This is a genomic window from Streptomyces sp. NPDC047072 (assembly GCF_040643855.1).
GTDB lineage: Bacteria > Actinomycetota > Actinomycetes > Streptomycetales > Streptomycetaceae > Streptomyces.
Genome location: NZ_JBEYVC010000038.1, coordinates 1 through 56,134, shown reverse-complemented (window position 1 = coordinate 56,134; position 56,134 = coordinate 1). Strand labels below are relative to the sequence as shown.

Genomic DNA, 56,134 nt, shown 5'->3' with positions numbered 1-56,134 from the left:
TGCCCGAGCTTATAGAGGATCCGACCAGAACCGCCGGGAAGGCCGCGGCGAAGGTGCCCGGCCGCTGGCGGCAGCTGGGCCTGCTGGGCGGCACCATGATGGTCGACAACACCGAGTCCGGGGTCGTTTCGGGCCTGTTCCCGGTGATCCGGCAGGCGCTCGGGCTCTCCCTCGGCGCCCTGGGCGTCCTCACCGCGGCGGGCAAGCTGGTCGGCGTGTTCAGCGCCCCGCTGTGGGTGTGGGCCGCACAGCGCTGGTCCCGCAAGGGTGTCCTGGTGGTCTGCACCGGCCTGTGGGGCGTGTGGGGCATCGCCGCGGGCTTCGCCCAGAACTTCACCCAGTTCCTGGTCTGCGCGACGATCCTCGCCGCCGGGTACGCCGGCGCCCCGCCCCTGGTCAACGCCCTCGTCGGCGACCTGTTCGACGGCCCGTCCCGGGGCCGCGCGGTCGGCATGCTCTACGGGGTCATCGCCCTGTCGACCTCCCTGCTGGGCCCGCTGATCGGCCAGCTCGCGGGCGTACGGGACGGCTGGCGCTTGGGCCTGTGGGACATCGGCGTCTTCAACGTCCTGTTCGGCCTGGTGCTGTGGCGCACCCTGCGCGACCCCGGCCGCGGGGCGTCCGAACCGCAGCTGGCCGACCTCGGCGCGGTGGCCCGCGCCGGCCTGTCCCGGGTCACCTGTGCGCAGCTGACGGCCCTGCTGCGAATCCGCAGCCTTGTGGTCCTGCTGGTCTCGCGGCTGCTGTCGGGGCATCTGCTGGTGGCGTCGTTCGCCGTCGTCTTCCTCGTCGACGTGTACGGCTTCAGCACCCAGAAGGCGACCGTCGTCCTCATGCCGTACGGCATCGGCTACTTCGCCGGCACCCTGCTGGGCGGTCTGGTCGCCGACTGGGCGGCCCGGCGCAGCCCCCGCCACGGCCTGCCCGCGGTCCTCCAGGCGGCCCAACTGGCCTTCGCCGCCGTGGCGTTCCTCGGCACCCAGTTCTCGTACGGTGTGATCGGCGCGTACGCGCTCTTCTTCGGGCTCATGGGCCTGGCCCAGGGCGTGAACCCCGGTGTCAACCGGCCGATGCTGATGGCGGTGGTCCCGCCGGAGCTGCGCGCCCCCGCCTTCACCCTCTACGTCTCGGTCTTCGAGGCGATCGCCTGGGCGATCTTCGGACTGGGCGCCGGTTACCTTGGGGAGGCCGTCGGGCTGCGGACGACCTTCCTGTGGGTGCTGGTCGTCCTGATGGTGGTCAACGCGCTGTTCCTGACGCTGATGTACCGCACCTACGGTCCGGACGTCGAGCGCGCCCAGCGCGAACTGGACCACCGACGGGCCCAGGCCCTGTCCTGACCGCGAAGAGCCCACGAAGGAGCCCACCGGACATGTCCGACGAGCCTGTCCCGCCGTCCGCCTGCTGCATGCCGTCCACCGGCGGGACGGCCGGTCCGCCTCCGCGGAGGGTGCCGACCGGTTCCGCCCCGCGAACCGGGTCCGGGCGCGGGAGCGACGGATCGGTGCTCCTGGCCGGCGGTGAGTTCCTGATGGGCGCCGAGGACAGTGAGGGCTTCGCCGCGGACGGCGAGGGCCCGGTGCGCCGGGTGCGGCTCGACCCGTTCCGGATCGACGTCTGCGCCGTGAGCAACGACCAGTACGGCGCGTTCGTCGAGGACACCGGGTACGTCACGGACGCCGAGCGCCTGGGATGGTCGTACGTCTTCGCCGCCTTCCTGCCCGGCGCGCTGCGGCGCGGTGCCCCGCGCCCCGAGCGCACGCCCTGGTGGTGCGGGATGGCGGGGGCCGCCTGGAACAGCCCGGAGGGACCCGGGAGTTCGGTGGCGGAGCGGGGGGACCATCCGGTGGTCCATGTCTCCTGGCACGACGCGGCCGCGTACGCCCGCTGGGCGGGCAAGCGGCTACAGACCGAGGCGGAGTGGGAGTACGCGGCCCGCGGCGGGCTGGAGCAGCGGCGCTATCCGTGGGGCGACGACCTCGACCCCGGCGGCACGTTCCGCTGCAACATCTTCCGTGGCACGTTCCCGACGAAGAACACCGCCGCCGACGGCCACCGCGGCACCGCCCCCGTGGACGCCTTCGAGCCCAACGGGTACGGCCTCTACAACATGTCGGGCAACGTGTGGGAGTGGTGCGCCGACTGGTGGTCCACGGACCACGGGCGCCGTACGACGACCAACCCGGCCGGTCCCCCGACCGGCACCGACCGGGTCATCCGGGGCGGCTCCCACATGTGCCACGCCTCCTACTGCAACCGCTACCGGGTGGCTGCCCGCAGCGCCAACACCCCGGACAGCTCCAGCGGGCACGCGGGCTTCCGGTGCGCCCAGGACGCGACGGGCTGACGACGGCGGATCACCGCTCCCCGGGGGCCAGTTGGAGGACGAACGGCTCGTCCCGGTCGCAGTGCAGCCGTCCGTCGACGACCCGGGCGGCCGCGACCTGGAGGGAGGAGCGGCGGGTGGCGTGGGTGCCGTCGTCCTCGGTGTCGGTGCGGCCGGGGTGGGTGAAGTAGAAGACGTACGCCGTGTCGCCCTGCACCACCACGTCGGCGTGCTGCCCGATCACCCCGTCGTCGGGGCGGCTGCCGGGCTTGTCGAGGATGAGCCCCTGGTGCTCCCAGGTGGTCAGGTCGTCGGAGCGCAGGACTCCCTGACCGCGCCACTCGTCGACGAGCATCCAGTAGTGGCCGCCGAGGGCGAAGACATTGGGGCCCTCGTGCGGGCGGTGGCCGACCGCCCGTCCAATGGTCCGCCATGCGTACAGGTCGGGGCTGTCGGCCGCATAGGTGAGGGAGCCGCGCTGCTCGTCCTTGAACCACATACGCCAGCCCCCGCCAGGTAGCGGGAACACACATGCGTCGATGACCCGCTCCGAATCGAGGTCCAGGGTGCCGTGGTGGGTCCAGGAGAGCAGGTCCGGGCTGGTGTAGTGGCGGATGCGGGCGGGGCCGCTCCAGGAGTCCGGTACGCCGGGGATGTGGCTGACGTACATGTGGTGCAGCCCCTCATGCGTGATGATCTCCGGCGCCCAGAATGTGTTCCGGCCCCACTCGGTCTCCAGTCCGGTGAGGGTGCCCCGGTAGGTCCAGCTCCGGCCGCCGTCCCCGGACAAGGCCACGCCCAGGTCGGTGCCGTGCACCCAGGCGACACCGGGGCCGGGGGCCGTCGTACGCCGGTTGGTGTAGACGAGCCACCACTCGCCGGCCTGGTGGTTCCAGACGGCGACGGGGTCGGCGGCCCCGTCGTACACGGGGTCGCGGAAGAGGGGCGCGTTCACGCGGCAGGCTCCAAACGATGTCTTACGGCGGTCAGCCGGTCCCTTACGGCGGTCAGCCGGTCCCTTACGGCGGTCAGCCGGTCCCTTACGGCGGTCAGCCGGTCCCTTACGGCGGTCAACTGGTCCTTTACGGCGGTCAGCCGCCCGTCGACTCCCGGATCACCAGCGAGAAGTCGCCGACGACGTCCTGGTGCCGGGACGGCGGCTCGGTCTGTTCGATGCGCCGGATCAGGAGGTCGACGGCGCGTTCGGCCATGCCGTCGTGGTCCGGGTCGACGGTGGACAGGGAGGGGATGAGGTAGGCGCTCTCGGTGACGTTGTCGAAGCCGATCACCTTCACCTGCTCGGGCACGCGGGTGCCGACGTCGGCCAGCCCCCGCAGTACGCCCATGGCCAGGGCGTCGGTCACGCAGAACACCCCGTCGAAGTCGAGCCCGGCGCGCACCATCTCCCGGGCGCGTCCGGCGCCCTCGGGCATGCCGAGCCCCTCCACCAGCTGGACCAGCGCGGGGTCCGCGGGCAGGCCGGCCTCCTCCAGCGCCCGCCGGTAACCGGCGATGCGGAGACTGGAGGTGTCCACCTCCTCGACGGCCCCGCAGAGGATGGCGACGCGCCGGCACCCGCGCTCGATCAGATGGCCGGTCGCCGCCCGCGCGGCCTCGAAGTTGGGCATCGCCACGTGGTCCACGGGCCCGCCGAAGATGCGGTCGCCGAGGATGACCACCGGGTGGTCGACCCGGAGCCGTTCCGCGTCGGCCTGGCCCATGCCCGCGGCGCTGAGGATGAGCCCGTCGTAGAGCCGGTTGCGGGAGAGGGAGAGCGCGTCCAGCTCGTTCTCCCGGGAGGCGGTCTGCTCGATGCTCACCCGCAGGTCCCGCCGCTCGGCCGCGGCGATGATGGTGGCGGCGAGCCGTCCGTAGTAGGCGCTGTCCACGTCGGGGACGGCGAGCCCGATGGTCCCGGTGCGGCCCTTGCGCAGGTTGCGGGCGGCCACGTTGACCCGGTAGTCGAGCCGGTCCATCGCCTTGAGGACCTTCTCGCGCGTCGACCCGCGCACGTTCGGATGGCCGTTGATGACGTTGGAGACGGTCATCGGTGAGACGCCGGCCGCCTTCGCCACGTCCTGGATCGTTGCCACTCTCACCCCTGGTCTGCGGTCCTTGACCCCACCGGCATGCTATTCCCCGCCCCGGGTGCGCAGGACGGTGAAGGAGTGCGCCGGGATCTCGCACTCCGTCCCCGTCAGCAGGTCCCGGACGGGTGCGGCGGGCGCGGGCTCGAAGCGGCTGGTGGCCTCCGGGGCGACGGTGAGGGTCGTACGGTCGAGGTCACCCCGTACGCCCGCGAGGCGCGCCCGGACCGGTTCGGCCGTGGCGTTGGCGATCTTGACGATCACGTCCCCGGCGGCGCTGTCCCGGACGGCCGAGACGGCGAAGACCTCGGGCTCGGGCCGGACGTCCTCGACGTCGTGGACCAGCTCGCCGTCCCGGAAGCAGCGCACCCGCTCCCCGTCTACCTCGACCCGCAGCTCGTACCGGCGGCCGGTCTCCACTCCCCCGGTCAGCCGGTCGGTGAGGTCGTCCGGCACCTCGTCGTCCACGCGCTGGAGCCAGGTCTGCCGGTTCTCCCAACCGCCGAGCAGCCACCGGTAGTTCCGGTCGGTCGCCCCGCCGGTGAAGTCGAGGACGAACCCCTCGACGCCGTCCGTCTTCCGGGCGCGCACGGAGAAGGTGTACGACGCTCCGCCGGGCCCCTCCCACCGCTCGCCGTCGGGCACGGGCTCGCCGTCGACGCACAGGTCGGTGAAGTCGGCGCGGGTCTCGTGGCCGGTGCCGAGGCGGATCTCGTGGTGCTCGCGCCGCGGGGCTTCGGACAACCGGGGCGCCGAGGTGACCGTGACCGGCAGGGCGGCGTCCCCGGCGTTGACCGAATGCATCTGCTGGACGTGGTAGTTGAGCGTGGTCCACAGGTGGGTGTTGTCGAAGTAGATCAGGTCGGGCAGCCACTGGGTGTGGTCGCGCTTCGCGAGGAGGGGCGCGTAGGAGGCGAGCCGGACGACGTCGCCGTTGCGCTCCATGGCGTTCATGTAGGCCGCCTCGGCGATCGCGCTGCGGCCGTTGTTGCGCCAGCTGCCGTACTCACCGATGTAGAGGTGCGGGCCGCCGCGGTCCATGGCGTCGAAGCGGCGGGTGTTCTCCAGCAGCCAGCGCGGCGACTTGTAGGCGTGCTCGTCCACGACCGGCACGTCCCGTTCGCGGGCGAACGCCCAGCCCTTCTCCCAGTCCTCGCCGAAGGTGGCCGGGCCGAGGGTGCCGACGACGGTGATCTCGGGGTGCCGCCCGCGCAGAGCGTCGTGGATACGGGCGAACCGGTCGCGGAAGGTGTCGGTGATGGTGTCCTCGTTGCCGACGCCGAGGTACTCCAGGCCGAAGGGCTCGGGGTGTCCGGCGGCCGCGCGGACGGCGCCCCAGCGGGAGTCGGCGGGCCCGTTGGCCCACTCGACGAGAGCCAGGACCTCGGCGATGTAGGCGGGCATCTCCTCGTCGGGCAGGCCGACTTGACCGGTTCCCGCGCTGTTCTGGCAGCAGACGCCGGCCGGGACGACCGGCAGCGGCTTGGCGCCGATGTCCTCGCAGAACTGGAAGTACTCGTAGTAGCCGAGCCCCATCGACTGGTGATAGCCCCAGATGTTGGGCTGCTGACGCCGTCCGGGCAGCGGTCCGACGGTCTCGGACCAGCGGTACATGTTGCCGAGCCCCTGTCCGTGGGCGAGGCAACCGCCGGGAAAGCGGACGAACTTGGGCTTCAGGTCGGCGATGGCCTGGGCGAGGTCGGCGCGCAGTCCGCCGGGGCGGCCGCGGAAGGTGTCCTGGGGGAAGAGGGAGACCAGGTCGAGGTGGACGGTGCCGGAGGTGGTGAGGATGAGGCGGGCGTCGGGGTCGGTGGCGGCGCTGGTGAGCAGGGCTGCGTGCCGCTGCCAGGAGGAGGTGAGGGGACCCAACTCGGCCTCGCCGTAGGTGCGTCGGCCGTCCGCGCTCTCGATGCGGACGGTCAGGCGGTCGCTCGGACCGGCGGCCAGCCGGGCGTACAGGCTCAGGTCGTACGAGGCCCCGGCCCGGACGGGGATGCCGTCGAAGCCCTCGTTGCGCAGACTGGCGTGGTGCAGGACCGCGTACGCCGGGTTGGCCGGGTGCAGCGGGTCGTCGGTGGAGACCGTGAGGGATCCGGCCGCGCCCGCCGGGGACAGCAGCTCCCACGCCGTGAGGGCGTGCCACTCGGGCCGGTCGGCGACGGTGTACTCGAAGGACCTGTTCTGCACGAGTTCGGCGTAGAGGCCGCCGTCCGCCGCGTAGTTGAGGTCCTCGAAGAACACACCGAACAGGTCGGGCGAGATGGGGGTGCCGGGGGCACTCGTGTCCACCTCGATGACCGTCTCGGCCTCGGTGACCGTCTCGGCCGTGCGGCCGGATCCGCTCATGGTCGTCAACTCTCCTTGTGCTACTTGGTGTACATCAGGGTGCCGAAGCCGAGCTGGTCGTAGCCGCCGGAGTTGGCGCCGTAGTCGCCGCCGCCTCCCTCGACACCGACGAGATCGCACATGGCGGCGATGTACTTGTCGTCCAGGCGCTTGATGCGGTTGTAGTGGGCGTGGATCATCGCCCAGATCGGGCGGATGGTGCCGCGACCGTAGTCGTTGATCACGGTCTGCTCGTTGTAGGCGCAGTTGTGGCCGCTGCCCCAGCTGTAGGTGGTGAAGGGCACGTCCAGGCCGATGTTGTACTTGGCGACGTACTGGGCGCCCTTGAAGAAGCGGTTGTCGTCGTAGCCGTACAGGTCGACGCCCTGGTTCCAGGCCATCTCGCAGACGGCGGCCATCTGGCCGATGCCCATGACGCTGTGGGACTGGTCGCGGCCGGCCTCCTGCCACTGGCCCAGCGCGTAGCCGTCGTCGTCGGTGTGCAGGAAGGGGACGGCGTTCTTGACGGCGCCGTTTCCGGCACCGCTCCGGTAGTACGTGATGGCTTCGTCGAACTTGTCGGCGTCCTCGCAGAGGATGGAGATCGCCAGGACGGAGGCCAGGTTGCACAGGTCCCAGTTGGCCCAGTAATGCGTGATGCAGGTGTTGTTGTGGTACGTCAGGAACCCGTGGTTCCAGGGGTAGAAGACGTTCACCATCATCTGCTGGAAGGCGGCCAGGTCGAAGTCCGGGTGGTCACGCAGGAGTTCGCCGACGTTGGCGAACTGCCAGCCCTGGAGCCCGGCGAGCAGACAGGCGTCGGTGGGGCCGTCGATCGCGGTCAGGGTGCTCGACCATGCGTTGCAGATGGCCACCGCACAGTCGGCGTGGGCGGTGTCGCCGCTGATCAGCCAGCGCAGGGTGTTCTGGTACGCGGCGGCGATGTCGTTGAACAGGTAGACGTAGTTGTTGTTGGTCCCCGCGCCCCGGTAGGCGGTGGCCTGAGGCGTGGCCGTCCAGGTGGACGCGGAGTGGGCGTTGGCGGTGAGGCGGTTCCACCCGGCCAGCCACGGGTCGACGCCCGCGGCCACTCTCACCCGGGCGCGGTTGATGTCACCGGGGTGATGGAGGGCGCCGGGGTGGTTCCAGACGGTGGGCGCGGCACCGGCGAGGCGGGCGGTGCCGGTGCCGAGCGCGCCTGCTACGGCGAGCCCGCCGACGCCACGCAGTACGTTGCGCCGGCTGGGCATCGCGGCCAGGAACTTCCCTGACGCGTGGGGGGAGTTGGGGTTGCGGCTCATGGGAGTTCTGTCTCCGATCAAGTGGCCCCGGGCGGCTCCGTCCGGGGGCGGCTCTTACTTGATGTGTGGGGGGAGTCAGAGACCGCGCCGGGGTCAGGACGCGGCGGCCGCCTCGGCCTGGGCGGTGGTCAGGAACCTCATGTTGATCACGTGCTCGTTGGCGTACCACTGCACGGTGTCGGTGGTGTAGTACCAGGTCGGCTTGCGCATGGTGTCCGCGATGACCACGCCGTTGACCACGAGGTTCTCGAAGGTGACGTTCTTGATGGCGTGGTCGGCGTCGTAGCCGAGGAAGAGCGACGGGTTGGCGTGGGTGCCCGTGTAGGTGAGGTTCTTGATGTACACGTCCTCGATGCCGCGGCCGGCCGAGGTGTTGTACTTCGCGTTGAACATGACCCGGAAGTTGAGGAGTTGGCCCCAGCGGAAGTCCTCGACGCGCACGTCCTCCACCCGCACGTTCTTGATCAGGTTGGAGTCGCCGGCGTTGAGCGAGATGCAGCCCTGGTAGTTCATCTGGGGCTCGCGGTGGTCGAGGATGTCGACGTTCTGGATGAGCAGGTTCTCGATCGCCTCGGGGGTGTCGCTGTTGCCGTGCGTGCCGACGTTGATGGGGTGGGCCACGTCCGCCCACAGCGTGCTGTTCCTGATGGTGAGGTTGCGGGTGTCGCCGTAGAAGTCGCCGCGGTGGGCGTAGATGGAGAAGCAGTCGTCGGAGGTGCGGGCGAAGACGCCGTCGAAGCTGATGTTCTTCGAGCAGTAGATGGGGTAGCCGTCGCCCCACTGGCCCCAGGTGAAGACGCGGGTCTTCTTCACGCGGACGTTCTCGGCCTGGCCGAAGCCGATGCCGCTGGCGAGGAAGATGACGTCCTGGACCCGGCAGTTCTTGCTGTTCTCGATGTGCAGACCGCCGACGGTGGAGGTCGGGGCGAGGAGCACGCCGTGGCCCTTGACGGTCACGTTCTCGACGCCGATCGCGTCGACCCGGGCCTTGAGGACCGCGCCGCCCGCGAGGTAGAGGGTCTTGCCGCTGGGGACGGCGAGGATGTTGCCGGGGACGGAGTGCAGGCCGGGGCCGTAGTAGAGGACGTCCGGGTCGTCGGCCGAAGGGGCGTGCTTCTCCACGCGGTTGGTGATGACGTGCAGACAGTCGAAGATCTCGTCGTTGATCTGGACGACGACGTCCTTCGGCTCGTCGAGCGTGAACACCACGGTGTCGCCGCCGACTTCGGGCGTGATGCCGTACGAGTCCGGGCGCACCCGGGCCTTGGTGGTGCCGCCCTTGAGGTAGGTGACCTCGATCTCGACCGTCCCGCAGAAGTCGAAGTACACCATCGAGGAGCCCCAGACCTTGCCCGAGCCGGTGGTGGGGTTGATCTCCTTCACACCGGGGGCGTAGCAGGTGAGGGTCTGCCACTCGCCGTCGGGCGCGGTGCGGACCCGGACCTTGAAGCTGGCCTGGGTGCCGACGCCGGCCGGTATCGGGTAGGTGACGAGCTGCGGCGCGGGGGCATCGGCCGTGTCGTCGGCGTGGGCCGCCGTGGTGGTCAGGGAGGTCAGGCCGGCGGCGAGGGCGGCGGCTCCGGCGGCCTGCAGGGTTCTGCGGCGGGTGAGTTCGGTGGTCATGTGCGGCTCCTTGTCGGGCGGGCGGATCAGGTCAGCGGGGCGCTGATGGTGACGAACGAGTGCGGCGGCAGCGTCAGTCGGAGTCCCTGGTCGGTCCTCTTGACGTCGTCGAAGGCGCGCGGGGCGACCGCTTCCGGGGTGCCGGGGGTGTTGTGGTCCTGGATCCGGTCGGCCGTGAGGATGCGGGCGACCGGCTCACCGACAGCGCGGCCGCGCAGGTCGAGGGTCAGCTCGGCCGGCTCCTCGGCGTGCAGGTTGGACAGGGAGATCAGCACCGCCCCGTCCTTGACGCTCGCGGACGCGGACAGCAGTTCCTGCTCCGCGTCCCCGCCGCGCAGGTGGAAGGCGAGCGAAGTGGCGTCCTGGTGGCCCTTGTTCATCTCGAAGACGTGGTAGGTCGGGGTGAGGACCAGCGCGTCGCCGTCGGTGAGGATCATGGCCTGGAGGACGTTGACGGTCTGGGCGATGTTGGCCATGTGCAGCCGCGCCGCGTGCTTGTGGAAGATGTCGAAGTGGGTGGAGGCGACCAGGGCGTCGCGCAGGGTGTTCTGCTGGAACAGGAACCCGGGGTTGGTCCCGGGCTCGACGTCCCACCAGGTGCCCCACTCGTCCAGGACCAGGCCGACCGTGCGGCCGGGGTCGTAGACGTCCATGACGGTGGAGTGGCCGGTCAGGATGCGGTCGATGCGGCGGGCCTGGAGCATCGTCCGGTAGTAGTCGTCGGTGTCGAACTCGGTCGAGCTGCCCTTCGCCTCCCAGGGGCCGGCGATCGTGTAGTAGTGCACGGACAGGCCCTGGAAGAAGTTCTTCGGGGTGGCCTCGCAGCCGAAGCAGCTGATCTGCTGCATCAGCGTCTCGGTCCACTTGTAGTCGGCGTCCGAGGCGCCGGAGGCGATGCGGTAGAGCTTGTTGTCGCCGTGGTCGCGGCAGTAGGTGGCGTACTGGCGGGCGAGGTCGGCGGAGTACTCGGCGCGCATGTTGCCGCCGCAGCCCCAGGTCTCGTTGCCGATGCCCCAGTACTTCACCTTCCACGGCTCGTCGCGCCCGTTGGCCTTGCGCAGACGGACCATGGGGCTGTCGCCGTCACGGGTGAGGTACTCGACCCACTCGCTCATCTCCTGGACGGTGCCGGAGCCGACGTTGCCGCTGATGTACGGCTCGGCGCCCAGCAGTTCGCACAGGGCCATGAACTCGTGGGTGCCGAAGTGGTTGTTCTCCTCGACGTTGCCCCAGTGGGTGTTGACCATCCGGGGGCGCTGCTCGCGCGGGCCGATGCCGTCCTTCCAGTGGTACTCGTCGGCGAAACAGCCGCCCGGCCAGCGCAGGTTGGGGATGTCCAGGGCGCGCAGGGCCTCGACGACGTCGAGCCGGATGCCGCCCTCGTTGGGGATCGGCGAGTCCTCCCCGACCCAGAAGCCGCCGTACACACAGCGGCCCAGATGCTCGGCGAAGTGGCCGTAGAGATGCCGGCTGATCGTCGGGCCCTCTAGGTCGAGGTTGATCACCGCGGTGGTGTCGGTCACGGGTGTACTCCTGTGGGCAACCGGTTTCTTGTAGCGATACAAATGTAGCGTTACAACGAAGTTGCCATCGTGATGCGGAAGCCGTCAAGAGGTCTGCGCCAGAGGAGTTTCCGTCGACTTTCGACATGGTTCCCGCCCCTTGACACCATCGGTCCCCCAGCCCTACGTTCGCCGAAGTTTTCTGCAACCGGTTCCTCGTCGTGGGTGTCTCGGGGCGTGACGCCGCACGGCCGCAGACCCGGTCCATCACCGCTCGGCACCCCTCGGTGCCCCTGAGCGCTTCCTCCTCGTGCCTTCCTCGCGGGCCATCCCCGCACCTCGGCACGCTCTGTACCCACACCGCACGAAAGGCCTCTCCGCCATGCCTGTTTCCCCCAGAGGTGCCCTGGACCGGCGCCGTTTCCTCGTCGCCACCGGTGGCGCGCTCTCCGCCGCCGCGCTGTCCGGCTGCGCCGCCTCCGTCGACTCCGGCGGCGGATCGAGCAGCGGGAAGACGCTCACCGTCATGGGGCAGGTGGACGAGTGGGACGCGAAGACCCGGAAGGGCATCGAGAAGTCGCTGAACGTGACCCTGCGGGTCATGACGTATGACGTCACCAAGCTCAACGCGATGCTGGCGAGCAAGACCCCGCCGGACGTGGTCCGCGGCATCGGCGCGACCGACGCCCCCTACTTCGCGGCGCGCGGCCTGATGACCGACCTGGACCCGTACTTCGCCAAGAGCGACGTGCTCAAGTCCTCCGACCTCGCCCCCGCCAACGACGTATGGCGCTACGACGGCAAGAAGCAGGGCGCGGGCCCCCGCTACGGCATCGCCAAGGACTACTCCCAGGACTCCATGTTCTGGTACCGCAAGGACATGTTCGAGGAGGCCGGCCTCGAACTCCCCAGCGAGACCGAGCCGTTGTCCTGCGACGAGTGGCTGGACCTCGGTGAGCGGCTGACGAAACGCCGGCTCGGCAAGGTGAAGGTGTACGGCCTGAACGCCACCGGCATGGGCGTGTTCTCCCAGCTGATGTGGATGACCGCGTCGGCCGGCGGCAGTGTCTTCGCCGACGACCTCGCCAGTGTCGACTTCTCCTCGCCGGAGGCGCTCAGGGCGCTCCAGTGGTACCTCGACTACACGAAGGCCGACATCGGCCCGAACCTGGTCAACCCCAATCCGGACGGCTGGGACGGTCCGACCTACCAGGCGAACCGGATGGCGATGAGCTGCAACGGCCACTGGTTCGGCGGGATCATCGCCGGTGACGCGAAGCTCTCCGCGGCCTCCCGGTTCGCACCCGCCCCGCAGCTGGGCAGCCACCGCGTCAGCCCCTGTTTCGGCGGCACCGGGTTCTGGATGCCGAAGGACGCCAAGAACAAGGAGGCGGCCTGGAAGCTCTTCGAGTGGTACTTCGCCGGCGCGCCCGCCAAGGCACGGGTGGACTACGGCTGGGGCATGCCGTCGCTGACCTCGCTGCGCGCGAAGCTGCCGGTGAAGACCGCGCTCCAGAAGCAGGCCTACGCGGTCCAGGAGAAGGAGCTGCCGTACTTCTCGGTGCTGCCGGTGAGCCCGTACGCGCAGACGGACGCGCTGAACGCGGTGCTCAGCAAGGTGGTGCCGGACGCCGTCAAGTCCGGCACCAAGGCGGGGAAGCTCGCCGACACCCTCAACTCCCGGATGAACGAACAGCTGGCCCGGGGCAAGGAGTTGCTGGGGTGAGCACCGAGCAGCTCACCGGTACCGAGGACCGTGCGCCGACAGTGGCGGCGCGCCGGGACCAGGGCGCGCGTCCGCCAGCGGCCCGGCGCGCCCGTCGGGCCGGGACCTTCTACCTGTTCGCCGGCCCCTGGCTGTTGGGCTTCCTGGGACTGACCGTCTTCCCGCTCGGCTACGCGCTGTGGCTGAGCTTCACCAACTCCGACGGGCTCTCGCCGAACGCCCGCTTCGTGGGGCTGGCCAACTACCGGGAGGTCTTCAGCGATCCGGACACCCTCGACTCCCTTGCCCGGACCGGGCTGTTCGCCGCGATCACGGTGCCGCTCACGATCATCGCGGGACTGCTCCTCGCGGTGCTGCTCAACCAGCCGATCCGCGGCCGCGGGGTGTTCCGCACCCTGATCTATCTGCCCGCGGTGGTCCCGCCGGTCGGTGCCGCCCTCACCTTCAAGCTGATCTTCGACCGTGACTCCGGCTCCGCCAACGGCATCCTGGACCTGCTCGGCATCAACGGCATCGCGTGGCTCGCGGATCCGTACGCCCGCTACGTGCTGATCATGCTGACGGTGTGGGGCTGCGGCAACGTCATGATCATCTCGCTGGCGGGGCTCCAGGACATCCCCCGGGAACTGCTCGACGCGGCGCGGGTGGACGGGGCGAGCCAGTGGCAGTCCTTCACCCGGATCATCCTGCCGCTGCTCTCCCCTGTGCTGTTCTTCCAGGTGGTCACCCAGCTGATCGCCACGCTCCAGACCTTCGTGCCGCTCCTCATCTCGCTCGACCCCACCCCGAAGGGCGTCGGGGCCGTACCCGAGAGCAACTACCTGATCATGATCGACGTCTTCTCGCAGTACTTCGCCAACGGCCGCTACGGCTACGCCTCCGCGCTGCTGTGGGTGCTGTTCGTCTTCATCATGCTGGTCACCTTCGTGGTCTTCCGGCTCAGCAGGGGCGTCGTCTTCTACTCGGTGGATCCCGAGCAGGGGCAGCCCAAGTCCCGCACGATCGGGGGCAAGTGATGGTTCTGGCCCGGCGCAAGGTCGTCTACATGCTGCTGATCGCGGCGGTCGTGCTGTTCCTGAGCCCCTTCGGCTGGCTGCTGATCACCGCGTTCAAGGCGCAGTCCGAACTGCGCGCGGTCCCCATCCACTGGTGGCCGCACCACCCGTCCGCCGACAACTTCCGGCAGGCCCTGACCCTCTTCGACTACCTCGGCTACGCCCGCAACTCCCTGGTGATCGCGGGTATTTACTCCAGCCTGATCACTCTGGCCTCAGCCTGGGCCGGCTACGGCTTCGCACGCCTCCAGGCACCCGGAAAGAAGATCGTCTTCGGACTGGTGCTGTCGACGATGATGACACCGCAGATCATCACCCTGATCCCGACCTACCTGCTGTTCGCGAGGGCGGACCTGGTCAACACCTACATCCCGTGGGTGCTGTGGGGTCTGTGCGGCGCCCCCTATCTGATCTTCCTGTTCCGGCAGTTCTTCACGAACATGCCCAAGGAACTGGAGGAGGCCGCGATCATCGACGGCTGCGGCCAGATCCGCATCTTCTGGCGGATCTTCCTGCCGCAGTCCTGGCCGGTGATCGCCACCAGCCTGATCCTGTCGTTCAGTTGGAGCTGGGGCGACTACATCGCACCGGCCCTGCTCCTGGACGACGACCGGACCACGCTCGCCGTGAAGATCGCCACAGGGTACGTCAACGAGCACGGCACCGGGCTCTACCACCTGGTCGCGGCGGGCTCGGTGATGTACATCGTGCCGGTCCTCGCGCTCTTCCTGGTCCTTCAGCGGGGGTTCGTCACGGGTGCGGCCACCTCCGGGCTCAAGTGAGGTGCTCCCCGAACCTCACTGACGTCGGCGGGAGTTGAGCCGAGCGGCCTGCCGGGTGAGGTGGTCGCGCTCACCGAGGTCCGTGGCCTGGTGGGCCGCCTCCGCGTACAGCCGGGCCGCCCGGTCCAGGTCGCCGTCGCGCTCGTGGAGGTAGGCCGCGACCGCGGTGAACCGGGGCAGTGCCGGGTCCAGTTCGGCGAGCGCCGCTAGGCCCGCGCGCGGTCCGTCCGCCTCGCCCACCGCGACCGCGCGGTTGAGCCGGACGACCGGGCTGTCGGTCAGGCGCGCGAGCTCGTCGTACCACTCGACGATCTGCACCCAGTCGGTCTCCTCTGCGGTGGGCGCGTCCGCGTGCAGCGCGGCGATGGCGGCCTGCGCCTGGAACTCCCCCAACCGGTCGCGGGACAGGGCCTGTTGGAGGATCGCGACGCCCTCGGCGATCGCCGTGGTGTCCCAGCGACTCCGGTCCTGCTCGGCGAGCGGCACCAGGGAGCCGTCGGGTGCGGTCCGGGCGGCGCGCCGGGCGTGGTGGAGCAGCATGAGCGCGAGGAGTCCGGCCACTTCGGGGTGGTCGATCACGGCGGAGAGCTGCCGGGTGAGCCGGATCGCCTCCGCGGCGAGGTCGACGTCACCGGAGTACCCCTCGTTGAAGACGAGGTAAAGCACGCGCAGCACGGTGGCGACGTCGCCGGGTCGGTCGAACCGCACGTCGGAGACGGTCCGTTTGGCCCGGCTGATCCGCTGCGCCATCGTCGCCTCGGGGACGAGGTAGGCCCGGGCGATCTGTCGGGTCGTCAGCCCGCCGACGGCGCGCAGGGTGAGCGCGACCGCCGACGAGGGCGTCAACGAGGGGTGGGCGCACAGGAAGTAGAGCTGGAGCGTGTCGTCCACGGCGGGCGTGGGGCCGGGTGCCGGTTCCTCGTCGACCCGGTCCTCCCGGCGGCGGCGTGCGGTGTCCGCGCGGGTCTGGTCGAGGAACTTGCGCCAGGCCACGGTGACCAGCCAGCCCTTGGCGTCCCTCGGCGGGTCGGCGGGCCAGACCCGGACCGCCTCGACCAGTGCGTCCTGGACGGCGTCCTCGGCCGCCGCGAAGTCTGCTCCGCGGCGGACGAGGACGGTCAGCACACTCGGCGTGAGGCTTCTGAGCAGCGCCTCATCCACCGGCGTGGCAGTCCGCGACGGTGGGGGCCGCGTGGAGGAACGGGCGCAGCTCCAGCCACTCGTGGATCGGCTTCCCGCCGGCGCCCGGAGCGGCCGACAGCTCGCCGGCCAGTTCGACGGCCCGCTCGTAGCTGTCGACGTCGATCACCATCCACCCGGCGATGAGGTCCTTGGTCTCGGCGAACGGCCCGTCGGTGACGGGCGGGCGCCCCTCCCCGTCGTAGCGCACCCACGTCCCCTCGGGGGCGAGCGCCTGGCCGTCGACGTACTCCCCGGACTTCTCCAGTCGTTCCGCGAAGTCGCGCATGTACTGCACGTGCGCGGAGATCTCCTCGGGGGTCCACTGGTCCATCGGCACGTCGTTGTTGGCTGCCGGGGCGCCGCGGTAGTGCTTGAGCAGCAGGTACTTCGCCATGGTGGATCTCTCCTCGATGCTGATGCGACCCATTGTGGTCGCGTTCACTACGGGGACGGAGCGGGTCACGGGTTCTCGACATCGGTGCCGGAAGTTTTTTCCGGCGACCGCTTATGGACCCGGCTTGACCGTCTTCATCGTGAAATGGGAGGTCACGTTCTTGATCCGGGGAATGGTCATGACCCGCCGGCTGAGGAAGCTCTCGTAGGCGGGCAGTTCGGCGACGGCCACCCGCACGAAGTAGTCGGGGCTGCCGAAGAGCCGGCGCAGCTCCCGCACCTCCTCGGCCGCCGCGAGGGCCGACTCGAAGCGCTCGACCGTCTCCGCGTCCTGCGCCTCCAGGCTGAGGTCGAGCAGCACCTCGAAGGAGCGGCCGACGGAGGCGGGGTCGATCACGGCCCGGCAGCCCCGGATGACCCCGTCGGCCTCCAGCCGCTGCACCCGCCGCAGACACGGCCCGGTGGTCAGCCCGACCCGCTGGGCCAGCTCCACGTTGGTGAGCCGCCCGTCCAGCTCCAGCTCCAGCTCCAGCTCCAGCTCCAGCTCCAGCTCGGCGATGATCCCGTGCCACACGACGTACTCACTCCCCCGGTCACCCGCCGCGACTGCTTCTCCGCGGGCCTCGGCATCGCGCTGGCCGCGTTCGCCGGCTCCCTGGAACTGCTGCTGGTCGGCATGATGGCCACGGTCACACCGCTCGCCGCCGTCGCGCTGACCGTGTTCGTGGTCAACTTCCGGCACGTGTTCTACGCCTTCTCGTCCCGCTCCACCTGGTCAGGCACCCCGGTGGCCAAGGCGTACGCCGTCTACGCCATGACCGACGAGGCGTACGCCGTGAACGCCTCGCTGCCTGAGCACGAGCGGTCGGCGGCGGACTCGTCGGCGTGGTCCTCGGCGCGGCCCTGCCCGCCCCCGTCGAGGGTCTGGAGTTCGCCCTGTGCGCCCTGTTCACGGTGCTCACCCTGGACTCGTTCCGCTCCCGCGAGGATCTGCCGTCCCTGCTGCTCGCGGGCGCGAGCGTGACCGTCGCCCTCGTCCTCACCCCGGGTACGGCGATGTTCACGGTGCTGGTGCTCTTCGTCGGACTGCTCCTCGTACTTGATGGCCGCGAGGCGCCCCTGGTCGGCGGCTGGCCGCACGCGCCACTCGCCGTCGCCGTCACGGTCGCCGTGCACCTGGCCTTCTGCCGCCGCACGATCCTGAGCGTCGGCGCCGGGACGGCCGTCTACGTGGTCCTGCTGAACGCCTTCTGAGCCGGGTGGGTCACCGAGCCGGTCGCCACATCGTCGTGACGACCTGGCCACTCGCGGTGGTGATCCGGCCGTGCGGGGTGAAGCCGACGCTCGCGTACCGTTCCAGGTTCGCCGGGTTGGTCGACTCCAGGTACACGGGCGCACCGAGGGCGTCGACCCGTTCGAGTCCGGCGGCGAGCAGGCGCATCCCGAGGCCCTTGCCGCGGTGGCGGTCGTGGGTGCCCAGGATCGTCAGGTAGAAGTGCGGCTCGGTGGGGCGGGCCGCCTCGAACTGCTTGCCGATCGCATGGATCTCGTGGGCCACCGCAGGGCCCGCGGCCCGCTCCAGCAGACCGTCCAGCTCCGCCGCCTCCCGCGCGGTCAGCTCCTCCTCGCCGGCCGGGATCCACACGGCCGCGGCCTCCACGTCCGGTGTCACCAGCAGCCAGCGGTGACGCAGCGCGGCGGTCGTGTAGACGCGCCACATGGGGGCCGCCTGCTCGGCCCGCCGTTCGGCGTCGGGGAAGACGGGCCCCCACACCGGGTCGTGGAAGAACGCGGTGGTGAAGGTGTCCACGACGGCGTCGACGTCCGCGGCCGTCGCTTCTCGTACGGGGAAGGCCTCCTCGGCCGCGTTCATCGGGGCAGCACCTCCAGCCGTCCTTCGCCGACGAAGGCGACCTCGCCACCGACCCGTACCGAGTCGATGTCCGTGCCGTGCCCGCACGCGCTGATGGTCATCTCACCGACCCGTCCGGTGAATCGTCCCTGTCTGAGGGTCACGGCTTCGCCGTCGTCGATACGGCCGTGCCGGCGCAGGTAGGCGGCAGCGCAGCCGGCTCCGCTGCCGGTGGCCACGTCCTCGGTCGTCCCGTCGTTGTCCCAGTGCCGTGCCTCCAGGGCACCGGCGTCGAGGAGGTAGGCGAACTGGGCGTCGAACCGGTCCAGTTGGTGTGTGATGTCGGAGCGGATGTCCGCGCGGGCCAGGGCGCCTCCGCGGACCGGGAGCACCAGGTAGCGCAGTCCCGTCGAGACGACCTCCGGGGGCAGGTCCGGGTCCAGGTCGTCCGCGTCGAGGCCGAACCACGCGGCCAGGCCCTTGGCGTCCGCGGGGTCCAGTCGGCCGAGGAAGGCGGCCGGCCCCTGGTCGAGGACGCTCGCGTACCGTCCGGGCGCACGCCGTTCCGTGCTCACCCGCACCGTGCGGGCCTTCAGCCGCAGCGTCCAGGTCTCGGGTGTGTCGCCGCCGTGCAGGGCGTGCAGGACGCAGGCGGCGCCGACGACGGGGTGGCCCGCGAAGTCCAGTTCCTGGGTGAGGTCGTAGACCCGCGCCCGCCGGGAGCGTGCCTCGGGAGTGCCGTCCGGGAGGAGGAAGATCGACTCGAAGTGGCGCATCTCCTGGGTGATCCGCTGCATCTGGTCACCGCTGAGCCCTTCGGCCTCCGGGAACACGGCGAGGCTGTTGCCGCTGAACGGGAGGCCGGTCAAGACGTCGACGTGGAGGTAGCGCATGCGGCCGACGCTACGGGCCCGCCCTGCCGAAGGGAACTTTCGAAGGGCAATGAGGTGGCACAGCCCGGGTCACGGACGGCTCTGGTGCGTCTGCCGGAAGGCGCCCGGCGTCACACCGGTGTGGCGGGTGAAGAACTTCCCGAAGTTGGTGGGCTCGGGGAAGCCGAGGCGGCGGGCGACGGTCGCCACCGGTTCGTCGGTGTGGGCGAGCAGCCGTCGGGCCTCCAGGGCCACCCGCGCGTCGATGACGTGTTTCACTGGCTGCCCGGTGGCGCCCAGGCACGCGCGCGTGAGGGTCTTCACGGTGTATCCGAGGCGGTTCGCGTAGTCGGTGGCACGACGGGTGGTGGCGTAGGAGCGCTCCAACTCGGCGCGGAACAGGGCGTACACCTCCCCGCCGGCGTGCGGGTCGGCGCCGCCGTCCGGGTGGGGCAGCCGGTCGATGTGCAACAGGACGGTGGCCAGCAGGAGTTGGAGGATCTCCGCGGAGACGGCGCCCTCGGGGCGTTCGTACTCGGCCCGCATCTGGCCCAGCAGGGTGGAGAGCACGGCGTACTCGGGACGCGTGCCCAACTGCCAACACACGGGCCCGTACCACTCGTTGACGAGTCGGTGGGCGCTGCTGAAGCGGGGCGGGAAGGACGGGGTGAACAGGAGGTGGGTGCCGTCGGTGGTGCCGGGGTCGGTGAACCGCTGGACCTGCCCCGGCCTGTTCCACAGCAGGGTTCCGGGGCGGCAGGGATAGGTCACGAAGTCGATGGCGTGCTCCCCGGTGCCCGCCGTGACCAGGGTCAGGGTGTGGAAGTCCACCCGGTGCACCGCGTCGGGCCGACTGCCCCGCCGCCGCTCCCGCAGCGTCGCCAGGTCGAGGATCTCGAATCCGGGCACCAGCTCCGCGGGCGGATTGAAGTCGAACCGGGGGATCGTTCCGTCCCCGGAGGGATCGCCGACGTCGAGGCCCACGGGAACCATCGGACTCTCCAGATGTCCTCGATCTACTATGCCGCGTCGTCAGCGTATCCCCCCGGCCGTTCGACCGGCGGAACCGTGGGCCGCTACCCGCGGGACCTGGTGTCCCGGACCAGCTGCCAGTCCTGTGAGCCGTCCGTGGCGGTGTTCTGGAGGGTCAGCGGGGCTCCCGCGGACGCGCCTGTCAGGTAGAGGCTCGTGTTCTTGGCGGCCTGGAGCCGGTAGTGGCCGTCAGCGGTCTTGATCAGGTTCCAGGTGCCCGACGTGCTGTTGTCGACCCACTGCCCGATCCGCTGGCCGGCCGTCGCGTTGCCCGTCCAGATCGCCGCCGCGCGGCCGCCCGACTTGTTCAGCAGGGTCGTACCGCCGTTCGGCTCGGTCACCACGTGCCAGTACTGGGTGTCGGGATCCGCCGCGGCCCCGGCGTCCTCCAGGACGACGTCCGGCACGTCGCCGTTGCCGAGGTTCGCGTCGTTGGTCCTGTTGCCGGTGCCGATCACCTGGCCCGTCTTCCGGTTGACGAGCCGGTAGTACGTGCCGTCCGAGTCGCCGAGGTCGACCTCGGCGTAGGCGATCGTGGACGTGCCCTGGTTGTTGAGGATCGCGACCCGGCCGGTGCCCTCGACGTACTGGAGGTTGCGGCTGTAGCCGGCCGGCGAGGTCGTCTGGTACTCCGTCCACACGCCGTCGCTGCGCCCGCTCTCGTTGACCCAGACGTCCCCGCTGTTGGACGCGTTGTAGACGAGCCGCCCGTCCGGGAGCCGGATCACGACCGGGCTACCGCCGCCCACGAGCGGCCGGGACCCGGCGACGACCGGCAGCGCGCCGACCGACATACCGGTCTGGGTGCCGCGGAAGAACTTCAGCGGGTCGTCGGCGATCGCGTACCGGGTGTTGGCCCCGCCGCCCCAGTACTCGAAGGTGAGCATCCACTTGCCGTCCGTCGTCCGGACGACGTTGGTCATGCCCGGCCGCCCGCCGCCGATCTCGGTCTTCCCGCCGCCCATGTCCTGGACGGACCCGGAGATGTCGACGACGGGGTCGCTCCATCTCGCGCCGCTGCCGTCCCAGGTCCGGTGCACGAGGATCTGGCCGTGCGAGTCGGCGGCCGTGTCGTCGGCGGGGTCGAGCTTCGGCACACCCGTGACCGGGTCGAAGCCGGTGTAGTCGTTCTCGTCCGAGTAGTAGCAGACCAACTTGCCCTTGTAGACCATCAGATACGGCTCCCAGAGGGGGTCGACCTGCCGGTACGTGTTGGCCGCCGCGACGTTCCGCCCGATCGCGCCCGCGCTGCCGCCCTGCCATCCGCCGGTGGCGACGACGTTGACGACCTTCCAGCTGCGGCCCTCGTCGGTGCTGGAGTACAGGGCGATCGCCAGGTCACTGCGGTCGCCGTCGTTGTCGGGCGTCCAGTTCGGGTCGGCCGCCTTGTGCTCGCGGTAGTACTGGTCGTCGCCGGACACCACGCTCGCCAGCAGCAGCGTGCCCTTCTTGAGCCCGCCGACGCTCTGCGGCAGCACGTAGAGGTACGGGTTCGTCCAATTGCTCGTGTACTTCGCGTACTTGGGGTCCTTGGAGAGGTACGCCGGTGCCTTGACCTCGGACAGCGGCTGCCAGCTCGTGCCGTGGTCGTCGCTCTTGTAGACGGGCAGGGTCTGCCCGTCGGCGCTGCCGGACGCCGGTACGACGGTGGACTTCTCGAACGACGCGACCAGCCGCCCGGAGGGCAGTTGGGCCGACTTCGGGTAGACGGCGCAGTTGCCCCGGCCCTTGAGGCACGGGTCGCTGCCCAGTTGGTAGAGGATCCCGCCGGTCGGGTTGTACGCCTGCGCTCCCGCGGCGGGGATCGCCAGGAGGGCGGAGACCGCGGCGAAGGTTCCCAGAGCTCTGCGTGTGCTGCTTCTCATCGTGCGGTTTCCTCCTGTGCGCTGTTTGCCGTGACGAAGACGCGTACGTCCCACGCGCCGAGTCGGACGGTCGTGCCGTCCTGGACGTCCGAGCCGTCCAGGACGTCGGTCAGGTGCCCGGGGGCCTCGACCAGGGCGGGCTCCCAGCTCCAGTTGTGGACCACGTGGACGCGGCGCCCGTCGGGAGAGGTGCCGGTGGTGGCGGTGACGGAGGCGGGCAGGTTCCGCCAGCCGCTACGGGGCTCCGGCGCCAGCCAGGCGGCGAGCGCCTGGGCGAGGTCCCGGCCGGGGACCGTGCCCACGGTGGTGACGCGGCCGGCTCCGTGGGTACGGGTGGTGACCGCGGGCCAGCGCCCGAAGTGCGGGTGCTCGTACGCCACCAGGACATCGGCGTCGGTGACGGTCAGACCATCGGCCCAGTGGGTCGCCGTCGCGCCCTGCGGCAGCTGGAAGGGGGCGTCGGCCGCGGCCCGGACCGGCAGTGGCCGGGTCAGGTTGCTGAATTCGTCGTACGAGACTCCCGCCGCGTCGGCCAGGCGGCCGGGCGCCGGTTCGCGGCGGGCCCGGGCCTCGTGGTCGGCGTAGCCGGTGCGGGGGCCGAGGACCAGGTGGCCGCCCGCGTGGGCGTAGGCGGCGAGCCAGTCCAGGGTCTCGTCGTGGGCGAGGTAGAGCGCGGGGACGACCAGGACCGGGTGTCGGCGCGCGGCCTCCTCGGGGGTCGCTCCGGTGAACTCGCCGTGCGGGTCGTGGAGTTGGCGGGCGTGGACGACACGGACCTGGCGTCCGGCGTCGAAGGCCCCGCGGTAGAAGGGGTCGAGGATGCGGTGGTAGGCGGCCGGGTCCGGCTCGCCGTCCGGCGTGGACAGCGGCGGGTACTTCTGCATCAGCCACTTGCTCGGCGTGGAGTACACGAGGGTGATGTCGGCGTCCGGTTCGAGCCCGGCGACCAGCTCGCCGGCCCGCTCGAACTCGGCGCCCAAGGTGGCGAGTTCGCGGTAGGTGCGGCCGGGCTGTCCGGTGTGCGGGAGGATCCCGCCCCAGTAGGTCTCGGCGCCGAAGTGCAGGGTGTGCCAGTGCCAGTACTCGATCATGCGGGCGCCGCGGGCGACGAGCGCCCAGGCCGCCTGGCGCCACTGGCCGTCGTAGGCGGGGCCGTTGTCCCAGGGGAAGCCGATCGAGCCCGCGTTGGTCTCGGTGACGAGGAACGGCTCCTGACGGGAGGAGAACATCCAGTCGGCGGTCTGGTACAGCGCCCACACGCCGGTGGTCTTCCACTTCTGCTCGTGGCCCTCAGGGGTGGGGTCGGGCAGCAGCAGACCGTCCTGCATGTCGTAGTACGGGTTGCCGGAGGCGATGTCGAGCCGGTCGCTCAGCTCGTGGTCCTCGACGCCGGAGCGCGTGTAGGAGATGCAGGTGGTGACGAACTGCCCTGCGGAGGCGTACTCGCGGACGAGGTCGGCCTGCCATCCGATGAACTCGGTGACCTGGCGGGCCTGGAACTCCCGCCAGGCGACGTCGTACTGCGGCTGTTCGTTGCCGTCCGGCGTCCACAGGTCGGCCCAGGTGGACAGTCGGTGCGACCAGTAGACCAGCCCCCACTCGCGGTTGAGGGTCTCGACGTCGCCGTACTTCGCGCGCAGATGGTCGACGAAGCGCTGGAAGACACCGTGGTTGTGGAAGAGGTGCAGTCCCGGCTCGTTGTCGACCTGGAAGCCGATCACGGCGGGATGGTCCGCGTACCGGGCGACCATCTTGCGGATGATCCGCTCGGCGTGGAAACGGAACGCCGGGTGGGTGAAGTCCACTTCCTGCCGGGCGCCCCAGCCGATCCGCTCGCCGGTGCGGCGCTCGCCGGTGATCTCGGGGTACTGGCGGGCGAGCCACGGCGGTACGGCGTACGTGGGGGTGCCGAGGACGACCGCGATGCCCCGCTCGTGGGCGCCGTCGAGGACGGGCTGGAGCCAGTCGAGGTCGAAGCGCCCGTTCTCCGGCTCCCAGGTGGACCACACGGACTCGCCGACCCGGATGACGCTGACGTGGGCCTCGGCCATGAGGTCGAGGTCGGTCTTGAGACGGTCCAGGGGACGGTCGTACGGCTGGTACTCGTAGTAGTACGCGGCACCGAACAGGACGCGGGCGGGCAGTTCCGCCATGGGGGCAACCTCCGGAGAAGACAAGGGAATTGGGGGGAACGCGCGTCCTACTGCTTGACGCTGCCGGTGGCCAGGCCGCTCTGCCAGTAGCGCTGGAGCATCAGGAAGGCCACGACGAGCGGGACGATCGAGAGCAGGGAGCCGGTCACCACCAGCGCGATCATGTCGCTGCTGGCTCCGGAGCCGCCGTTCTGCGCCTGTTCGGCCCAGGAGGACAGCCCGACGGTGATCGGGTACAGGTTGGGGTCGTTGAGCATGATCAGCGGCAGGAAGTAGTTGTTCCAGGTGGCGACGAGCGTGAAGAGCAGCACGGTCACCAGGCCCGGGGCCAGCAGCCTGAGCGCGATCCGGAAGAAGATGCGGGCCTCGCCGGCGCCGTCGATGCGGGCGGCCTCCAGCAGGCTGTCGGGGACCGCGTCGGCGGCGTAGACCCGCATGAGGTAGAGGCCGAAGGGGTTGACGAGAGAGGGCAGGATCACCGCCCAAGGGGTGTTGACCAGGCCCGCCTTGGCGAAGAGCAGATAGGTGGGGATGGCCAGGGCGGTGGTCGGGACCATGACGGCGCCCAGGACCAGGTTGAAGGCGAGGCGGTCGCCGCGGAAGCGGAACTTGGCGAAGCCGTAGCCCGCGGCCGCCGCGAGCAGGGCCGCGCCGACCGCGCTGACGCCCGCGTACACCGCGGTGTTGAGCAGCCAGCGCAGGAAGACCCCGTCGTCGTGGGTGAAGGTCTCCTTGACGTTCGTGAGCAGTTGCGGAGTGTGCGAGAACCACAGACCGAAGCTGTCGAAGAGGTCCTGGGCGCTCTTGGTGGAGGCGATGACCAGCCAGAAGAGGGGCAGCAGGAAGTACGCGAGGGCGGCCAGCATGGCGATGGTCAGCGGGGTGCTGCGCCGGGAGACGCTGCTCAAGGGGTCCTCCTGCGGTTCGCGGTGAGCAGGACGCCGTAGGAGGCGATCACGATGACCAGGCCGAGGAGGAAGGAGACCGTGGCCGCGTAGTTGACCTGCTGGCCGGTGAAGGCGAGGGAGTAGGCGTAGAGGTTGGCGGTGTAGGAGCTGCTGATGACGTCCGGGGCGATCTTCATCAGCAGGTTCGGCTCGTTGAAGAGCTGGAAGCTGCCGATCACGGAGAACAGCAGGGTGAGCAGCAGGGCCGGCCGCAGCGCGGGCAGCTTGACGGACCAGGCGGTGCGCCAGGCACCGGCCCCGTCCATGGCGGCGGCCTCGTACAGCTCACCGGGGATGGTGCGCAGGGCCGCGTACAGGATGATCATGTTGTAGCCGACGAACTCCCAGGTGACGATGTTCGCGAGGCTGCCGAGCATCCAGCCCTCGCTGAGGAAGTGCGGTGCCGGGAGGTCGAGTTCGCGGCTCAGCTGGGCGAAGGGCCCGAAGTCCGGGCCGTACAGATAGCCCCACATGAGCGCGGCGACCACGCTCGGGACGGCGTACGGCACGAAGATGCCGAGCCGGATCACCCGGGCGAGGCGCAGCAGCCCGCTGTCGAGCGCGAGGGCGAAGAGCAGCGCCAGCAGCAGCATCAGCGGGACCTGGACGACGAAGAACAGGGCCACCCGGCCTACGCCGTGCAGGAGTTGAGGGTCCGTCAGGGCGGTGGCGTAGTTGTCCAGGCCGACGAAGACCGTCCCGCCGATCAGCCTCTCCTGGAAGAGGCTGAGGTAGGCGGCGTAGCCGAGCGGGGCGAGGAAGAGGAGGAGGAACAGGAGCAGGAAGGGGGCGACGAACAGCGGTCCCGCCAGGCGGCGTTGACGTCGGACGACCCGCTCGGGGGCGATCGCGGTCATGTCACGTTCCCTTGACGGTGAAGCCCTGCTTCTTGGCGTAGGTGGTCAGCCGGGTCTGCCAGGCGTCGAGCGCGGCGACCGTGTCGGCCTTGTCCGCCAGGGACTTGCCGACGGTCTCGGTCCAGTCGGTGGCCGCCTGGTCGAGGAAGGGGGGCCACGGGAAGGCGGGGTCGACGGTGTCGCTGATGGAGGCGAACAGTTCGTTGACCTTCTGGCCGCCGTAGAAGGTCGCCCGGTCGCCGGTGAAGGACGGGTCCGTGAGCAGGGCCTTGGTGGCCGGGAAGAAGGACTGCTGGGTGGCGAACATCTTGGCGCTGGCCGGGTCGCTGTTGAGGAACAGGGCGAACTGCGCTGCCGCGATGGGGTTCTTGGTGGAGCGGACGACCGCGGTGGTCGAGCCGCCCCAGTTGCCGGAGGACGGCTTGGCCGCGTCCCACTGCGGCAGCGGGGCCGCCCGCCACTTGCCGGCCGTCGACTTGGCCGAACCGGAGAGGAACGCCGGTCCCCAGGCCGCGGTGAGCCAGGTGGCGTACTTGCCCTTGTTGAAGCCGGCGTACCAGCCGTCGGTGAAGTCCGGGTCGGTGCTGATGACGCCCTCCGCGGCGAGGCCGCCCCAGTACCGGCCGAGCTTCTGGGAGACGGCGTCGTCGACGTCGATGGTGATGTCGCTCTTGCCGGAGAGGGCGTACGGCTTGGCGCCCGCCTGCCAGAGCAGTCCGTGCCAGGCGGCGGCCTCGTTGGCGGCGAGGTTGGTCAGATAGACACTCGGGTCCGCCTTGTGGAGCTTGCGGGCCGCCGCGGCGAACTCGTCCCAGGTGGTGGGGACTTGGATGCCGTGCCGGTCGAAGATGTCCTTGCGGTAGAGCATGCCCATCGGGCCGGTGTCCTGGGGGACGGCCCAGACCTCGCCCTTCGGGCCGCTGACCTGACCCCACGTCCAGGCGACGAACTTGTCCTTCAGGGCGGTCGCGCCGTACGGGCCCAGGTCCAGCAGGCTGTCGGTGATCGTGAAGGTGGGGATCGCCTGGTACTCGATCTGCGCCAGGTCCGGGGCGCCGGTCCCGGCCTTGAGGGCGGTGCGCAGCTTCGTGTAGTGCGTGACGCCCTGGCCGGCGTTGACGATCTTGACCTTGATGGCGGGGTACTTCTTCTCGAAGAGCGCCACCTCCTGCTGGATGTTGGGGACCCAGGTCCAGAACGTCAGCTGGGTGGGCGTCTTCATGGCCTTGTCGATGTCGGCCTGGGAGGCCGGCTGGGCGGCGGGCGAGTCGCTTCCGCCACCGCCACCGCAGGCGGAGAGGGCGGCGCCGAGGGACACGGCACCGGTGGCGGTGAGGAAGAGCCTGCGGCTCATTGCGGACGAGGGGATGGACGATCTGGACATGCTGAACTCCCGCCGTGGCGAAGGAAGATGGAGAGAAGTGAGGAGGAAGGAGAGGGAGGGGGAGACCGGCAGGGGTGTGCCGGTGAGTGCGGAGGGGGTGACGAGACACACGCGGACCCGCGACCGGGACATGACGGTGGCCGGGCCGGAGGAGGGGGTCCGTACGGAGTGCGTGACCGGGCGCGAGGCGGGACCGTATGGTCGGTCGTCGGATCGGTCGCGGTGATCCACCCTGGTCACGGCTCGCGGTGGCGCGCCGCGCTCAAGATGTCCGGTCGTCCGCCGGGTTCACGGCTCGTGGGCGGACGCCGGGGTGGAACGAATGGTCAGGCGGCGGGCGGCGAGTGGGCGGCGCCGTCCGGGAGGTGCGCGGTAGGTCGCGCCGGGTCCGCGGCCTTTCCGGGAGGCGGCGGCGCGGTGGAGTCGCGGACGACCAGTTCGACGGGCTGGTCCTGTGCCGCCGGGAGGTCCGTGTCCGGGTGCTCGATGGCGTGCACGAGGAGCCTGAGGCCGTCCCGGGCCACGGCGTCGAACGGCTGGCGCACGGTGGTCAGAGGGGGCAGTACGTAGGCGGCGAGCGGAATGTCGTCGAAGCCGACCACGCTGACGTCCTCGGGGACCCGCCGTCCGGCCTCGGCCAGGGCGCGGACGAGACCGACGGCCATGTCGTCGTTGGCGACGAACACCGCCGTCAGGTCCTGCCTCGCGGCCAGTTCACGGCCCGCCGCGTACCCGGACGCGGCCGACCAGTCGCCCGTGACGACCGAGGGCTGCGGACACCTCCGTGCCGCGAGCGCCTGCCGCCATCCCTCCTGCCGGTCCCGGGCGGCGAACCACTGGTGCGGACCGGCGAGGTGATGGACCGTCACATGCCCGAGATCCAGCAGGTGTTCGGTGGCGGCCCGGGCCAGCGCGACGGAGTCGACCCCCGTGGCGATGGTCCAGCCGTCCGTGCCGGCACCGGCCGGTGCGCCGAGGACGAGGACCGGGACTTCGGAGACGAGCGGGTCGGTGCCCTCGTCGATGGGCTCCGACACGACGATGCCGTCCACGCCCCGTTCCAGGAGCGACCGCATGGCACCGCCGATGCCGCCCGGGTCACCTTCGAGCGTGTTGACCACGCTCAGCGCGTATCCGGCGTCCCGCGCGGCCCGTTCGACTCCGAGGAGCAGCGAGGCGGGGCCGTACAGGGCGGTGCCGAGGGCCACGACGCCGATGGTCCGGGTCCGGCCCGAGGCGAGGGCACGGGCCGCGTTGTTCAGCCGGTACCCGAGGTCCGCGGCCGCCTCCAGCACGCGTCGGCGGACATCCTCCGAGACGTACTGCTCGCCGTTGAGGACCCTGGACACCGTCTTCTGGGAAACGCCCGCCCGCTCGGCCACGTCCACGCCCCGCGGCGCGGCGGGACCGCCGTCCCGCCCTCTTCCTCGCGTCATGGCGTCTCCCGGTGTTCAGCGCTTCGGATCATAGACGGTCACAGCCGACCGACCACGCCTCAGCGGATATGACTGCGCTGTCATGACTGCGCAGACATATGTACGCAGCAGACCCCCACCACGTCAAGACTTCACGCATGGCCGGCTTCTCCGACCCACGGCCCGACAACGCCCTCAAGGGGCGCGGGGCCGTATCGATTTGCGGCTCCGCCGCGTGGGCGCGACCAGCCACAACGCAGCCGCACAAGCTCCTCAACCCATGCCTCAACGGCGATGGACTCCCCCTCACAGGGCGCCGTCATACAAAAGGTCCACCAGCGTCGCCCGAGCCCGAGCCACCCGCGACCGAACGGTCCCGACCGGACAGTCACTGATCTCGGCCGCATCCGCGTACGGCAGTCCCGCCACCTGCGTGAGCACGAACGCCTCCCGCCGCTCCTCGGGCAGCGCCGCCAGCAGATCCAGCAGCGCGACCCCGTCGTCGAACCCGGGCAGGCCGCACGGCTGGGCCGACTCCACGGCCAGTTGCCAGTCCGCCACGTCCGAGAGCCGGGGGCGGGTGGACGCGTACCGGAAGCTGTCGACGACGGCCCGCCGGGCGATGGACAGCAGCCACGAACGCGCCGACGAGCGCCCCTCGAAGCGATGGAGGCTGCCGAGCGCCCGCAGGAACGTGTCCTGGGCGAGGTCGTCGACGGCCTGGGGGTCGCCGCACAGGTGGGCGACATAGCGCTGGACGTCACGGTGCAGTGCGCGCACGAACCGTTCGACGGCGGCCGCGTCACCGCTGCGGGCGGCCAGCGCCCAGGCGGTTATCGACGCGTCGACCGAAGTCGACATGTCGGTCTCGTGGTCCATGTCGTCGGGCGCGTCAAGCAGGGCAGGGGTGCTCACCAGGTGTCCTTCTCGGGATCCGTGACCCGGACCGGGGCGCGCGGGGGCGCGAACGGTCCGGTGAGTGGGGAAGGCGGTCCTACGGCACGGGGGCGCGACGACTCGTTGCCGCTACGGCGCCCGCCCGGGCGTACGACCGGGGGCCGGGGCGCGCAGGGGCGGCCCCGGGGAATCTGCTGTCGTCAGAGGACAGCCGTCCCCGCCGGTGGTCCCCGGGAGGTGATCGCGTGGACGAGCAGGCGAAGAGCCGGCGCCCGTTGCGAGCGCGGACGACACGGGCGCCGACGCGGACGGACCGGGGCGAGGGGTGGCGCCAGCAGCAGCCGTAGCGGCGCCGTGAGCCGGCCGGCCATGGCTCGCAGGATGCGGAACGCGGCGCGCTCCCCGTACGCCAGCCACAGGCCGGTCAGGAGCGCGGCGAGCAGGTGGGCGGCGAGCATGCCGGACGACGAGCCGCCGCCCGCGGAATGCCCCATGTGATCCATCGGACTCATGTGCGCGGAGCCCATGTCCATGGCATCCATGTGTGCGGAGCCCCTGAGCGAGGCACCCATGTGCATCGCGCCCATGTCCGAGCCCATGTTCATGGGGGCCGACTCCCCCGACGCGGCCTGCGCGAGCGAGAACACCTGGTGCAGCACCGTCTGGACGGCGACCACGGCCGTCACGACGAGCGGCAGCCCCCGTTCCCGTCCGGCCAGCGCCCAGCCGAGGGCCCCGGTCCCGAGCGCGCCCGCGGCCAGCGCCCCCGCGGGCACGTGGCTGCCGGACATCAGGACGTGGGCCAGCGCGGCGAGCAGCACACAGACGGCCGCGAACACCGCGGCCCGTCCTGTGCGCGCAACCCACCCTGCTGTCATGGCGCCACATCCTCGCACCCGCACATCGCCCGTCCTACGGATGTACGGGAATCCACAGGGCCTCACACCCTGTTCCCAGGATCGCTCAACTCCCTTACCGATCAAGTTATGTGATGGGCAATCAGAAGCGACCTCCGGGACGGACCACCACCGCGAGCGTCCTGACCGGCTCGCTGTCCTCGAAGTGCAGCGTGAACGACACCAGGTCGCCCGCCCGCCACCCCGCCTTGCACCGCAGGGTCACGTCCACGCCGTCCGGTGCCATGGACAGCTCGCTGCCCGCCGGTACGGTCACCGCGTCCACGCTCTCCCGTGCGGCGGCCGCCCGTCCGGTGGCGACATGCCGACTGAGTTCGATGTCGCCCCCGGTGCCGGAGGACGTCACACGGACCAGCCGGTCGTCCGCGCCGCCCATGTTGGTGACGACGAAGAAGGCCGCGGTCCGCGTGTTGTCGCCGTAGGGCAGGAACACGCGTCCGTTCGACACGGTGATCCGGGCCGGGCTGCCCGCCTTCCCGGCCGCGGCCCAGGTGGTCAGTCCCCCGAGGGCCAGACTGCACGCGGCGACGGGCGCGATGATCGCGGACAGGCTCTCGGTGAGCCGCCGCCGGGTCGGGCGCCAGGGGTTCGGTCCGTTCACCGGGGGTGCCTCCCTATCGGTCATGGGGTGCCCCTCCGCCCAGGTGAGGGCTTCCCGGCCCTCAGCCGCAGACTGTTGGCGACCACCAGCACGGAACTCGCCGACATCGCGGCGGCGGCGACCATCGGGTTCAGCAGGCCGACCATGGCGAGAGGGACGGTGACGACGTTGTAGCCGAACGCCCAGAGGAGGTTGACGCGGATCGTGCCCAGCGTGCGCCGGGCGAGCCGGACCGCGTCCGCGAACGCCTCGATGTCCCCGCGCACGAGCGTCACGTCGGCGGCTCCGATGGCCACGTCCGTGCCGCTGCCCATGGCGATCCCGAGGTCGGCCCCGGCCAGTGCGGCGGCGTCGTTCACGCCGTCGCCGACGACCGCGACCCGGTAGCCCTCGGCCTGGAGGTCCCGTACGAGGTCGGCCTTGTCCTCGGGGGTGCAGCGTGCGTGCACCTCGTCGATCCCCAGTGTCTCGGCGACGGCCCGGGCGGGCGTCTCCCGGTCGCCGGTCGCGAGAACGGGCCGTACGCCGAGCCGCCGCAGCCGGTCCACGGCACGGTAACTGCCCGGTCGTACGACGTCCCCGACCTCGACGAGGGCCTCCACGACCCCGTCCACGTACACCAGCACCGGCGTATGGGCCGCGGCTTCCGCCACCGGCAGCCCGGCGGGCAACTCCGCGTCGGGCGCCCGGACTTCGACGGCCCGCCCCTCCACCCGGCCCCGCACTCCGCGCCCGGGGAGCGCACGGAACTCCGCCACCTCCGGCAGCCGTTCCCCCGTCTCCCGCCGCGCGTACGACGCGATGGCCCGCCCCAGCGGATGTTCCGAGCCCTGCTCGACGGCCCCCGCCAGCCGCAGTACGGCGGCACGACCGAGCCCGTCCGGTACGGCGGTGACGCGCGCGACGCTCATGTGGCCCGAGGTGAGGGTGCCGGTCTTGTCGAGGACCACCGCGTCGAGGTGCTGGAGTCCCTCCAGGGCCTGCGGACCGGTGACGAGAACGCCCAGTTGGGCCCCGCGCCCGGTGGCCGCCATCAGCGCGGTCGGCGTCGCGAGGCCGAGGGCGCACGGACAGGCCACGACCAGGACGGCCACGCAGGCCGTGATCGCCGCCTGCGGTTCGGCCCCGGCACCGAGCCAGAACCCGAGCGTCGTGACCGCCAGCGCCAGCACGACCGGCACGAAGACACCGGCCACCGAGTCGGCAAGTCGCTGCGCCTTCGCCCTGCCCTCCTGAGCCTCCGTCACCAGACGGGTGATACGGGCGAGTTGGGTGTCGGCACCGACCGCGGTGGCCCGTACGAGCAGCAGCCCGCCCGCGTTGACGGCCCCGCCGACCACGGCCGAGCCGGGTCCGACCTCGACCGGTTCGCTCTCGCCGGTGACGAGGGACAGGTCGACCGCCGAACTCCCCTCCGTGACCCGCCCGTCGGTGGCGATCCGCTCGCCGGGCCGCACGACGAAGACCTGGCCGACGCCCAAGTCCTCGACGGGGACAAGCCGTTCGACGCCGTTCTCCCGTACGGCCACCTCTTTTGCGGCGAGTTGGGCGAGGGAGCGAAGGGCCGCGCCGGTCCCGTGCCGAGCCCGTGCCTCCAGGAACCGGCCGGTCAGGACGAACAGCGGTACGCCGACGGCCGCTTCGAGGTAGATGTGCGCGACACCGTCCGGGGCGGACGGCACCAGGCTGAACGGCATCCGCATCCCGGGCACTCCGGCTCCGCCGAGGAACAGCGCGTAGGTGGACCAGAGGAAGGAGGCGACGACACCGAGGGAGACCAGGGTGTCCATGGTGGCCGTGGAGTGCCGAAGTCCCCGTGCCGCACGGACGTGGAAGGGCCGAGCACTCCAGACGGCGACGGGCGCGGCGAGCACGAAGCACAGCCACTGCCAGTTGCGGAACTGGAGTCCGGGCACCATCGACAGCACGAGGACCGGCAGGGCGAGCGCCGCGGTGACCAGCAGCCGTCGTAGCTCCTGCCTGGCGTCCTCGTCTCCGCCCTCCCCCTGCTCCTCCTGGGACGGTGCCGGGAGCGCGGCCGTGTAGCCGGCCTTCTCCACGGTCTCCACTAGCTGCCGCGGACCGATGTGCGGCGGATGGCTGACCCGGGCCCGGCCGGTGGCGAGGTTGACGGTCGCGGTGACGCCGTCCAGCCGACCCAGCTTCTTCTCGACGCGGCTCACACAGGCCGCGCAGGTCATGCCGCCGACGGTGAGGTCGGTGGTCACGAGCGCGGTGAGGGATTCGGTGCTCATCAGCGCGTCCCCTCGCCCGTGCCGTCCATGCCCATGCCACCCATGTCCATACCGCCTCCGCCGGTGCCGTCACCTGCGCCGCCGCCCCCGCCGGTCCCGGTGCCGTGCATGCCGGGGGCCACCGGGCCGGAGGCCGCGCCGACGCCGTACGAGACGCCGAACATCAGCGCCAACAGCAGCAGGAAGCCGCAGAGGGCGGGCGGAGGAACGTACCTCCAAGATCGCCGGGACTCTTCCATCAACCGTGTCTCCAGGTCGCAGGCACGACGTCGACCGGATCGCGCCGTGCTGCCACAGGAGTCGGACGGGGACGGTCCGGAGTTCCCGAGCCCCGCACTTTTCCTCAGCGAAACGGTTTCGTACACTTAGAGACCGGGGATAGTTCAATCACGTACGAAATGCTCCCCGAGGGACGAGGAACAGGTGGACTCCGACAGCGCCGCACTCCGACGCACCCCACGGCGGCGCAGCCGACTGTCGCCGCAGCGGAAGGCGGAGCTCTACGCGGCCGTCCTCGACCTGCTGCGGGAGGTCGGCTACGACACCCTCACCATGGGGGCCGTCGCCGCCCGCGCCCGGTGCAGCAAGGCCACCCTCTACCGCCAGTGGGCCGGGAAACCGGAACTGGTCGCCCAGGCCCTGCGCCGGCAGAAGCCGGTCACCCTCGCCGACATCGACACCGGCTCCCTGCGCGGCGACCTCTCCGAGATGGTCGTCCAGGCGGACCACCGGCGGCTGGCCGAGGACACCGCGCTGCTGCGGGGGCTCGCCCAGGCCGCCCAGAGCCACCCCGACCTGTTCGAGGCGCTGCGCGACCTCGTCATCGACCCCGAACTGGCCGGACTCGACGCGCTGTTGTCGCGAGCCGTCGAGCGCCAAGAGATCTCCGCGGGGTCCCCGGCCCGGACCTACGTCCCGCACGCGCTGCTCGGCGCCCTGATCGCCCACGAACTCGTCGAGGAGGGCCCGGCCGACCGCACGTTCCTGCGCGACTACGTCGACGGCGTGATCCTCCCCGCCCTCACGGCCGCTCCGTGAGGCACACTCGGCCCATGGAGACAGAGGAGTACGTCCGGATCCTGGGCCACGAGGGCCAGTTGCTCGCGTCGGCCGCCGCGGCGGCGGGGCCCGACGCCAAGGTGCCGACCTGCCCGGACTGGCAGGTGCGGGACCTGCTCAAGCACACCGGCGTGGTGCATCTCTGGGCGGCCGGCTTCGTCGCCGAGCGCCTCGACTCACCGCGCCCCATGGGCGATCCGCCCGACCTCGACGGCGCACCGCTGGTGGAGTGGTACCGGGCGAGCCACCGTCGTCTGCTCGACACCCTCACGGCCGCCGAACCCGGCCTCAAATGCTGGCACTTCCTGGCCGCGCCGTCCCCGCTCGCGTTCTGGGCCCGCCGCCAGGCGCACGAGACGACCGTCCACCGCTTCGACGCCGAGGCCGCCCGCGGCGGCGCCCCGGCCGAGATCGGACCGGCGTTCGCGGTCGACGGCATCGACGAGCTGCTGCGGGGCTTCCAGGCCCGCGACCGCGGCCGGTTGCGCACCGAGACGCCCCGGGTCCTGCGGATCCGGGCCACCGACGTGGACGACGCGGTGTGGACCGTACGACTGACGCAGGAGCCGCCCGCGACGGAAGGCGGCGCGGCCGGCGAGGCCGACTGCGAGATCTCCGGGCCGGCCGCCCGCTTGTATCTGGCCCTGTGGAACCGGCTGCCGTTCCCGGCCGTGACCGGGGACGTCGCGGTGGCCGACCTGTGGCGGGAGAAGTCGGCGATCGGCTGAGACCGGCCCGGCCGTCGCGGCTCAGTCGGCCACGAGCATCCGGGTCAGCACCGCGCGCTGGACCGGCAGGGCGTCCCGGTGCAGCGCGCGCCCCTTCGACGTGAGCTGCACCCGTACACCCCTGCGGTCCTCGGCGCACATCCCGCGCTCCACGAGGTCGTCCTTCTCCAGTCGGGCGATGAGCCGCGACAGGGCGCTCTGGCTCAGATGGACCCGCTCCGAGATCTCCTGGACGCGGTAGGAGCAGCCCCCGTCGGCGAGGACGTCCAGCACCTCGAAGTCGCTTGCGCACAAACCGTGTTGTTGCAGGGCCCGGTCGAGTTCGCACTGCGTGCGCGCGTGCAGCGCGAGGATCTCCCGCCACTGTTGCGCCAGCACCTGTTCGGGCTTCGTCGCCACCATGGGCACGCACCGTAGCAGAGACCACGAATTATTGCACTGGAATTAAATGCGCTTGCATCCCATGCATGTGCATGTAGTGTCGTCGGCATGACCTCTCCGCTCACCCACCCCGGGTCCGAGGCGCGCTGGACGCCCCGGCTCTGGGGCACCCTGCTGGTGCTGTGCGCCGCGATGTTCCTGGACGCCCTCGACGTGTCGATGGTCGGCGTCGCCCTGCCGTCCATCGGCTCCGACCTGGGCCTTTCCACCTCGACGCTGCAATGGATCGTCAGCGGCTACATCCTCGGCTACGGCGGTCTCCTGCTCCTCGGCGGCCGCACCGCCGACCTGCTGGGCCGGCGCCAGGTCTTCCTGGTGGCCCTCGGCGTCTTCGCGGTCGCCTCGCTGCTGGGCGGCCTCGTCGACTCCGGCCCGCTGCTGATCGCCAGCCGCTTCATCAAGGGCCTGAGCGCGGCCTTCACCGCGCCCGCGGGCCTGTCCATCATCACCACGACCTTCGCCGAGGGCCCGCTGCGCAACCGGGCCCTGTCCATCTACACCACCTGCGCGGCCACCGGCTTCTCGATGGGCCTGGTGCTCTCCGGCCTGCTCACCGAGGCCAGTTGGCGCCTGACCATGCTGCTGCCCGCGCCCATCGCCCTGATCGCGCTGCTGGCGGGCCTGAAGCTGCTGCCGCGCAGCGAGCGCGAGAAGGACCACAACGGCTACGACATCCCCGGCGCGATCCTCGGTACCGCGTCGATGCTGCTGCTCGTCTTCACCGTCGTCCAGGCCCCGGAGTCCGGCTGGGCCTCGGCCCGAACTCTCCTGTCCTTCCTGGCCGTTGCCGCCCTGCTGACCGTGTTCGTGGTCGTCGAGCGGCGCTCCCCCGGTCCGCTGATCCGGCTCGGCGTGCTGCGCTCCGGCAACCAGATCCGCGCACAGCTCGGCGCGCTGGCCTTCTTCGGGTCGTACGTCGGTTTCCAGTTCCTGACCACGCTGTACATGCAGTCGCTGCTCGGCTGGTCTGCGCTGCACACGGCGCTCGCCTTCCTGCCGGCCGGTGCGCTGGTGGCGGTGTCCTCGACGAAGGTCGGCTCGATCGTCGACCGGTTCGGCACCCAGCGGCTGATCGCGGTGGGCTTCGGGCTGATGGTCGTCGGGTACGGGTTGTTCCTGCGCATCAACCTCGACCCGGCGTACGCCACCGTCGTGCTGCCGTCGATGCTGCTGATCGGCGCGGCCTGCGCGCTGGTCTTCCCCTCGCTCAACATCCAGGCCACCAACGGGGTCGAGGACCACGAGCAGGGCATGGTCTCCGGGCTGCTCAACACCTCGGTGCAGGTGGGCGGCGCGATCTTCCTGGCCGTCGTGACGGCCGTGGTGACCGCGGGCGCCCCCGAACACGCCACGCCCCAGGCGGTGTTGGACAGCTACCGGCCCGGACTCGTGGTGGTGACGGGCATCGCGCTCGCCGGGTTGCTGATCACGCTGCCGGGGCTGCGCGGGCGTCGCGGGGAGCCGCAGCGGTCCGTGGTGGTCGCCAAGTCCACGTCCCTGGAGGAGGCGGAGCGCGTACCCGTACGCGACTAGGGGGACGCCTCTCCAGGTGCCCGGCGGGGTTCGCTTGCCCCGCCGGGCACCGGCCTGCGAGGCTTTCGGGATGACGTCGTATGACGGGGGACGGCGCGGTCAGGCCGAGCGGGACGCCATGACCGTCGAGATCGGGTACGCGCTGTGCAGTGCGCTGTTCGCGGCGGCGGTGCTCTTCGGAGCGGTGGCCGGACCCGCCCTGCTCTTCGAACTGCCGCACACCGTCGAGCTGTTGCTGCTGCGGATCGGGCTCGGCGTCGCCCCCGTCGTTTTCGTCGCCCGGGTGATCAGCGTGCTGGTGCGCTTCCGGTCCGGGGGTCAGCCCAGCCAGCCCGGTCGGACCAACCCCGACTCGTAGGCCAGTACCACCAGTTGGGCCCGGTCGCGGGCGCCGAGTTTGACCATCGTGCGGCTGACGTGGGTCTTCGCGGTGAGGGGGCTGACCACCAGACGGCGGGCGATCTCGTCGTTGGTCAGGCCGATCCCGACCAGGGCCATCACCTCCCGTTCCCGCTCGGTGAGTTCGGCGAGGGCGCCCTCCGCCGCGGGCTCCTTGGAGCGGGCCGCGAACTCGGCGATGAGACGGCGGGTGACACCGGGCGAGAGCAGGGCGTCGCCCTCGACCACCGCCCTTACCGCGCGCAGGAGTTCTTCCGGTTCGGTGTCCTTGACCAGGAAGCCGGAGGCACCCGCGCGGATCGCCTCGAAGACGTACTCGTCGAGTTCGAAGGTGGTGAGCATGACCACCTTCACCCCGCCGAGGGCGGTGTCCGCCGTGATCCGCCGGGTCGCCGCGAGGCCGTCGAGGAGTGGCATCCGGATGTCCATCAGGACGACGTCGGGCCGCAGTTCACGCACCGCGCGCACCGCCGCCTCGCCGTCGGCGGCCTCCCCGGCCACCTCGATGTCGGACTGCGCGTCGAGCAGCGCCTTGAAGCCGGCCCGCACGAGCGACTGGTCGTCGGCGAGCAGTACGCGGATCACCGGTTGTCCTCCTTCACCTTGAGAGGCAGTACGGCGAGAACCCGGAACCCTCCGTCGGGTCGCGGCCCCGCCTCGATCGTGCCACCGAGCGCGGCCGCCCGCTCCCGCATTCCGGCCAGCCCGTTGCCGCTGCCGCCCGTGTCGGCGCCGGTCGCGGGTCCGTCGTCGTCGATACGGAGCCGTAGGGCTCCCCCGTCGTGTTCGAGCCGTACGCGCGCGTGCCGGGAGCCGGAGTGCCGTACGACATTGGTGAGCGCCTCCTGGACGATCCGGAAGGCGGCGAGGTCCGTGCCGGGCGCGAGGCGGGGCGCCTCGCCCGCCACCTCGACGGTGAGGCCCGCGTCCGCGGCCTGGGCGACCAGCTCGGGCAGCCGGTCGAGACCGGGCGCGGGGGCGCGCGGTGCGTCACCCGGCGTGCGCAGGGTGTCGAGGACCTGGCGGACCTCGCCGAGGGCCTCCTTGCTGGCGGACTTGATGGTGGTGAGCGCGGTGCGGGCCTGCTCGGGGTCGGTGTCCAGGAGGGCGAGGCCGACGCCGGCCTGCACGTTGATGACGGAGATGCTGTGTGCGAGGACGTCGTGCAGTTCCCGGGCGATCCGCAGCCGCTCCTCGTCGGCGCGCCGCCGCGCGGCCTGGGCGCGCTCGGCCCGCTCCCGCGTCCACTGCTCGCGGCGGGACCGCGCGAGTTCGGAGACGGCGAGGATCGCGACCGTCCAGCCGGCGATCACGCCCTCCTGCCCCCAGGCGGCGGCATCGTCCTTGGCGGGCGGCAGCCACTGGTAGAGCCAGTGCGCCACCAGCACATGTCCCGCCCAGAACATCCCGAGCGCGGTCCAGGCGGCCCTGCGGTGCCCGGCGACGACGGCGCAGAAGCAGGCGAGGGCGACGGTGAGGAAGACCGGGCCGTACGGGTATCCCGCGCCCAGGTACACCATGGCGGCGCCGGCCGTACCGAAGGCGACAAGCACCGGCTGCCGGTGCCGCCACAGCAGCAGCCCGGAGCCGACCACCAGAAGCACCCGCGCGAAGAGATCGAGAGGGGCTCGGTCACCCACCTGCTGAGCCTCCGCGAACCGCGACCCCACAAGCACGAAGCCGGTCAGCAACAGGGTGGACGGCCACGGCCACCGCCGATTCGGACCGCCGTAGCGACCCCACGACGGCCGCCACCACAGCGACGCCCCGCCCCCATCCACGCCCTGCTCACCGTCCATACCAGCCACGCTAGACGCCCGGCCCCACCCCGGGCGTCATCTGAGGGCGGTGCTCACGCGTACTCCCCGGGAAGTACCCAGGCGAGGGGACCCCACTGTGACCGAAGGGCTGCCTGCGGGCGACATCAAGTTCGGCGTCGCCCCGGTGACGACGGTCAGCGCGGCGGAGGCTGTTCGATCGTGCCGCCCCGGTGGGGTGTGGGGAGGTGACCCTCCGCACCTGAGGGCAGGGTGTCGAGGCAGGTCTGGGAGCAGGCGTTGACCAGGAAGGGGAGGACATCGGTTGCCACCGGGCGGGAGAGCCAGGCCTGGTGCGGGCCTGTCGCCGGGACGGGGGCGGTGCAGACACCGCAGGTGGGGGCCGCGGTGGTGCCCCAGCGGGCGGGATCCAGGTTCTCGAGGTCCAGGACCGTGTCGCCGGGCGGGGCGAGGCGTGGGAACGGCGGCCGGTACTTGTAGTTGCCGTAGATCGAGCGCGTACTCACCGTGCTGCGTGCCAGCCGAGAGCACCGCGTGATCTCGTACGGGAACCAGTGCAGCCGTCGCGAGGTGTACGGGCTGAACTCCTCCAGGCTCGTCATGTCGCCGATCTCCGGAGGGATCCGGACCAGGTTGCTTCCGTACAACACCAGGGTGCGCACCGCGGTCAGCCGCCCGATCGACGCCGGCAGCGTCACGATCTGCCGCCGCTCCTCGGGGCTCAGCTCCGGCAGCGGGCGGAACTCCTCCCGCCCGTCGGCCACCGCCTCCTCGACCAGCTCCAGCAGCCTGAGCCAGCCCGGAGCGGTGGTGTCCTGGATCTCGGCGTGGAAGGACGTCGTCGCGCCGGGCGGACTGACCCGGATCTGGCTGAAGCAGTGGCAGTCGTCCTGCGGCACCCCGGGCCGGAAGTCCATCGCCTCGGGAAAGCGGTTCGGGAAGAGCTGTGCGGGCAGCTGTTCGTCCGTCATGGCGCAACGATAGGGAGCGGTGCCCGGTACGGCGTCATCCGCACGACCCAGGCCATGATCTGACAGGCTCTGGTCAAGGACCTCTCAAGCGTCGGACCGCTTGTGCCGCCCGTGGTCGGGTCTCTACCGACGGTCTGTCGATGCCCGTTTGGGAGGACCTGTGCCAGCACCGACCCACAGAAGAAGATGGCTCACGATCTGCGCCATCACCGCATCCGCCGGACTTCTCGCGATCCCCGCGAGCGCCGCACCCGGCGGCCACGGCAGCCCCTTCGGGGCGCGTACGCTCGCCCAACTCGCCGCCGCACGCGAGCAGTCGGTGGGCGCCATGAGTCCCAAGACGGCGGCGGACGACGATGACGGCAACGAGGCCGACGAGATAGCCGAGGGCGCGGACCAGTACGCCGAGGCCCGCACCTCACCCGGCATCGTCGCCCCGGGCGCGTACGGCGCCGCCTGGAGCAGCCTGACCAACCTTCCGAGCACCGGCGGCAGTTGGACCAACGTCACGAACCTGCCGTACAACTCGGACGACTCCCGCTACCGCGACATCGACTCCAACTCCAGTGGCGGGTCAGGCGATGTCACCGGCCGGATGGCCGCGCTGGCCGCCGACGACGACGGATACGTGTACGCGGGCAGCGCCGGTGGCGGCGTCTGGCGCTCCGAGCGGGGCGGCGGCCACTGGCAGCCCATCAGCGACAGGCTGCCGTCCCAGTCCACCGGCGCGCTCGCGCTCGACGGCGCCGGGCGGCTGTGGCTGGGCACCGGCGAGGCGACCACCAACGCGGACGCCTACCTCGGCAGCGGCGTCTACGTCCTGTCCGACCCGCACCACGGCACGTTCTCCTCGCGCAGCAGGGTCGGCGGCGACGAACTGGAGTCGACCACCATCCACGAGCTGCGTTTCGGCGCGGGCAGGGTCTGGGCGGCGACCAGCGCCGGCGTGTGGAGCCACTCCACGAAGCGGCTCGGCGGATCCTGGAAGCTGGAGTACGCGCCCAACCCCGCCTATCTGCCGGGTGGTTCGAAGGCCGACGACCCCGACGCCGCGTACAAGAACATCACGAACGACATCGCGATCGACCCGAAGGACCCGTCCAAGGTGGTGCTGGCGGTCGGCTGGCGCAGCGGTGACGACTACAACGGCTTCTACACCAAGGACACCAAGGACTCCAAGGGCGCCTGGACGCGTATCACCAGCGGTCTGGGCGATCTGCCGGCCGACGCGGACGACGTCGGCAGTGTCACCTTCGCCCGTTCCGCCGACGGCTCCCGCTACTACGCGATCGACCAGTCGCCGGAGCAGCTGAACACCAACCCGGACAGCGGCCTGGAAGGCATCTACGTCTCCAAGTCCGGCTCTCCGACCGGCCCTTGGACGAAGATCGCCGACTACCAGGGGCTGGCCGCCTCCGGTTCCGCGCTGACCACCGCCGGTTACATGCCGGGCGTGCAGGCCTGGTACAACCAGTTCCTGACCGTCGATCCGGCGAATCCGGACCATGTGTACGCGGGCCTTGAGGAGGTCTACGAGACCAAGGACGGCGGCTCCACCTGGTCCACCGTCGGCCCGTACTGGAACTTCACCTTCCCCTGCTGGAACATCGATCCGGCCAAGCAGACCGGCGACTGCAGCCCGACCACCCACTCCGACCAGCACGGTGTCGCCATCGGCCGCTACCACGGCAAGAGCTTCGTCTACGTCGGCAACGACGGCGGCCTCTACAAGCGCCCGGTCGACGGCGCCCAGGACTCCGCGGGCCACGCCACCGACTGGACCTCCCTCAACGACGGCACCATCGACACCCTCCAGTACTACTCGGTGGGCGTCGGCAAGGACCTGACCTACGGCGGCGTCTCCGTCACCGGGGGCCTGCAGGACAACGGCCAGTCGATCCTGCGCAGCAACGACAAGGTGATGGGCTCCAACTTCGGCGGCGACGGCGGCGACACCCTCACCGACCCGGCCAACGGCTGCGACATCGCGGAGGAGTACGTCTACCTCGCCATCCAGGTGACCCAGAACTGCGCGGTCAACGACGGCAGTTGGCTCGACGACCCGAGCAAGGCCACGTCGTACGGCGTCGCTCCGCCCGACAACGCCACCGGTGAGGCGCGCTTCATCGCTCCCCTCGCGGCCGACGCGAAGGACAGCTCGACCTGGATCGCGGGCGGCCGCCATGTCTGGGTCCAGACCCACGGGTACGCCATCCGCAGCGGCGACGAGTGGAAGAGCGTGTACGACCTCGGCGCCGGCCACACCGCGACCGCGGTCGCCGCCTCGGGCGGCAAGGTGTACGCGGCCTGGTGCGGGCCCTGCAACAACCAGGGATTCGCCCGCGGTATCGCCGTAGGCAACGCGGACGGCACCGGCTGGCACGACATCGCCCTGCCCGCCACGGGAGCGGACGGGACGGTGCCCAACCGCTACCTCAGCGGGTTCGCCGTCGACCCGAAGAACGCCGACCACGTCTTCCTCACGGTCAGCGGATTCTCCCGGCAGTGGACCGAGGGACCGGGCGCCGGTGTCGGCCATGTCTTCGAGTCCAAGGACGGCGGTACCACCTGGAAGGACGTCTCGGCGAACCTTCCCGACGTGCCGTCCGACTCCGCGGTGGTCACTCCGAACGGCGGCCTCGCCGTCGCCACCGACCTCGGCGTCGTCTACCGGGCGCCGGGTCGCACCACCTGGCAGCGCGTCGGGTCGCTGCCCGCGGTCGCCGTCCTCCAGCTCAAGCTGAGCCCCGACGGCCGCACGCTGTACGCGGCGACGCACGGCCGCGGCATCTACCGGATACCGGTGAGCGACTGCCGCTGACCCCGACAGGCGCGCGCGGCGGTGATCCCGGTCTTCGGGTTCACCGCTGCGTCGCGTACGGCACCACGCTCACGTCGAGCGAGAAGGCGACCTTCGCCGCGCCCGCCACATCCGGCGCCTTGGCGAGGGCGGTGACCTGGGCCGCCCCGCCCCGGGTGCCCGCGCACCGCAGCGAGGCGCGGGCGGTCCCGTCCTCTTCGACCTGCCAGTCCGACGAGACGACGAGAACGGGCGCCGAGCTCCGAACGGTCACCCATCGCTTGTCGTCCAGGCGGGGTTCCAGGACGAGCGACACCATGGTTCCGGGCCGTACGCACACCCGCTGTCGGGGAGCGTCACCGGGAGAGACGGTGACCTCGGCGTGTCCGGCGACGCAGGTGCCGGTCGAGGGCGAGGACGCTGGAGAAAGGGACGGCGCGGCGACGGTGTGCGTGGGCGTACCGCCGGACAAAGTCCCCGAGCGGTCCCCGGAAGGCCCTGCGGTGGATCCGCCGCCCCCGGTCGAGCCGCCGCACGCCGTCACGAGAACCACTCCGACGATCACCCAGACCCCGGCCCACCCACGCATCGCGACACCTCCCGACCGTCAACGCCCTAACCCTCCGCCAAACCCACCCCCCGCGCCAGTCGCGCGACCGCGTGCCGGAAGAACGTCTCGCGGTCCTCGACGACCAGGTGAAACTGACCGAACAGTTCGAAGCTGACCAGGCCGTACAGCTGGGCCCAGGCCGCGATGAGGGCCGCCGCCGCGGCCGGGGGGAGGTCCGGGGCGAGGTCGGCCGCGATGCGTTCGGCCTCGGGGCGCAGGTCGGCGGAGAGGGGCGGCTCGGTCAGCCCCGGCCCCTCGTGCGCGTCGCGAACGATCCCGATCAGCAGGAGGCCGACGCGGGCGGCGGGCGGGACCGTCGTCTGGGGAGCGGCGTAACCCGGCACCGGGGAGCCGTAGATCAGCGCGTACTCGTGCGGATGCGTGAGCGCCCAACCGCGCACGGCCTCGCAGACGGCGACCCACTGCTCCACGGGCCCGGCGGAGGCCGCCGCGCCGTGCGCCTTCTCCGCCGCCTCGCCGAGGGAGTCGTACGCGTCGATGATCAGCGCCGTCAGCAGGTCGTCACGGCTCGGGAAGTACCGGTAGAGCGCCGAGGAGACCATCCCGAGATCGCGGGCCACGGCCCGCAGCGAGAGCTTGGCTGCACCCTCCGCCGCCAGCTGCCGGCGTGCCTCGTCCTTGATGGCCGCGGTGACTTCGATCCTCGCCCGGGCGCGGGCGCCTTGTGAGGTGCTCATGGGAGCCAGTCTTCCACAGAAACAGAGCGGTGCACACAATCGAGAGCACTGCTCTTGCATACGCGCGGCGATCCATGCAGACTGATGTCACCGAAAGCGAGAGCACTGCTCTCCCAATCCGATAGGGGTCACCATGTCGTCGCCGTACTACCTCAAGGGCAGCCCGCTCAACGTCCGCCTCAACAGCGTCATCGGCTGGCTCGCCCGGCACGGCCTGAGCCTCGCCGGCACCGCGGAGATGTCGGTGCGCGGCCGCAAGAGCGGTCAGATGCAGCGCATCCCGGTCAACCCGCACACGTACGAGGGCGGGCAGTACCTGGTCTCGGCGCGCGGTCACTCGCAGTGGGTGCGCAACATGCGCGCGGCCGGCGGCGGGGAGCTGCGGGTGGGCCGCAAGGTCCGGGAGTTCACCGCGGTGGAGCTTCCCGACGCGGAGAAGCTCCCGATCCTGCGGACCTATCTGGAGAAGTGGGGCTGGGAGGTCAACCAGTACTTCCAGGGCGTGACCGCGAAGTCCTCCGACGAGGAACTCACCGCGGCCGCCGCCGACCACCCGGTCTTCCGGATCACGGTCGGGAAGTGACCGGCCCGGAGTGACCGGTCAGGAATCGCAGACTCAGGAGCTCGCCTCACCACCCGCAGGGCTCTCCGGCCGCGGGTCGAACCGCGCCAGCGCCCGCTGGGCCATCGGCCGCCCGCGGACCATCTCGCCCAGCGAGGTCACGCCCTGGGTGATCTCCTTGAACGCGTTCCACGCGGGCCGGAACCCGGTCAGGGCCGCGTGGAAGAGGCCGGGGCGGCGCTCGAAGACGGTCAGCAGCCGCTTGCCGACGCTCATCTCGACGCCGAGGCCCGCCTTGATGGCGAACGCGTAGTTCAGGGCCTGGCGCCGGGTGTCCACCGCGTCGTGCGCCTCGGCGATCCGGACCGCCCATTCCCCCGCGAGCCGTCCGGAGCGCAGCGCGAAGGAGATGCCTTCACGGGTCCACGGCTCAAGGAGTCCGGCCGCGTCACCGCAGACCAGCACCCGCCCGCGCGAGAGCGGCGAGTCGTCGGCACGGCAGCGGGTCAAGTGCCCTGAGGAGATGCTGGGTTCGAACCCGGCGAGGCCGAGCCGCCCCACGAAGTCCTCCAAGTACCGCTTGGTGGCCGCGCCTTCGCCGCGCGCCGAGATCACGCCGACCGTCAGGGTGTCGCCCTTGGGGAAGACCCAGCCGTAACTGCCGGGCATCGGGCCCCAGTCGATGAGCACCCGCCCCTTCCAGTCCTCGGCGACGGTCTCCGGCACCGGGATCTCCGCCTCCAGGCCGAGGTCGACCTGGTCGAGCTTGACCCCGACATGCGCCCCTATCCGGCTGGCGCTGCCGTCGGCCCCGACGACCGCCCGCGCGAGCAGCGTCTCGCCGCCCTGCAGCACCACGGCGACCGTACGCCGGTCGGGCACCGCCGAGCCGTGCTGCTCGACGCGCTGCACGGTGACGCCCGTCCGCAGTTCGGCGCCCGCCTTCTGGGCGTGCTCGACCAGCTGCTGGTCGAACTCGGGCCGGTTGATCAGCCCGAACAGCATCTGCTTGGAGCGCCGGGTGCGGGTGAAGCGGCCGTTGTTGGAGAAGGTGACCGCGTGCACCCGGTCCCTGAAGGGCAGTTCGAAGCCGGGCGGCAGGGCGTCGCGCGAGGGGCCGATGATCCCGCCGCCGCACGTCTTGTAGCGGGGCAGCTCGGCCTTCTCCAGCAACAGCACCCGCCGTCCCGCGACCGCCGCCGCGTAGGCGGCCGAGGCCCCCGCGGGACCCGCGCCCACCACGACGACGTCCCACACCCGCTGCCCGTCGCCCGGCACACCGTCCGCCGAAGCGTCGTCCGCCGAAGAGTTCTCGCTGCTCACGATGGTCTGCTGCTCCCGATCAAGCCACTGCCGCACCTGTCTCCCGCATCCTACGGCGGGCCCGCCCACAGACCACTGTGGGAGGATCTACGGCACTCACAGGTACAACGTCGCACCCACAAGGAGCGTGCCCATGTCGTCGAATCCGGTCGCCGAGACCGTCGCCTCACTGATGCCCGGCGCGCGGGCCGAGCTCGCGGAACTGGTGGCGTTCAGGTCGGTGGCGGACTTCGACCAGTTCCCGAGGAGCGAGAGCGAGGGCGCCGCCCGCTGGGTCGCGGACGCGCTCACCGCCGAGGGCTTCGAGGACGTGGCCCTGCTCGACACCCCCGACGGCACCCAGTCCGTGTACGGCTACCTGCCGGGCCCCGAGGGCGCGAAGACCGTGCTGCTCTACGCCCACTACGACGTGCAGCCGCCGCTGGACGAGGCGGGCTGGAGCACCCCGCCGTTCGAGCTGACCGAGCGCGACGGCCGCTGGTACGGGCGCGGGGCCGCCGACTGCAAGGGCGGTGTGATCATGCACCTGCTCGCGCTGCGCGCCCTGAAGGCGAACGGCGGCATCCCGGTGCACGTCAAGTTCATCGCCGAGGGCTCCGAGGAGCAGGGCACCGGCGGCCTGGAGCGGTACGCCGAGGAGCACCCCGACCTGCTCACCGCCGACACCATCGTCATCGGCGACGCGGGCAACTTCCGCACCGGGCTGCCGACGGTCACCGCCACCCTGCGCGGCATGAGCATGGTCCGCGTCCAGGTCGACACCCTGGGCGGCAACCTCCACTCGGGCCAGTTCGGCGGCGCCGCCCCCGACGCGCTGGCGGCGCTGATCCGCGTCCTGGACTCGCTGCGCGCGAAGGACGGCTCGACCACGGTGGACGGGCTCACGTCCGAGGCGTCGTGGGACGGTCTCCAGTACGACGAGGAGCAGTTCCGCACGGACGCCAAGGTCCTGGACGGCGTCGAGCTGATCGGTGACGGCACGGTCGCCGACCGGATCTGGGCCCGCCCGGCCGTCACGGTCCTCGGCATCGACTGCCCGCCGGTCGTCGGCGCCACCCCGTCCGTGCAGGCGAGCGCCCGCGCGCTGGTCAGCCTGCGGGTGCCGCCGGGCGTCGACGCGGCCGAGGCGAACAAGCTGCTCCAGGCCCACATCGAGGCGCACACGCCGTGGGGTGCGCGGGTGAGCGTCGAACAGGTCGGCCAGGGCCAGCCGTTCAGCGCGGACACCACCAGCCCGGCGTACGCGGCGATGGCCGAGGCGATGGCGGTGGCCTACCCGGGCCAGGAGATGCAGTACGCCGGCCAGGGCGGCTCCATCCCGCTCTGCAACACCCTCGCCTCCCTCTACCCGCGTGCGGAGATCCTCCTCATCGGCCTGAGCGAGCCGGAGGCCCAGATCCACGCCGTGAACGAGAGCGTGTCCCCGGAGGAGCTGGAGCGGCTCTCGGTGGCGGAGGCCCTGTTCCTGCGGAACTACGCGGCGATGTGAACCGCCTGACCGAGCACGCCGGGATCGCCGCGTCCCTGGCCCGGCTCGACGACCCCGCCCTCACCGCCCTGGTGGAGTCGGGGACGCCGCTGGGCACGGGGATCGGCGGTCGCGCCACGCTGGTCGAGGCGGACGGCCGGCCGGTCTTCGTGAAGCGGGTGCCGCTCACCGACCTGGAGCTGCACCCGGACCACGTCCGCTCCACCGCCAACCTCTTCGACATGCCGCCGTACTGCCACTACGGCATCGGTGCGATCGGCAGCCCCGGCTTCGGCGCCTGGCGCGAGCTGGCCGTGCACGAGTGGACGACCGACTGGGTGCTGTCGGGCCGCTTCCCGGGCTTCCCGCTGCTGTACCACTGGCGGGTGCTGCCCGACACACCTCACCATCTGCCGGACGAACTCACCGATGTGGAAAGGGCCGTCGCCTACTGGGGCCCACGCATCCGTGAGCGCGCCGAGGCCCTGCGCACGACGTCCGCGAGCCTCGCGCTCTTCCTGGAGTACGTCCCCCACACCCTGCACGACTGGCTCCCCGCCCGGCTCCGCACGGACGCCGACACGGCCTGCGCCCTGGTGGAAGAGGGCCTCGAAGCCGTCACCGCCTTTCTCGCCGAGCACCAACTCCTGCACTTCGACGCCCACTTCGGCAACGTCCTCACCGACGGACGGCAGCTCTACCTCACCGACTACGGCCTCGCTCTCTCCCCGCGCTTCCAACTCACCGCCGAGGAGAGCGAGTTCTACGAGCTGCACCGCCGCTACGACCGCTCCTACGCGCTCTCCTATCTCGTGCACTGGCTCGTGGTGGACCAGTACGGCCTCGGCCGGGACGAGCGCCAGGAGTTCATCCGGGCGTGCGCCGACGGGCAGCGGCCCGAGGGCGTGCCGGAAGCGGTCGCCGGGATCGTCTCCCGGCATGCCCGACTCGCCACCGTCGTCGGCGACTTCAACCGCGGCCTGGAGCAGGAGAGCAGGCTGACCGCCTCCCCCCTCCCCTACAACAGCTCCACGCTCTCCGCGTAGTGGCAGGCGACCGGGTTGCCGCCGCCCCGATCCACCAGGTCGGGCACCTTCTCGACGCACGCCACCCGCTCGCTCTCCGTCAGCCGGTCGGCGAACTTCGGGCACCGGGTGCGGAAGCGGCAGCCGCTCGGCGGCCGGACCGGGCTCGGGACCTCGCCCTGCACGGTGACGCGTTTGCGGGCGCGCTCCTTGCGTGGATCGGGCAGCGGGATCGCCGAGACCAGGGCCTGGGTGTACGGGTGCGCGGGGCGGGCGAAGAGCTGCCGGGCGGGCGCGATCTCGACGAGGCGGCCCAGGTACATGACGGCGACCCGGTCGGCGACGTGCCGCATCACTGAAAGGTCGTGCGCCACGAAGAGGAAGGACAGGCCGAGTTCGCTCTGGAGGTCCATCAGCAGGTTGAGGACGCCCGCCTGGATGGACACGTCCAGCGCGGAGACCGGCTCGTCCAGGACGACCACCTTGGGGCGCAGCGCCAACGCCCGTGCGATACCGATGCGTTGGCGCTGCCCGCCGGAGAACTCGTGGGCGTAGCGGTTGCCGTGCTCGGGGTTCAAGCCGACCAGCCGCAGCAGTTCGCGTACCTCTTCGGCGGCTCCGGGACCGTAGCGGCCGTGGATGCGCAGGGGTTCGGCGACGATCTCGTGCACCGAGATCATCGGGTCGAGAGAGGCGTACGGGTCCTGGAAGACGATCTGCAACTCGCGCCTGAGCGGCCGCATCTGACGTCGGCTCAGTTCGGTGAGTTCGCGGCCCCGGTAGCGGACCTGCCCCGAGGTGGCGCTCTCCAGACCGAGCACGGTCCGCGAAACGGTGGTCTTGCCGGAGCCCGACTCCCCCACCAGGCCGAGGGTCTCGTTCTCGTACAGGTCGAAGGAGACCCCGCACACCGCGTGCACGTCGCCCACCCGGCGCCGTACGACTCCCTTGGACATCACGGGGAAGTGCTTGACGAGATCGCGCACTTGAAGGACGGGCTCGCCCGTGCCGCCCTGCCCGGCGAGCGGGGCGAGCTGTTCGGTCACGCTCATGCGGTGCCCCCTTCGGCGGTGTTGTCGGCGAACCTCGCCAGCGCCTCCGCGTCGGCGCCCGCCGTCTCGAAGACCTCCTCGGCGCCGGTGCCGACGAGTTCCTCGGAGAAGTGGCAGGCGCTCAGGTGGCCTTCGGCGCCCGCCGGACGCAGCGGCGGCTCCGCCGTGGTGCACAGGTCCCGTCGCATCGGGCAGCGGGGTGCGAAGGGGCAGCCGGGCGGGAGGTTGAGCAGGGAGGGCGGGGAGCCGGTGATCGGGGTGAGGCGGGCGTCCTCGCGGTCCATGCGGGGTTGGGAGCCGAGCAGGCCGAGGGTGTAGGGCATGCGAGGGGTGTAGAAGATGTCCTCGACGGAGCCGGTCTCCACCATGCGTCCCGCGTACATGACGGCCACCCGGTCGGTGTGGCCGGCGACCACGCCGAGGTCGTGGGTGATCAGCACCAGGGCCGCTCCGGTTTCGGCGCGGGCGGTCTCCAGCGCGTCGAGGACCTGGGCCTGCACGGTGACGTCGAGGGCGGTGGTGGGCTCGTCGGCGATGATCACGTCCGGGTCGTTGGCCATGGCGATGGCGATCACCACGCGCTGGCGCATCCCGCCGGACAGCTCGTGCGGGTAGGCGTCCACGCGCCGCTCGGGGCTCGGGATGCCGACCGCTCCGAGCAGCTCCACGGCCCGCACCCGCGCGGCCTTCGCGGTCATGCCGGGGTGGTGTCTGCGGAGGGTCTCGGCGATCTGGTAGCCCACCGCGTACACGGGGTTGAGGGAGGTCATCGGGTCCTGGAAGACCATGGCGATGCCCTTGCCGCGGACGGCGGAGAGCCGGGCGTCGGAGAGCCCGAGGAGTTCCTCCCCGTCGAAGCGCACCGAGCCGTGGATCCGGGCGGTGGCCGGCAGCAGCCCCATCACGGCGAGGGCGGTCACCGACTTCCCGGACCCGGACTCGCCGACGATGCCCAGCGCCTCGCCCCGGCGCAGCCGGTATCCGACGCCGCGCACGGCGCGTACCGTGCCGTCCTCGGTGGCGAACTCCACGCCCAGGTCCGTCACTTCGAGCACGGAGTCGGTCACCGGCCCTGTCACTGTGTCCGTCACTGTCGCACCCTTTGCTGCCGGGGGTCGAAGGCGTCGCGCAGCCCGTCACCGATGAAGTTCACGGTGAGGGCGATGGCGATGATGAACGCGCCGGGGATGTAGAAGAGCCACGGCCGGGTGTCGACGGCCGTCTGCGCCTGGGCGACCAGCAACCCCAGGGAGGTGTCGGGGGGTTGGACGCCGAAGCCGAGGAAGGACAGGGCGGTCTCGGTGAGGATGCCGGTGGCCACCAGGACCGTCGCGTTGACGATGATCGGGCCGAGCGCGTTGGGCAGCAGGTGCCGGAAGATGATCCGGGTGTCCGAGGAGCCCAGCGCCCGCGCCGCCTCCACGAACTCCTTCTCGCGCAGCGACAGCACGCTGGAGCGCACCACCCGGGCCACGTACGCCCAGGTGAGTCCGGCGATGACGATCGCGATCCAGTACCAGGAGCCGCCGCTGCGGGAGGAGATGACGAGGGCGATCGCGAGCAGCGGCAGGGTGAGGACGAGGTCGGCGATCCGCATCATCACCGTGTCGACGAACCCCCGGTAGAAGCCCGCGACGGCCCCCCAGACCGCGCCCACCAGCGTCGACCCGAACCCGATCATGAGCGCGATCTTCAGCGAGGTCTGGGTACCGCGCATCACCTGGGCGTACCCGTCGTAGCCGGACGAGTCGGTGCCGAACGGGTGCTTCCAGGACGGGGGTTGGGAGTTGTCGGGGGTGAACTTCTCGTACGAGTAGTGCCACAGATGGGGGCCGATGAACGCCCACAGCACGATCAGCACGAAGACCACGAGACTGATCATGGCCGCGCGGTGCCGGACGAAGCGGCGCAGCACCATCCGGGTCTGGCTGCGCTGCCGTACCGTGAACTCCGCATCCGCGCGCGGGACTTCGGGCGCCTCGATGTCAGTCATAGCGGATCCTCGGGTCGAGAACGGCGTAGAGCAGATCGGCGATGAGGTTGAACGCGATGACGACGACCGCGGAGAGCAGCAGCCAGGCCATGATCCGGTAGACGTCGACGGTCTGCGCGGCCTGCACGAGCATCTCGCCCATGCCGTGCCACTGGAAGATCGTCTCGGTGACGACGGCCCCGCCGAGGATGTTGGCGATGTCCAGGGCGGTGACGGTGGTGAGCGGGATGAGGGCGGTGCGCAGCGCGTGCCGGGTCATCACGGTGTAGCGGCGCAGTCCCTTGGCGCGGGCGAGGCGGACGTAGTCGCTGCCCAGGACCTCCAGCATGGAGGCGCGCGCGTAGCGGGTCCAGGAGGCGAACGAGACCAGGGCGAGGGTGACCGTCGGCAGGACGAGGTGGCCGACGCGGTCGACGAACTCGTTCCAGGGCGTGTCGACGGGGAGATACGCCGACTTCTCGCCGATGGTGCCGAGGAACTGGCTGCCGGTCTGTTCGTTGAGCCAGATCCCGCCCTGCTTGAGCAGGACGGCGAACCAGAAGACCGGCATGGCGAGGAAGAGGAAGCCGAAGAAGGTGATGCCGTAGTCGGCGACCGTGTACTGCCTGACGGCGCTGAACACACCGAACAGCACGGCCAGGACGAGCGCGAGGATCATCGCGGCGGCGACCAGGGTGACGGTCACCCGGAAGCGGGTGAACAGGTCGTGCCCGATGTTCAGGTTGGTCTGCACGGACGGGCCGAAGTCGCCGTGCAGGACGCCGACGATCCAGTTCCAGTAGCGCTCCGCGGCGGGCTGGTCCGCGTGGATGTGCCGGGCGAAGGCGGCCACGGCGGCCTTGCTGGGGGCGGGCTGCCGTGAGGTCGCGAAGTTGGCGACGGGGTCGCCGGAGGCCAGGACGACGAGGAAGACGATGAACGTCGAGGCGATCAGGATGGGGATGGAGACGAGGACGCGGCGCACGGTGTAGGCGAGCATGCGGTTCTTCTCTCGGACGGGTGAACGACCTGACAAGGAAGGCCGCCCCGGCCCGGGATGTCACCCGGGCCGGGCCGGACCCGGTCGCCGAAGGCCTACTTCTTCAGCCCCCACGCGCCGACGTTGTACGGCGGTCCGACGACCGTGGCGTTGTCCCGGATGTTCACCCACCGGGTCTGCACGGCCAGGAAGGTCGGCTTCTGGTACAGCGGCAGCACATAGGCGTCCTGGGACATCAGCTCGTCGGCCTGGTTGAGCAGGGCGGCGGACTTCGCCTGGTCCGTCTCACTGGTCGCCTTGCTGATCAGGGCGTCGACCTGCTTGTTGCTGTATCCGCCGTAGTTGCCGCCGCCACCGGTCTCCCAGTTCTGGGCGGCACCGGTGCTGGGGAACGGCGAGGCCACCCAGGCGAAGACGATGATGTCGTACTGGTGCCCGGCGAGGACCGTGCCGAGGTCGGCGGCGCCGATGGGCTGGATGGTGATCTTGATACCGAGGCTCGCGAGGTTGCTCTGGAGGATCTGGCACTCGCTCTGCCGGATCTGATTGCCGGTGGTGTAGCGGCAGTTGAAGGGCCCGACCGCCTTGCCGTCCGGTGTCCTGAGCGCGGTGCCGACACCCGTGAACTTGGCGTCGGTCAGCAGCTTCTTCGCCTTGGTGAGGTCACCCGAGCCCTGGCCGGTGGCGGTGATCACGTCCTTGTAACCGGCCTGGCCGGGAACGAAGTTGTGGTTGCCGAGCGGCTTCACGTGCGGGTCGAACTGGCCGACCGTCTTGGACACGATGTCCTTGATGCTGATGGCGGTGAACATGGCCTGGCGCAGCGCCTTGTACTTGCCGAGCACCGGATCGTGCAGGTTGAGGTCGAAGTGCTCCCAGATCAGCCCGCTGCCGATGGTGTAGGTGACCCCGGGGATGTCCTTGACCTGGTTGACCAGGTCCACCTCGGGCTGCGGGTAGATCGCCTGGACCTCGTTGTTGCGCAGGGCGGTGGGCTCCTGCGTGGCGTCCGTGATGACCTTGAAGATGAGCCGGCCGAGCGGCGCCTTCGTCGCGCCCCACCACTTGGGGTCGGGTACGTAGGTGGCGTGGTCGTTGTCGACCCACTGCTGCATCTTGTAGGGACCGGCGGTGGCGTACTTGGTGGGCGGGTTCTTCTGGAAGTACTGCCAGCCCTGGGCGAGTTGGGCGGCCGTCATGTGCGCGGCGTCGCCCGCCTTCGCGCCGGAGACCTTCTCGGCGACATGCGCGGGATAGAGCGGATACCCCGCTCCGAAGAGGGACTTCCAGTCCGAGAAGGGCTTCGACATCACCATGGTGACGGTCTTGCCGTTGTCGGAGGCGGTCATCGTCTTGACGTTCTCGTAGCCGGCCGTCCCGTTGGGCAGGCACCCCTTGGTCTGGGTGGTGTCGCTGGCGGGCGGGGGCGGGCAGTCCTTGCCGTTGTTGGTGCGCCAGTAGTACTCGAAGTCGTCGGCGGTGATGGGCGTTCCGTCGTTCCAGGACGCCTTCGGGTTGATCTTGTAGACGATCGTCTGCGGGCTGGCGCTGGTCTGGGTCGCCGAGACCATCAGGTCGCTGTTGAGTTTGACGGTGAAATCGGGCTGCGGGACGAAGACCGAGGGCAGGACGACCCCGACGGCCTCGCCGTTCTCGAAGGTGTTTCCGTTGACGTCCTGGATATTCCACTGCTGGATGTTCTTCTCCAGCACATAGGTCAGGGTTCCGCCCGCCTTAGTGGTGCCGGAGTTACAGGTGTTCGCCTTGCCCGCGGTCGTGCAGGACGTCAGTCCCGCCGAGGTCGTACTGCCGGAGCCGCCGCCCCCGCCGCCGCTGCTGCAGGCGGCGAGGACCAGGGTCAGACCGGCGGCGAGCGTGAGGCCCCGGGCGAGGGCCGATGATGGTGCGCGCATGTCCCTCCTTCGAACGGGAGAACCGAGCTGCGCACCGAAGGTAAAGCGCCCACGTCGTCACGGCGTTTCCCCGTTCATACCGGGACGGCGACAGTTCACCCTCGCTTTGTCCTAGGAATTTTCCCGGTCGGGCAAACTGGGAAAGGGACGCCTCCGGAAGGGCAAACTCCGCACCAACAAGCAGAAGAATGCGGCAAGTTGACGGCGATCATCCGACGGGCGTTCCGGCCTCCAGATAGAGCGCCGCACCGCGCTCCCGGGCCCGCAGCGCCCACCGCAGCCGCTCGTAGCGCACCGGCGGAAGCAGGTCGGAGGCCTCCTCCTCGGAGGCGAAGCACCAGCCGCGCAGCTCCGGTCCGGGCAGCAGGAGCCGGTCCGCCTCCGCCGAGTCGAGCCGGCCGCCGTCGAAGAGGAGGCGCAGTCCGCCGTAGCCCGGTGGCTTGGGGGCCTCCCAGTCGACGACGAGGAGCCGGGGCAGGTCGTCGAGGCGGATGCCGGTCTCCTCGGCGACCTCGCGCACACCGGCCCGCGCGGGCGCCTCACCGGGCTCCACGACCCCGCCGGGGAACTCCCAGCCGGCCTTGTAGGTGGGGTCGACGAGCAGCACCCGGTCCCGCTCGTCGAAGAGCAGGACCCCGGCGGCCACGGTCTCGCGGGTGGGTTCGGGGGTCTGGACGATGTCGCAGGCGGGCACGGTCCCCGCGCCGAGCAGCTCGGCGATACGGACGGCGCTCTCGTAGGGGGTGAGCGCACTGGTGTCGACCGGGTGCGCGTCGGCGGTGAGCCAGGAGGCGAGGGCGTGCCGGTACGGCTCGATGTGGTCGTACGACCACTGCCGTACCCGTATCTCGCCGTCGGGCAGGTCGGGCGGGAGCTCCCGCCCGGCTATTCGCTCGCGCAGGATCGTTTCGGCCGGGGCGAGGAGGAGGTGCCGGACGGCGATCCGGCGGGCGGCGAGACCGCCGAAGATCTCGTCGCGGAACTCCTGGCGCAGCAGGGTCATGGGGACCACGAGGGTCCCGCCGAGTTCGGCGAGCATCGCGGCCGCCGTGTCGATCACGAGACGGCGCCAGATCGGCAGGTCCCGGAAGTCGCCGACCTCGGCGAGATGCTTGGGCGGGAGCAGCTGCGTCAGCGCTCCGCCGATGATCTCCGGGTCGAAGAGCGTGCTGTTCGGGATCAGTTCGATCAGTTCCCGTGCGGTGGTGGTCTTCCCCGCACCGAACGCGCCGTTGATCCAGACGACGGTCACAGGTCCCCCTCTTCTGTTGGCCCCCTGTGGCTTGCCCGTTCCACCCTGCCACGGAAACCAGCCGCAGTTGAGGGCGCACGAACGCGGCACGGGAGCCCCTCATGGACGGCCGCCCGCTTCAACGCGGCCTCGTACAGGCTGAGTTTGCCGGGGAAGTAGTGGTAGACCAGCGGCCGCGAGATCCCGGCCGCCGACGCTATC

The 56,134-nt window shown here is 70.8% G+C and carries 51 protein-coding genes and 1 pseudogene (1 of these 52 cut by a window edge); 15 read left to right on the top strand and 37 right to left on the bottom strand.

The features are described 5' to 3' along the window. Together ABZ896_RS18805 and ABZ896_RS18800 are read left to right on the top strand one after the other, a co-directional pair. Positions 1-1,340, top strand: partial view of an MFS transporter gene (locus tag ABZ896_RS18805; RefSeq protein WP_360929687.1) — the 3' portion only. It extends 1 nt beyond the left edge of the window; only the last 1,340 of its 1,341 coding nucleotides appear in the window; only part of the start codon is in view: it crosses the left edge, with 2 bases visible at positions 1-2; the stop codon is at positions 1,338-1,340. Between the two features lie 32 nt (positions 1,341-1,372). Then, positions 1,373-2,347 carry a formylglycine-generating enzyme family protein gene (locus tag ABZ896_RS18800; RefSeq protein ID WP_360929685.1) on the top strand — a complete coding sequence of 325 codons (975 nt, stop codon included), beginning with the start codon at positions 1,373-1,375 and terminating at the stop codon, positions 2,345-2,347. 10 nt (positions 2,348-2,357) lie between these two features. On the opposite strand, the gene ABZ896_RS18795 is transcribed toward ABZ896_RS18800, so the two are convergent. The 6 genes from ABZ896_RS18795 to ABZ896_RS18770 all read right to left on the bottom strand — a co-directional run bounded on the left by ABZ896_RS18795 (position 2,358) and on the right by ABZ896_RS18770 (position 11,185). After that, positions 2,358-3,281, bottom strand: coding sequence for a glycosyl hydrolase (locus ABZ896_RS18795; RefSeq protein WP_360929682.1), 924 nt, complete (start codon positions 3,279-3,281; stop codon positions 2,358-2,360). A gap of 136 nt (positions 3,282-3,417) precedes the next feature. Next, on the bottom strand, positions 3,418-4,419 hold the full coding sequence (locus ABZ896_RS18790) for a LacI family DNA-binding transcriptional regulator (RefSeq protein ID WP_360929679.1): 1,002 nt from the start codon (positions 4,417-4,419) through the stop codon (positions 3,418-3,420). Positions 4,420-4,458: 39 nt separating this feature from the next. Continuing rightward, positions 4,459-6,759: an alpha-L-arabinofuranosidase C-terminal domain-containing protein gene (locus ABZ896_RS18785; RefSeq protein ID WP_360929676.1), complete on the bottom strand. Its 2,301-nt coding sequence runs from the start codon at positions 6,757-6,759 to the stop codon at positions 4,459-4,461. Between the two features lie 20 nt (positions 6,760-6,779). Further along, positions 6,780-8,039 (bottom strand): alginate lyase family protein, encoded by a 1,260-nt coding sequence (locus ABZ896_RS18780; RefSeq protein WP_360929674.1) that lies wholly within the window; start codon positions 8,037-8,039, stop codon positions 6,780-6,782. Between the two features lie 93 nt (positions 8,040-8,132). After that, on the bottom strand, positions 8,133-9,662 hold the full coding sequence (locus ABZ896_RS18775; protein WP_360929671.1) for an endo-polygalacturonase: 1,530 nt from the start codon (positions 9,660-9,662) through the stop codon (positions 8,133-8,135). A gap of 26 nt (positions 9,663-9,688) precedes the next feature. Continuing rightward, complete coding sequence (locus ABZ896_RS18770) at positions 9,689-11,185, bottom strand: alpha-L-arabinofuranosidase C-terminal domain-containing protein (RefSeq protein WP_360929668.1); 1,497 nt, start codon at positions 11,183-11,185, stop codon at positions 9,689-9,691. Positions 11,186-11,546: 361 nt separating this feature from the next. On the opposite strand from ABZ896_RS18770, the gene ABZ896_RS18765 reads away from it, so the two are divergent. The 3 genes from ABZ896_RS18765 (at position 11,547) to ABZ896_RS18755 (ending at position 14,727) form a co-directional block, all read left to right on the top strand. Then, positions 11,547-12,890 (top strand): extracellular solute-binding protein, encoded by a 1,344-nt coding sequence (locus ABZ896_RS18765; RefSeq protein WP_360929665.1) that lies wholly within the window; start codon positions 11,547-11,549, stop codon positions 12,888-12,890. Positions 12,891-13,003: 113 nt separating this feature from the next. Beyond that, a complete protein-coding gene (locus ABZ896_RS18760; RefSeq protein WP_360929744.1) occupies positions 13,004-13,906 on the top strand; it encodes a sugar ABC transporter permease in 903 nt (300 codons plus the stop codon). Next, complete coding sequence (locus ABZ896_RS18755) at positions 13,906-14,727, top strand: carbohydrate ABC transporter permease (protein ID WP_360929741.1); 822 nt, start codon at positions 13,906-13,908, stop codon at positions 14,725-14,727. Before ABZ896_RS18760 ends, ABZ896_RS18755 begins: the two co-directional genes overlap by 1 nt. 15 nt (positions 14,728-14,742) lie before the next feature. Here ABZ896_RS18755 and ABZ896_RS18750 read toward each other — a convergent pair whose 3' ends face one another. The 3 genes from ABZ896_RS18750 to ABZ896_RS18740 form a co-directional block, all read right to left on the bottom strand. Next, on the bottom strand, positions 14,743-15,888 hold the full coding sequence (locus ABZ896_RS18750) for a DUF6596 domain-containing protein (RefSeq protein ID WP_360929663.1): 1,146 nt from the start codon (positions 15,886-15,888) through the stop codon (positions 14,743-14,745). Further along, positions 15,881-16,303, bottom strand: coding sequence for a YciI family protein (locus ABZ896_RS18745; protein ID WP_360929660.1), 423 nt, complete (start codon positions 16,301-16,303; stop codon positions 15,881-15,883). Before ABZ896_RS18745 ends, ABZ896_RS18750 begins: the two co-directional genes overlap by 8 nt. A 111-nt stretch (positions 16,304-16,414) precedes the next feature. Beyond that, positions 16,415-17,044, bottom strand: a complete 630-nt coding sequence (locus tag ABZ896_RS18740) for an Lrp/AsnC family transcriptional regulator (RefSeq protein ID WP_360929657.1) — start codon at positions 17,042-17,044, stop codon at positions 16,415-16,417. Here ABZ896_RS18740 and ABZ896_RS18735 point away from each other — a divergent pair. Both ABZ896_RS18735 and ABZ896_RS18730 read left to right on the top strand, forming a co-directional pair. Next, positions 16,979-17,326, top strand: a complete 348-nt coding sequence (locus ABZ896_RS18735) for an AzlC family ABC transporter permease (RefSeq protein ID WP_360929654.1) — start codon at positions 16,979-16,981, stop codon at positions 17,324-17,326. The genes ABZ896_RS18740 and ABZ896_RS18735 overlap by 66 nt on opposite strands. Continuing rightward, positions 17,257-17,556, top strand: a complete 300-nt coding sequence (locus tag ABZ896_RS18730; RefSeq protein WP_360929651.1) for a hypothetical protein — start codon at positions 17,257-17,259, stop codon at positions 17,554-17,556. The genes ABZ896_RS18735 and ABZ896_RS18730 overlap by 70 nt, the downstream gene beginning before the upstream one ends. 10 nt (positions 17,557-17,566) lie before the next feature. On the opposite strand, the gene ABZ896_RS18725 is transcribed toward ABZ896_RS18730, so the two are convergent. The 14 genes from ABZ896_RS18725 to ABZ896_RS18660 all read right to left on the bottom strand — a co-directional run bounded on the left by ABZ896_RS18725 (position 17,567) and on the right by ABZ896_RS18660 (position 33,588). Beyond that, on the bottom strand, positions 17,567-18,175 hold the full coding sequence (locus ABZ896_RS18725) for a GNAT family N-acetyltransferase (RefSeq protein ID WP_360929648.1): 609 nt from the start codon (positions 18,173-18,175) through the stop codon (positions 17,567-17,569). Next, entirely contained in the window at positions 18,172-19,047 is an 876-nt protein-coding gene (locus ABZ896_RS18720) for a PhzF family phenazine biosynthesis protein (RefSeq protein WP_360929645.1), read from the bottom strand. Before ABZ896_RS18720 ends, ABZ896_RS18725 begins: the two co-directional genes overlap by 4 nt. Before the next feature lie 69 nt (positions 19,048-19,116). Continuing rightward, on the bottom strand, positions 19,117-20,019 hold the full coding sequence (locus ABZ896_RS18715) for a helix-turn-helix transcriptional regulator (protein ID WP_360929642.1): 903 nt from the start codon (positions 20,017-20,019) through the stop codon (positions 19,117-19,119). A gap of 83 nt (positions 20,020-20,102) precedes the next feature. Beyond that, positions 20,103-21,923 (bottom strand): RICIN domain-containing protein, encoded by a 1,821-nt coding sequence (locus ABZ896_RS18710; protein WP_360929639.1) that lies wholly within the window; start codon positions 21,921-21,923, stop codon positions 20,103-20,105. Then, positions 21,920-24,076, bottom strand: coding sequence for a beta-galactosidase (locus tag ABZ896_RS18705; RefSeq protein ID WP_360929636.1), 2,157 nt, complete (start codon positions 24,074-24,076; stop codon positions 21,920-21,922). Before ABZ896_RS18705 ends, ABZ896_RS18710 begins: the two co-directional genes overlap by 4 nt. A 47-nt stretch (positions 24,077-24,123) precedes the next feature. Beyond that, the gene (locus ABZ896_RS18700; RefSeq protein WP_360929738.1) at positions 24,124-24,942 is read right to left on the bottom strand and encodes a carbohydrate ABC transporter permease; all 819 of its coding nucleotides are present in this window, start codon (positions 24,940-24,942) and stop codon (positions 24,124-24,126) included. 38 nt (positions 24,943-24,980) lie between these two features. Continuing rightward, the gene (locus tag ABZ896_RS18695; RefSeq protein ID WP_360929633.1) at positions 24,981-25,880 is read right to left on the bottom strand and encodes a sugar ABC transporter permease; all 900 of its coding nucleotides are present in this window, start codon (positions 25,878-25,880) and stop codon (positions 24,981-24,983) included. Between the two features lies 1 nt (position 25,881). After that, positions 25,882-27,264, bottom strand: coding sequence for an extracellular solute-binding protein (locus ABZ896_RS18690; RefSeq protein ID WP_360929630.1), 1,383 nt, complete (start codon positions 27,262-27,264; stop codon positions 25,882-25,884). A gap of 326 nt (positions 27,265-27,590) precedes the next feature. Then, positions 27,591-28,700 carry a LacI family DNA-binding transcriptional regulator gene (locus tag ABZ896_RS18685; RefSeq protein WP_360929627.1) on the bottom strand — a complete coding sequence of 370 codons (1,110 nt, stop codon included), beginning with the start codon at positions 28,698-28,700 and terminating at the stop codon, positions 27,591-27,593. A gap of 285 nt (positions 28,701-28,985) precedes the next feature. Further along, on the bottom strand, positions 28,986-29,558 hold the full coding sequence (locus ABZ896_RS18680; protein WP_360929735.1) for a sigma-70 family RNA polymerase sigma factor: 573 nt from the start codon (positions 29,556-29,558) through the stop codon (positions 28,986-28,988). 218 nt (positions 29,559-29,776) lie between these two features. Continuing rightward, positions 29,777-30,454 carry a hypothetical protein gene (locus tag ABZ896_RS18675; RefSeq protein WP_360929625.1) on the bottom strand — a complete coding sequence of 226 codons (678 nt, stop codon included), beginning with the start codon at positions 30,452-30,454 and terminating at the stop codon, positions 29,777-29,779. 121 nt (positions 30,455-30,575) lie between these two features. Next, positions 30,576-31,094, bottom strand: coding sequence for a copper chaperone PCu(A)C (locus ABZ896_RS18670; protein WP_360929623.1), 519 nt, complete (start codon positions 31,092-31,094; stop codon positions 30,576-30,578). Between the two features lie 20 nt (positions 31,095-31,114). Beyond that, positions 31,115-33,349 carry a heavy metal translocating P-type ATPase gene (locus tag ABZ896_RS18665; protein WP_360929620.1) on the bottom strand — a complete coding sequence of 745 codons (2,235 nt, stop codon included), beginning with the start codon at positions 33,347-33,349 and terminating at the stop codon, positions 31,115-31,117. Next, positions 33,349-33,588 carry a hypothetical protein gene (locus ABZ896_RS18660; RefSeq protein ID WP_360929617.1) on the bottom strand — a complete coding sequence of 80 codons (240 nt, stop codon included), beginning with the start codon at positions 33,586-33,588 and terminating at the stop codon, positions 33,349-33,351. The genes ABZ896_RS18665 and ABZ896_RS18660 overlap by 1 nt, the downstream gene beginning before the upstream one ends. Before the next feature lie 184 nt (positions 33,589-33,772). On the opposite strand from ABZ896_RS18660, the gene ABZ896_RS18655 reads away from it, so the two are divergent. Continuing rightward, positions 33,773-34,387, top strand: a complete 615-nt coding sequence (locus ABZ896_RS18655) for a TetR/AcrR family transcriptional regulator (RefSeq protein WP_360929614.1) — start codon at positions 33,773-33,775, stop codon at positions 34,385-34,387. Positions 34,388-34,401: 14 nt separating this feature from the next. Next, complete coding sequence (locus tag ABZ896_RS18650; RefSeq protein WP_360929611.1) at positions 34,402-35,136, top strand: maleylpyruvate isomerase family mycothiol-dependent enzyme; 735 nt, start codon at positions 34,402-34,404, stop codon at positions 35,134-35,136. A 21-nt stretch (positions 35,137-35,157) separates the two neighbouring features. On the opposite strand, the gene ABZ896_RS18645 is transcribed toward ABZ896_RS18650, so the two are convergent. Next, complete coding sequence (locus ABZ896_RS18645; protein ID WP_360929608.1) at positions 35,158-35,538, bottom strand: MarR family transcriptional regulator; 381 nt, start codon at positions 35,536-35,538, stop codon at positions 35,158-35,160. Positions 35,539-35,625: 87 nt separating this feature from the next. Between ABZ896_RS18645 and ABZ896_RS18640 the strand changes: the two genes are divergently transcribed. Both ABZ896_RS18640 and ABZ896_RS18635 read left to right on the top strand, forming a co-directional pair. Next, the gene (locus ABZ896_RS18640) at positions 35,626-37,110 is read left to right on the top strand and encodes an MFS transporter (protein ID WP_360929606.1); all 1,485 of its coding nucleotides are present in this window, start codon (positions 35,626-35,628) and stop codon (positions 37,108-37,110) included. Positions 37,111-37,180: 70 nt separating this feature from the next. Further along, positions 37,181-37,468: a DUF6332 family protein gene (locus ABZ896_RS18635; RefSeq protein WP_360929603.1), complete on the top strand. Its 288-nt coding sequence runs from the start codon at positions 37,181-37,183 to the stop codon at positions 37,466-37,468. Here ABZ896_RS18635 and ABZ896_RS18630 read toward each other — a convergent pair. The 3 genes from ABZ896_RS18630 to ABZ896_RS18620 all read right to left on the bottom strand — a co-directional run bounded on the left by ABZ896_RS18630 (position 37,429) and on the right by ABZ896_RS18620 (position 40,258). Continuing rightward, entirely contained in the window at positions 37,429-38,094 is a 666-nt protein-coding gene (locus tag ABZ896_RS18630) for a response regulator transcription factor (protein ID WP_360929600.1), read from the bottom strand. The genes ABZ896_RS18635 and ABZ896_RS18630 overlap by 40 nt on opposite strands. After that, the gene (locus ABZ896_RS18625) at positions 38,091-39,308 is read right to left on the bottom strand and encodes a sensor histidine kinase (protein ID WP_360929597.1); all 1,218 of its coding nucleotides are present in this window, start codon (positions 39,306-39,308) and stop codon (positions 38,091-38,093) included. The genes ABZ896_RS18630 and ABZ896_RS18625 overlap by 4 nt, the downstream gene beginning before the upstream one ends. 155 nt (positions 39,309-39,463) lie before the next feature. After that, the gene (locus ABZ896_RS18620; protein WP_360929594.1) at positions 39,464-40,258 is read right to left on the bottom strand and encodes a leucine-rich repeat domain-containing protein; all 795 of its coding nucleotides are present in this window, start codon (positions 40,256-40,258) and stop codon (positions 39,464-39,466) included. A gap of 160 nt (positions 40,259-40,418) precedes the next feature. Between ABZ896_RS18620 and ABZ896_RS18615 the strand changes: the two genes are divergently transcribed. Continuing rightward, a complete protein-coding gene (locus ABZ896_RS18615; protein WP_360929591.1) occupies positions 40,419-43,079 on the top strand; it encodes a glycosyl hydrolase in 2,661 nt (886 codons plus the stop codon). Between the two features lie 40 nt (positions 43,080-43,119). Here ABZ896_RS18615 and ABZ896_RS18610 read toward each other — a convergent pair whose 3' ends face one another. Both ABZ896_RS18610 and ABZ896_RS18605 read right to left on the bottom strand, forming a co-directional pair. Then, positions 43,120-43,647, bottom strand: coding sequence for a hypothetical protein (locus tag ABZ896_RS18610; protein ID WP_360929588.1), 528 nt, complete (start codon positions 43,645-43,647; stop codon positions 43,120-43,122). A gap of 26 nt (positions 43,648-43,673) precedes the next feature. Next, complete coding sequence (locus ABZ896_RS18605; RefSeq protein ID WP_360929585.1) at positions 43,674-44,366, bottom strand: TetR/AcrR family transcriptional regulator; 693 nt, start codon at positions 44,364-44,366, stop codon at positions 43,674-43,676. Positions 44,367-44,499: 133 nt separating this feature from the next. Between ABZ896_RS18605 and ABZ896_RS18600 the strand changes: the two genes are divergently transcribed. Further along, positions 44,500-44,949 (top strand): nitroreductase family deazaflavin-dependent oxidoreductase, encoded by a 450-nt coding sequence (locus ABZ896_RS18600; protein WP_360929582.1) that lies wholly within the window; start codon positions 44,500-44,502, stop codon positions 44,947-44,949. Between the two features lie 33 nt (positions 44,950-44,982). Here ABZ896_RS18600 and ABZ896_RS18595 read toward each other — a convergent pair whose 3' ends face one another. Next, on the bottom strand, positions 44,983-46,251 hold the full coding sequence (locus ABZ896_RS18595) for a geranylgeranyl reductase family protein (protein WP_360929579.1): 1,269 nt from the start codon (positions 46,249-46,251) through the stop codon (positions 44,983-44,985). A 133-nt stretch (positions 46,252-46,384) separates the two neighbouring features. Here ABZ896_RS18595 and ABZ896_RS18590 point away from each other — a divergent pair, with 133 nt between their 5' ends. Both ABZ896_RS18590 and ABZ896_RS18585 read left to right on the top strand, forming a co-directional pair. Continuing rightward, on the top strand, positions 46,385-47,740 hold the full coding sequence (locus ABZ896_RS18590) for a dipeptidase (protein ID WP_360929576.1): 1,356 nt from the start codon (positions 46,385-46,387) through the stop codon (positions 47,738-47,740). Next, on the top strand, positions 47,737-48,765 hold the full coding sequence (locus ABZ896_RS18585) for a protein kinase family protein (RefSeq protein ID WP_360929573.1): 1,029 nt from the start codon (positions 47,737-47,739) through the stop codon (positions 48,763-48,765). The genes ABZ896_RS18590 and ABZ896_RS18585 overlap by 4 nt, the downstream gene beginning before the upstream one ends. On the opposite strand, the gene ABZ896_RS18580 is transcribed toward ABZ896_RS18585, so the two are convergent. The 7 genes and pseudogenes from ABZ896_RS18580 to ABZ896_RS18550 form a co-directional block, all read right to left on the bottom strand. Beyond that, positions 48,738-49,796, bottom strand: a complete 1,059-nt coding sequence (locus tag ABZ896_RS18580; RefSeq protein WP_360929570.1) for an oligopeptide/dipeptide ABC transporter ATP-binding protein — start codon at positions 49,794-49,796, stop codon at positions 48,738-48,740. The two genes, ABZ896_RS18585 and ABZ896_RS18580, sit on opposite strands and share 28 nt — an antisense overlap. After that, on the bottom strand, positions 49,793-50,887 hold the full coding sequence (locus ABZ896_RS18575) for an ABC transporter ATP-binding protein (protein WP_360929567.1): 1,095 nt from the start codon (positions 50,885-50,887) through the stop codon (positions 49,793-49,795). The genes ABZ896_RS18580 and ABZ896_RS18575 overlap by 4 nt, the downstream gene beginning before the upstream one ends. Next, positions 50,884-51,789, bottom strand: coding sequence for an ABC transporter permease (locus ABZ896_RS18570; RefSeq protein WP_360929563.1), 906 nt, complete (start codon positions 51,787-51,789; stop codon positions 50,884-50,886). Before ABZ896_RS18570 ends, ABZ896_RS18575 begins: the two co-directional genes overlap by 4 nt. Continuing rightward, positions 51,782-52,768 (bottom strand): ABC transporter permease, encoded by a 987-nt coding sequence (locus ABZ896_RS18565; protein WP_360929560.1) that lies wholly within the window; start codon positions 52,766-52,768, stop codon positions 51,782-51,784. Before ABZ896_RS18565 ends, ABZ896_RS18570 begins: the two co-directional genes overlap by 8 nt. A 95-nt stretch (positions 52,769-52,863) precedes the next feature. Then, a complete protein-coding gene (locus ABZ896_RS18560) occupies positions 52,864-54,681 on the bottom strand; it encodes an ABC transporter family substrate-binding protein (RefSeq protein ID WP_360929558.1) in 1,818 nt (605 codons plus the stop codon). A gap of 208 nt (positions 54,682-54,889) precedes the next feature. Beyond that, a complete protein-coding gene (locus ABZ896_RS18555) occupies positions 54,890-55,933 on the bottom strand; it encodes an NUDIX domain-containing protein (protein ID WP_360929555.1) in 1,044 nt (347 codons plus the stop codon). A gap of 107 nt (positions 55,934-56,040) precedes the next feature. Next, positions 56,041-56,134: pseudogene (locus ABZ896_RS18550) on the bottom strand (TetR family transcriptional regulator); the annotation flags it as partial.

Excerpts from the sequence above, each read along its gene's own strand:
- ABZ896_RS18800 (WP_360929685.1), top strand. The coding sequence starts at position 1,373 with ATGTCCGACGAGCCTGTCCCGCCGTCCGCCTGCTGCATGCCGTCCACC.
- ABZ896_RS18785 (WP_360929676.1), bottom strand. The coding sequence starts at position 6,759 with ATGAGCGGATCCGGCCGCACGGCCGAGACGGTCACCGAGGCCGAGACG.
- ABZ896_RS18780 (WP_360929674.1), bottom strand. The coding sequence starts at position 8,039 with ATGAGCCGCAACCCCAACTCCCCCCACGCGTCAGGGAAGTTCCTGGCC.
- ABZ896_RS18775 (WP_360929671.1), bottom strand. The coding sequence starts at position 9,662 with ATGACCACCGAACTCACCCGCCGCAGAACCCTGCAGGCCGCCGGAGCC.
- ABZ896_RS18765 (WP_360929665.1), top strand. The coding sequence starts at position 11,547 with ATGCCTGTTTCCCCCAGAGGTGCCCTGGACCGGCGCCGTTTCCTCGTC.
- ABZ896_RS18755 (WP_360929741.1), top strand. The coding sequence starts at position 13,906 with ATGGTTCTGGCCCGGCGCAAGGTCGTCTACATGCTGCTGATCGCGGCG.
- ABZ896_RS18745 (WP_360929660.1), bottom strand. The coding sequence starts at position 16,303 with ATGGCGAAGTACCTGCTGCTCAAGCACTACCGCGGCGCCCCGGCAGCC.
- ABZ896_RS18735 (WP_360929654.1), top strand. The coding sequence starts at position 16,979 with ATGATGGCCACGGTCACACCGCTCGCCGCCGTCGCGCTGACCGTGTTC.
- ABZ896_RS18725 (WP_360929648.1), bottom strand. The coding sequence starts at position 18,175 with ATGAACGCGGCCGAGGAGGCCTTCCCCGTACGAGAAGCGACGGCCGCG.
- ABZ896_RS18720 (WP_360929645.1), bottom strand. The coding sequence starts at position 19,047 with ATGCGCTACCTCCACGTCGACGTCTTGACCGGCCTCCCGTTCAGCGGC.
- ABZ896_RS18715 (WP_360929642.1), bottom strand. The coding sequence starts at position 20,019 with ATGGTTCCCGTGGGCCTCGACGTCGGCGATCCCTCCGGGGACGGAACG.
- ABZ896_RS18710 (WP_360929639.1), bottom strand. The coding sequence starts at position 21,923 with ATGAGAAGCAGCACACGCAGAGCTCTGGGAACCTTCGCCGCGGTCTCC.
- ABZ896_RS18705 (WP_360929636.1), bottom strand. The coding sequence starts at position 24,076 with ATGGCGGAACTGCCCGCCCGCGTCCTGTTCGGTGCCGCGTACTACTAC.
- ABZ896_RS18700 (WP_360929738.1), bottom strand. The coding sequence starts at position 24,942 with ATGCTGGCCGCCCTCGCGTACTTCCTGCTGCCCCTCTTCTGGCTGGTC.
- ABZ896_RS18695 (WP_360929633.1), bottom strand. The coding sequence starts at position 25,880 with ATGACCGCGATCGCCCCCGAGCGGGTCGTCCGACGTCAACGCCGCCTG.
- ABZ896_RS18690 (WP_360929630.1), bottom strand. The coding sequence starts at position 27,264 with ATGTCCAGATCGTCCATCCCCTCGTCCGCAATGAGCCGCAGGCTCTTC.
- ABZ896_RS18685 (WP_360929627.1), bottom strand. The coding sequence starts at position 28,700 with ATGACGCGAGGAAGAGGGCGGGACGGCGGTCCCGCCGCGCCGCGGGGC.
- ABZ896_RS18680 (WP_360929735.1), bottom strand. The coding sequence starts at position 29,558 with ATGGACCACGAGACCGACATGTCGACTTCGGTCGACGCGTCGATAACC.
- ABZ896_RS18675 (WP_360929625.1), bottom strand. The coding sequence starts at position 30,454 with ATGACAGCAGGGTGGGTTGCGCGCACAGGACGGGCCGCGGTGTTCGCG.
- ABZ896_RS18665 (WP_360929620.1), bottom strand. The coding sequence starts at position 33,349 with ATGAGCACCGAATCCCTCACCGCGCTCGTGACCACCGACCTCACCGTC.
- ABZ896_RS18660 (WP_360929617.1), bottom strand. The coding sequence starts at position 33,588 with ATGGAAGAGTCCCGGCGATCTTGGAGGTACGTTCCTCCGCCCGCCCTC.
- ABZ896_RS18650 (WP_360929611.1), top strand. The coding sequence starts at position 34,402 with ATGGAGACAGAGGAGTACGTCCGGATCCTGGGCCACGAGGGCCAGTTG.
- ABZ896_RS18645 (WP_360929608.1), bottom strand. The coding sequence starts at position 35,538 with ATGGTGGCGACGAAGCCCGAACAGGTGCTGGCGCAACAGTGGCGGGAG.
- ABZ896_RS18640 (WP_360929606.1), top strand. The coding sequence starts at position 35,626 with ATGACCTCTCCGCTCACCCACCCCGGGTCCGAGGCGCGCTGGACGCCC.
- ABZ896_RS18635 (WP_360929603.1), top strand. The coding sequence starts at position 37,181 with ATGACGTCGTATGACGGGGGACGGCGCGGTCAGGCCGAGCGGGACGCC.
- ABZ896_RS18625 (WP_360929597.1), bottom strand. The coding sequence starts at position 39,308 with ATGGACGGTGAGCAGGGCGTGGATGGGGGCGGGGCGTCGCTGTGGTGG.
- ABZ896_RS18620 (WP_360929594.1), bottom strand. The coding sequence starts at position 40,258 with ATGACGGACGAACAGCTGCCCGCACAGCTCTTCCCGAACCGCTTTCCC.
- ABZ896_RS18610 (WP_360929588.1), bottom strand. The coding sequence starts at position 43,647 with ATGCGTGGGTGGGCCGGGGTCTGGGTGATCGTCGGAGTGGTTCTCGTG.
- ABZ896_RS18605 (WP_360929585.1), bottom strand. The coding sequence starts at position 44,366 with ATGAGCACCTCACAAGGCGCCCGCGCCCGGGCGAGGATCGAAGTCACC.
- ABZ896_RS18600 (WP_360929582.1), top strand. The coding sequence starts at position 44,500 with ATGTCGTCGCCGTACTACCTCAAGGGCAGCCCGCTCAACGTCCGCCTC.
- ABZ896_RS18590 (WP_360929576.1), top strand. The coding sequence starts at position 46,385 with ATGTCGTCGAATCCGGTCGCCGAGACCGTCGCCTCACTGATGCCCGGC.
- ABZ896_RS18580 (WP_360929570.1), bottom strand. The coding sequence starts at position 49,796 with ATGAGCGTGACCGAACAGCTCGCCCCGCTCGCCGGGCAGGGCGGCACG.
- ABZ896_RS18570 (WP_360929563.1), bottom strand. The coding sequence starts at position 51,789 with ATGACTGACATCGAGGCGCCCGAAGTCCCGCGCGCGGATGCGGAGTTC.
- ABZ896_RS18565 (WP_360929560.1), bottom strand. The coding sequence starts at position 52,768 with ATGCTCGCCTACACCGTGCGCCGCGTCCTCGTCTCCATCCCCATCCTG.
- ABZ896_RS18560 (WP_360929558.1), bottom strand. The coding sequence starts at position 54,681 with ATGCGCGCACCATCATCGGCCCTCGCCCGGGGCCTCACGCTCGCCGCC.